This window comes from Phytopseudomonas daroniae (assembly GCF_004327275.1).
Classification (GTDB): domain Bacteria; phylum Pseudomonadota; class Gammaproteobacteria; order Pseudomonadales; family Pseudomonadaceae; genus Aquipseudomonas; species Aquipseudomonas daroniae.
Genome location: NZ_QJUJ01000012.1, coordinates 1 through 56,262, shown reverse-complemented (window position 1 = coordinate 56,262; position 56,262 = coordinate 1). Strand labels below are relative to the sequence as shown.

Genomic DNA, 56,262 nt, shown 5'->3' with positions numbered 1-56,262 from the left:
CGCTCCCTGATCACATGGCGGGCCATCAGGCCACGGGCCTTCTTGGCATAGAAGCTGATGATCTTGTACTGGCCGTTCTTCAGATCCTTGAATTCGGTGTCGATGATGCGCGCCTTGAGTACCTTGCGCTTGACCGCGCCGAAGTATTCGTTGGATGCCAGGTTGAGCAGCACATCGTCGCCTTGGGCTTCCAGTGCCTGGTTCAGCCACTCGCTGATGTGCTCGCCCCAGAATGCGTAGAGATCCTTGCCACGGGCGTTGGCCAGCTTGGTGCCCATCTCCAGGCGGTAGGGCATCATCAGATCCAGTGGGCGCAGCAGGCCATAGAGTCCGGAAAGCATGCGCAGGTGCTGTTGGGCGAAGTCGAAATCCGCCTCTTCGAAGCTTTGCGCATCCAGGCCGGTATACACATCGCCCTTGAACGCCAGTAGCGCCTGTTTGGCGTTCTGCGTGTCGAAGGCTGGCGTCCAGCAGCCGAAACGCGCGGCGTTGAGGCCGGCGAGCTTGTCCGACAGATGCATCAGCTCGGCAATCTGCGCCGGAGAGAACTCGCGCAGCTGGGTGATGAGCGCTTGGGAGTGGTCGAGGAACTCGGGTTGGGTGAAGCGGGACGTCACCGGCGCGGTGTCGTAATCCAGGGTCTTGGCGGGTGAAATCACCATCAGCATAGGTCGTCTCCTTCAGCGGAGCGCCGATTCTAGCCGATTGACCAGGCAGAGGAGGAGGCGGAACGATTGGCGCCCGACGGCTCAGCTGGACTTGTGACTTTAGCGGCGCGCTGCGCTAGCGCCAAGGGGCATTCGTCTATCTGTAAAATAAAATTAAAAAAGCTGAAAAGATCATTTTCCTGTCACATTTTTTGGAGTATCAACGAGGTGTGGTCTACGGCGAACCGGTCATGATGATCGGTCGACGCAGGCCACGCCTTGAAAGACCGCCGAACCCTGCAGACAGGTGGCGGCCCTCGGCCCTCATCCGTGTGCAGCTCTCCGTTCAGTCGGGGAGTCGGTGGCCCTGTGTGGCGGAGCGCCGTCCTGGCATTCCGTCGCTGGATCCGACAAGAGGTGACGAGTATGGATGACCACGGACGCATCAAGCCCACCGCCCCAACCTTGTACGCCCTCGACACCAATGTCCTGATTCACGACCCCAACGCGCTACTCAATTTCCAGGAGCACCACGTCGCCATTCCCATGACGGTGCTGGAGGAGCTGGACAAGCTGAAGACCGGCAAGCAGGGTGTCGCTGCCGAGTGCCGCCAGGCCATTCGCCTGATCGACAAGATTCTCGATGGCGCCAGCCCCGAGGAAGTCGAACACGGTGTGCCGATCCAGCGCGAGAAGAGCGGCCCCAGCGGTTTTCTGTCGATCCTCATGAGCAAGAGCGCGGCGCCCGTCACCTGGCTGCCGGAAGACCTCAACGACAACAAGATCATCAACCAGCTGGTCGAGCTGAAATCACGCCGGCCGGGCACCTCCGTGGTGCTGGTGACCAAGGACATCAACATGCGCCTGAAGGCGCGTGGCTGCGGTCTGGATTCCGAGGATTACCACACCGATCAACTGGTCGACGATATCTCGCTGCTCTCCAAGGGCTACCACAATGTCAGCGGCGCCTTCTGGGATCGCGTCGCCAAGGTCGATACCCGTCAGGGCCATGGTCGTACCTGGCACCGCGTGCAGCTGAGCGAGGAGCTGCCGGGAGTGAACGTCAACGAATTCATCATCGACGAGCAAGGTTTCGTCGGCTGGGTCAAGGAGGTTGAAGGCGGCGAGCTGCTGATTCTCGATCTGCACCAGGAGCCGCTGTTGCATCAGGAGGCCTGGGGCCTCAAACCGCGAGACATCTACCAGGCGCTGGCGCTCTATGCACTGCTCGATCCGGATATCCATCTGGTCAATCTGACCGGTGCCGCCGGTTCGGGTAAAACCATTCTGGCGTTGGCTGCGGCCATCGAACAGACCATGGTCAGCAAGCGCTACCGGCGCATCATCGCCACCCGCTCGGTGCAGGGGCTGGATCAGGAAATCGGCTTCCTGCCCGGTACCGAGGCCGAGAAGATGGAACCCTGGCTGGGCGCCATCACCGACAACCTCGAAGCCCTGCACATGGATGACGAGAATACCCACGGCAGCGTCGACTACATCCTGCAAAAGGTGCCGTTGCAGTTCAAATCGCTGAACTACATTCGCGGGCGCAGCTTCCAGCAGAGCCTGATCCTGATCGACGAGTGCCAGAACCTCACGCCGCACCAGATGAAAACCATCATCACCCGCGCTGGCAGTGGCTCCAAAGTGATCTGCCTGGGCAACCTGGCGCAGATCGACACGCCCTATCTGTCGGCTCCCAGTTCAGGCCTGACCTACCTCACCGAACGCTTCAAAGGCTTCGAGCACGGCGTGCACATCACCCTGCAGGGCGTTCCGCGCTCGATACTGGCCGAGTACGCGGAAAGCCACATGTAACCCTGTGCCCGGAGCCGTCGAGCGGCTCCGGGGGCTTTCTGTGGTGCCCACGGTTTGCATGGGCCGGCGCGGGGCCTACAATCGCCAGGTTTCTACTTGGAGATTGCCCGTGCTGACCCATCTCGACTCCCAGGGGCGCGCCAATATGGTCGACGTCAGCGACAAGGCGCAGACCGTGCGCGAGGCCGTGGCCGAGGCGCGCGTACGGATGCGTGCCGAGACCCTGCAGATGATCGTCGACGGCGAACATCCCAAGGGCGACGTATTCGCCGTGGCGCGCATCGCCGGCATCCAGGCTGCGAAGAAAACCTCGGATCTGATCCCGCTGTGCCACCCGCTGATGCTGACCAGCGTCAAGGTCGAGCTGCAGGCCGACGGTGGCGACGCGGTGCTGATTCGTGCGCGCTGCAAGCTCACCGGCCAGACCGGCGTGGAAATGGAAGCGCTGACCGCTGCCAGTGTCGCGGCGCTGACCATTTACGACATGTGCAAGGCCGTGGATCGTGGCATGGTTATCGAGCAGGTGCGCCTGCTGGAGAAGGTCGGTGGCAAGAGTGGCCATTTTCTGGTGGGAGAGGGCGAACGATGATCCGCGTGCAGTACTTCGCTCGTTACCGCGAAACCCTGGGGCTGGATGCCGAAGAGTTGCAGCCGGACTTTGCCAACCTCGACGAACTGCGCCAGCATTTGCTGGCGCGAGGCGGCGCCTGGGAGGTGCTGGCCGAGCGCGGGCTGATGTGCGCGCGTAACGAAGAACTCTGTACGCTGACCGAGCCGCTGGTCGATGGCGATGCGGTGGCGTTCTTCCCCACGGTCACCGGAGGCTGAGATGAGCATTCGCGTGCAGCAGGCCGCTTTCGATCCCGGGCTGGAAACCAATGCCGTGCATGCGGCCAATAGCGGTGTCGGGGCGGTGGCCTGTTTCGTCGGCTATGTGCGTGATTTCAACGACGGTCGGGACGTGGCGGGAATGTTTCTCGAGCATTTCCCCGGCATGACGGAAAAGGCCCTGGCAGGTATCGAAGTCCAGGCACGTGAGCGCTGGCCGCTGCTGGGCGTCGAGGTGATTCACCGCGTCGGCCGCCTGGAGCCGGGCGAGCCGATCGTCTTCGTCGGCGTGGCCAGCGCCCATCGGCAGGCGGCGTTCCAGGCCTGTGAGTTCATCATGGACTACCTGAAAACCCAGGCACCGTTCTGGAAGAAAGAAGACACCGCCGACGGCCCGCGCTGGGTCGAAGGGCGGGATAGCGATCAGGCGTCCTTGCAGCGCTGGCAAGCCGGCAGCTAGCTACCTGCCAAGGCTCAGCCGAACTCGATGAATACCTTGAAGAGCAGCGGCGCGAACATCGACAACACGCCCAGGCCGGTCAGCCAGATGCCCCATTCCTGATCGCGGTTGTTGAAGCCGATTCCCAGTAGCAGAAAGCCACTGACCAAAAGCACGATCATGATGTGGAAAGCGTCCATGGCGATGCCTCCTCGGGAAGTGTACGTGCCAGGAGCCGCGCTGCTGCCTCTGTCGATGATGCAGCGACGGCATCCACTTTGAGCTTAGACGAGGCCTGACCTGGTCACACTGATCCAGGACAATTCGCGGGATCAATAATAGAGTCGTGAGCTCCATCGATTGGAGGAAGCGCTGCGCCGCCGCCTAGGGTCTGTTGACGTTTCACGCACGGCCGCGCCGGAGCCCGTTTTGCCGCGAGGCAAGGCACGAGCCGCGAAGTTTAGCTGGCTAAATGAGCCGGCGAGAAACGCAGCATCGCGGTAAAACAGGCCCGGCCCTTCGGGTTGCGCGGGAAATCTCGCCATGCGTTGTTGGAGGACTTGGCAAGGGAACAACCATTCCCTGCGTCCTCCGCCTAGCCTGGCGAGATTTCTCGCAGCAACGCGGCTCGCGCTGAAACGTCAACAGACCCTAGAGCCTTGCGTTGGCCGGGCGATTGACGGCTCAGCGATTTTGTTCGCGGTCTACGCCTCCCATGATTAAAATCGTCGCCTGAATTCTCCTGCTACCCAAGGATCCTGTTATGCCCCGTATCGGAACCCCTCTGTCGCCCAGCGCGACCCGTGTGTTGCTGTGTGGCTCGGGCGAGCTCGGCAAGGAAGTGGTGATCGAGCTGCAGCGCCTCGGCGTCGAAGTGATCGCCGTCGATCGTTATGCCAACGCACCGGCCATGCAGGTGGCGCACCGCAGTCACGTGATCAGCATGCTCGATGGTGCGGCGTTGCGCGCGGTGATCGAGCTGGAGAAGCCGCATTACATCGTGCCGGAGATCGAAGCGATCGCCACCGCCACGCTGGTCGAACTGGAGAACGAAGGCTACACGGTGATCCCCAGCGCCCGTGCCGCGCAACTGACCATGAACCGTGAGGGCATCCGTCGCCTGGCCGCCGAAGAACTGGGCGTGCCGACGTCGCCATATCAGTTCGCCGACTCCCTCGAAGAGTTTCAGGCTGCCGTCAGCGCCATCGGTTTCCCCTGCGTGGTCAAACCGATCATGAGTTCGTCGGGCAAGGGCCAGTCGGTGCTCAAAGGCGCCGATGACGTGCAGAAGGCATGGGATTACGCCCAGGCCGGCGGTCGTGCCGGCAAGGGCCGGGTGATCGTCGAGGGCTTTATCGACTTCGATTACGAAATCACCCTGCTGACCGTGCGCCACGTTGGCGGTACCACCTTCTGTGCGCCGGTTGGTCACCGCCAGGAGAAGGGCGACTATCAGGAATCCTGGCAGCCCCAGGCGATGAGCCCGGCCGCGCGTGCCGAGGCCGAACGTATCGCCCTGGCCGTCACCGGCTCCCTGGGTGGTCGCGGTCTGTTCGGCGTCGAGCTGTTCGTCAAGGGCGACCAGGTGTGGTTCTGCGAAATCTCCCCGCGTCCTCATGACACCGGCCTGGTGACCCTGATCTCTCAGGATCTGTCCGAGTTCGCCCTGCATGCACGGGCCATCCTCGGTCTGCCGATTCCGGCGATCCGCCAGTTCGGCCCATCGGCATCGGCGGTGATCCTGGTGGAAGGCGAGTCGACACAGGTCAGCTTCGGCAACCTGGGGGCGGCACTCACCGAGCCGGATACCGCACTGCGCCTGTTCGGCAAACCGGAAGTCAGTGGCCAGCGTCGCATGGGCGTGGCCCTGGCACGTGACGAGTCGCTGGAAGCCGCACGCGCCAAGGCGCTGCGTTCGGCGCAGGCGGTCAAGGTCGAACTGTAAGAACCTCTCCCGGATCTGCAGGTACGATCGTAAAAGGGGAGAGCGGCCTGTCGTAGGGTGGATGACGCTCTTTTCATCCACCAATGCGATTGCAGAGTGGTGGACGGATCGGGCCGCGCAGGTGAAGCGTCGTCCACCCTACGCCCGCCCTCGCCTTGTTGCGTCTAATCGCTTAAGGGAAGGGTCTGACCACTGGGTTCACTGCGGCTGGCATTCCCAGGCCCGCACCTCGAGCACCCGGCTGTCGGTGGCTTTGAGGATTTCCAGACGGTAATGGCCGACTTGCAGGCATACGGCGCTGGCCGGGATGTTCTCCAGTACCTCGGTCACCAGGCCGTTGACGGTTTTCGGCCCGTCGACTGGCAGGTTCCAGCCCAATGCCCGGTTCACTTCGCGTAGATAAGCGCTGCCCTTGATCGCCCAGGTACCATCTCCCAGTGGGTGAAATTCACTCGGGTGAGCGGTTTCTACTGTGCTCAGGTCGCCGACGATCTCTTCCAGAATATCTTCCAGGGTGACGATACCCATGGCCTCGCCGTACTCGTCGACGACGATGCCGGTGCGGTACTTGTGCTGCTGGAAATTCACCAACTGGGTTGCCAGCGTCGTGACTTCCGGGACGAAGTAGGGCGCATCACAGGCCTGCAGCAGGGTCGTTTCGTCCAGTTCACTGTGGCCCGCCAGGCGGCGCATATGCAGGATGCCTTCGATCTGGTTGAGGCTGTTGCGATATACCGGCAGGCGCGTGTGCGAGGCGTTGCGGATCTGTTCGATCAGCGGCACGCTGCCTTGCAGGTCGATGCCGACGACTTCGTGGCGGGGAATCATGATGTCGTTCACGTTGACCCGATCCAGTTCGAGCACGCCCAGCAACATGGTGCGTCTTTCTCTGGGGAGCGGCAGGTCATCGGCCTGTAGTGCACTGCGCAGCTCTTCCAGGCTGAGATTGTCGTTTTGCTCACCCTCCACGGGTTTGCCGATTCGGTTGCGCAGTGCCTGGCTGATGATCAGCAGCAGGCTGGTCAGGGGAGACAGCGCGACACTGACGAGCAGCAGTGGCCGGCTCGCCGGGTAGGCAAACAGGTGTGTCGGCAGGATCGCCAGCACGCGCCCGAGCGGATGCGCCAGTATCAGCACGGCCAGGGTGAGCACGAACGGTGAAATGACCTGGATGGCATTACCGCTTTGGCTCAGCGCCAGCAGCGTGGCGGCTACCGAAGCGGCCATGGTGCTGCAGATCGTGCCGATGCGCAGGGTGGCGGAGAGGCGTTGCGGTTGATCCATCAACTTGATCAGGCGTGCGGCGGCGCGATGGCCCTGGCGGGCGCGGTGGCGCAGCCGATAGCGATTGAGGCTGAACAGCACGGTGCGCGCGCAGATGAAGAATGCCGCGCAGCCCAGCAGCAGAAGCAGCAGGGCCAACTGAGGAATGAGGGAGGGCGTGTCCACGGTCAGATGTGGAGGATGAATTCGCGAACCAGCTTGCTGCCGAAGAATGCCAGCATCAGCAGGCAGAACCCCGCCAGCGTCCAGCGAATCGCCTTGTGCCCACGCCAGCCGAGCTGGTGGCGGCCCCACAGCAGCACGGCGAATACCACCCAGGCGAAGCAGGACAGGATGGTCTTGTGCACCAGGTGCTGGGTAAACAGGTTGTCGATGAAGATCGCCCCGGACAGCAGCGATAGAGACAGCAGCGCCCAGCCGCACCACAGGAAGCCGAACAGCAGGCTCTCCATGGTTTGCAGAGGCGGGAAGTTGCGAATCAGCCCGGATGGGTGCTTGTGCTTGAGCTGATGATCCTGCACCAGTAGCAGCAGCGACTGGAACATGGCGATGGTCAGCATGCCGTAAGCCATGATCGACAGCAGGATGTGGGCGAGGATGCCGGGCCCTTCTTCCAGCGGTTGGGTGGTGCCGCTGGGCATGAACTGGGCGAACAGTACCGTCAGGCCGCCGAGGGGAAAGAGGAACAGTAGCAGGTTCTCTACCGGCATACGCTGGCTGGCCAGCAGAATGAGCACGATTACGGTGTAGGCGATCAGGCTGGCGGTGTTGAAGAAGTCCAGAGTCAGGCCGACGCTGTTGTGCATCTGCATGAACAGACTGCCGCCGTGGAAGAACAGGGCGATGACGCCAAGAAGCGCCAGCAGGCGTTTGCTGGGTGTGCTGCGGCGGGTCAGGTGCAGGCCTTGATAGCTGGCGGCGCCAAAGTAGAAAATGGCCGCGGCGAGGCTGGGCAACAGAGGGTGCATAGATCCTGAATGACAAGGCCTGAAAGGCGCTGAGTGTGGCACACAACGGTTGCCGCCAAAAGACCGTAAACGGTATCCGCTCTCATATGTCGCAGGGGCTCCGATAAAGAAGCCTCAACAGCAGGGCAGTCTTGGTTATAATCCGCCGTTTGCTGCCAGCCCATCCCGGCCCGACGGCCTGAAAGGAACGCGCATGTTCGAAAATCTAACAGATCGCCTCTCGCAGACTCTGCGCAGCGTCACTGGCAAGGCCAAGCTGACCGAGGACAATATCAAGGACACCCTGCGTGAAGTGCGCATGGCGCTGCTCGAGGCCGACGTGGCGCTGCCCGTGGTCAAGGACTTCGTCGCCCGGGTCAGGGATCGTGCGGTCGGCACCGAAGTATCGAAGAGCCTGACGCCCGGCCAGGCATTCGTGAAAATCGTGCGCCTGGAGCTGGAAAGCCTCATGGGCGCGGCCAACGAAGACCTCGACCTGAGTACCACGCCGCCAGCGGTCGTGCTGATGGCCGGTCTGCAGGGCGCGGGCAAGACCACCACCGTGGGCAAGTTGGCGCGCTTCCTCAAGGAGCGCAAGAAGAAGAGTGTGATGGTGGTGTCGGCGGACGTCTATCGTCCGGCGGCGATCAAACAGCTGGAAACCCTGGCCAGCGACATCGGCGTGACCTTCTTCCCGTCCGATATCACCCAGAAGCCGGTAGCCATCGCCGAAGCGGCGATCCGCGAAGCCAAGCTCAAATATATCGATGTGGTGCTGGTGGATACCGCCGGTCGTCTGGCTATCGATGCCGAGATGATGGCCGAGATCCAGGCGCTGCACGCGGCGGTCAAGCCAGTGGAAACCCTGTTCGTGGTCGATGCCATGACCGGTCAGGACGCCGCCAACACTGCCAAGGCCTTCAATGACGCCCTGCCGCTCACCGGTGTAGTGCTGACCAAGGTCGACGGTGATGCCCGTGGCGGTGCCGCACTGTCGGTTCGCGCGATCACCGGCAAGCCGATCAAGTTCATCGGTATGGGCGAGAAGAGCGAAGCGCTCGAGCCCTTCCATCCCGAGCGGATCGCCTCGCGCATCCTCGGCATGGGCGATGTGCTCAGCCTGATCGAGCAGGCCGAGCAGACCCTCGACCGGGACAAGGCCGAGAAGCTCACCAAGAAGCTGAAGAAGGGCAAGGGCTTCGATCTCGAAGACTTCCGTGACCAGCTCGTGCAGATGAAGAGCATGGGCGGCCTCGGCGGCCTGATGGACAAGCTGCCGCAGATGGGCGGCGTCAACCTGTCGCAGATGGGCGGTGCCCAGGGCGCAGCGGAGAAGCAGTTCAAGCAGATGGAGGCGATCATCAACTCCATGACGCCTGGCGAGCGCCGCGACCCCGAAATCATCAGCGGTTCGCGCAAGCGTCGCATCGCCATGGGTTCCGGCACCCAGGTGCAGGACATCGGCCGACTGATCAAGCAGCACAAACAGATGCAGAAGATGATGAAGAAATTCACCGCCAAGGGTGGCATGGCCAAGATGATGCGCGGCATGGGCAGCATGATGCCGGGCGGCGGCATGCCGAAGTTCTAGAAAAGCAGTTGCAAGCCTCAAGCTTCAAGCCGCAAGAGAGCTAGGTCTCCGGGATTTTGCTTTTACTTGCAGCTTGTGGCTTGAAGCTTGCCGCTTTTGCTCTTAGAATACGCGGCCTTTCGGGCCTAGGCCCATTTTTGATGTGTGCCTCAAGTTAGCACCGACTACAGGAACGATGTTCACATGGTAACTATTCGTCTCGCTCGTGGCGGCTCCAAAAAGCGCCCCTTCTACCACCTGACCGTGACCAACAGCCGCAATGCGCGCGATGGTCGCTTCGTAGAGCGTATCGGCTTCTTCAATCCGATCGCTTCGGGTGCTGAAGTCAAGCTGTCCGTGAATCAAGAGCGCGCTACCTACTGGCTCGGCCAGGGCGCACAGCCGTCTGAGCGCGTTGCTCAGCTGCTGAAAGAAGCTGCCAAGGCTGCTGCCTAAGCACTTTATGAGCACGACGCCGGCTCCCGCCGAGGATCTGATGGTTCTTGGCAAGATTGTCTCGGTGCATGGCGTCAAGGGTGAGGTGAAGGTGTTTTCCTTTACCGATCCACTGGATAACGTGCTCGATTACCCTCGCTGGACGCTGCGGCGCGATGGCGAGGTGAAACAGGTTGAACTGGCTGGTGGACGCTTGCAGGGCAAGGTTCTGATCGCCAGGCTGAAAGGGCTCGATGATCGTGAAGTGGCGCGTACCTACGCCGGCTTCGAAATCTGCGTTCCCCGTAGCCTGCTGCCCGAACTGGAAGACGGCGAGTTCTACTGGTATCAGCTGATAGGTCTCAAGGTCATCGATCAGGCGGGGCAATTGCTCGGCAAGATCGATCATCTGTTCGAGACCGGTGCCAACGATGTGATGGTGGTCAAGCCGTGCATCGACAGCCTCGATGATCGCGAGCGTCTGTTGCCTTATACGCAACAGTGCGTGTTGTCGATCAGCCTTGAGGCTGGCGAGATGCGGGTCGACTGGGATGTGGACTTCTGACGCCATGCCGAGCTTGCGCGTCGATGTCATTACGCTGTTCCCGGAAATGTTCGCCGCCATCGGCGATTACGGCATTACCAGCCGTGCGGTAAGGCAGGAGCTGTTGCAGCTGACCTGCTGGAACCCACGCAGTTACACCACGGATCGTCATCACACCGTTGACGACCGCCCCTTCGGTGGTGGTCCTGGCATGGTGATGAAGATCAAGCCGCTCGAAGATGCTCTGGCTGATGCCAGGCAGGCCAGCGGCGGTCAGGCGAAGGTGATTTACCTTTCGCCACAGGGCCGCCCGCTGACGCAGGCGGCGGTACGCGAGCTGGCGAAGGAGGAGCGTTTGATCCTCATCGCCGGCCGCTACGAAGGCGTCGACGAGCGTTTCATCGAAACGCATGTCGACGAGGAGTGGTCGATTGGCGACTACGTCCTGTCCGGCGGTGAGCTGCCGGCCATGGTGCTGATCGATGCGGTAACGCGCCTTTTGCCTGGTGCATTGGGTCATGCAGATTCGGCCGAGGAAGACTCCTTCACGGATGGCTTGCTCGACTGCCCGCACTACACCCGTCCGGAGGTGTATGCGGATAAACGTGTTCCTGAGGTGCTGCTTGGCGGCAACCACGAACACATCCGGCGCTGGCGTTTGCAGCAGTCCCTGGGACGCACCTGGGAACGCCGTGTCGATCTTCTGGATAGCCGCTCGCTTTCTGGAGAAGAGAAAAAGCTGCTGGAGGAATATATCCGCCAGCGGGACGATAACTAAATATCGATGGCCGGCCTGACGGCCCGTCTTAGGAGCGCAGCATGACCAACAAAATCATTCAGCAGATCGAAGCTGAGCAGATGAGCAAAGAGATCCCGACCTTTGCCCCGGGCGACACCGTAATCGTCCAGGTAAAAGTAAAGGAAGGTGACCGTCAGCGTCTGCAGGCGTTCGAAGGTGTGGTAATCGCCAAGCGTAACCGCGGTCTGAACAGCGCCTTCACCGTGCGCAAGATCTCCAGCGGCGTAGGCGTAGAGCGTACTTTCCAGACTTACAGCCCGCTGGTCGACAGCCTGTCCGTCAAGCGTCGTGGTGACGTTCGCAAGGCCAAGCTGTACTACCTGCGCGACCTGTCCGGCAAGGCAGCACGCATCAAGGAGAAGCTGGCTTAAGCCACGCTTCCCTCTCGAAAAAAAGCAGCCCAGGGCTGCTTTTTTCGTTTCTGGCGTTTGTTGAAACGGCAGCAAGGTGGCGCAAGCGGACGTAGGGTGGATCGGGGCGCGTAGCTGACGCTCTTTCCATCCACCATTGCGATCGCTAGGTTGGTGGACGGATCGGGCCGCGCAGGTGAAGCGTCGTCCACGTCATGAAACCCACCAAATCGAATGTCCGCTTCCGCCTTGTCGAGGCCATTCATACGGGTGCGGTTTTCGTATCCATTGCGCACACCAAAATCGTGAACAGGTTCTGAGTGATGACCCCCAGAGAACAGGAAATTCAGCGGCGTACCGAGCTTTCGGAGACCCGCGTGGCCAAGGCGGTGTTTCCGCCGACCACCAACCACCACAACACCCTGTTTGGCGGGACGGCCATGGCCTGGATGGACGAGGTATCGTTCATCACTGCCACGCGTTTCTGTCGCCTGCCGCTGGTGACCGTGTCGTCCGATCGTATCGATTTCAATCATCCGATTCCGGCTGGCTCTATCGTCGAGCTGGTCGGGCGCGTGAGTGCGGTCGGCAACACCAGCATGAAGGTGCAGGTCGACGTATTCGTCGAGGAGATGTACGGCACCCGCCGCGAACTTGCCATCCATGGGGCCTTCAGCTTCGTGGCGATGGGTGAGGACGGCAAGCCGGTGCCGGTGCTGCCTGGTTTCTGATCGTGCGCGTGCCTCTGGCGCCGCCAAGCCTTTGCTGTTTCGGGGGTAATCGATGTCCGCAGTCGACCATCCGCTGATCGAGCGTTTCATCGAGACGCTGTGGCTGGAGAAAGGCCTTTCCGTGCACACCCGGGCGGCGTATCGCAGTGACCTGGCGTTGCTCAATGGCTGGCTGCAGGGCCGTGATGTCGAGTTGCAGTCGGCTGGTCGCGAGGTGCTGCTCGATCACCTGGCCTGGCGCATGAACGAAGGCTACAAGGCGCGCTCCACGGCGCGGCTGATTTCCGGTATGCGCGGTTTCTACCGATTTCTGCTGCGCGAGGGGCTTATCGACACCGATCCCACTCTGCAGGTGGACATGCCGCAGCTTGGCCGACCCCTGCCCAAATCGCTGTCCGAAGCGGATGTCGAGGCGCTGCTGGCGGCCCCCGATCTGGATGATCCCATCGGGCTGCGTGATCGCGCCATGCTCGAGGTGCTGTATGCCTGCGGGCTGCGGGTCAGTGAGCTGATCGGTCTTACCCTCGAGCAGGTCAATCTGCGTCAGGGCGTGCTGCGGGTATTCGGCAAAGGCAGCAAGGAGCGTCTGGTGCCCATGGGCGAGGAGGCGATCGGCTGGGTCGAGCGCTATTGCCGCGAGGCTCGGCCGGTTCTGCTTGGGGGGCGGCCAGGCGATGTGCTGTTTCCCAGCCTGCGTGGCGAACAGATGACCCGGCAAACCTTCTGGCACCGCATCAAACATCAGGCCAGGGTGGCCGGCATCGCCAAATCGCTGTCGCCGCACACCCTGCGCCATGCGTTCGCGACCCATCTGCTCAACCATGGCGCGGATCTGCGCGTGGTGCAGATGCTCCTGGGGCATAGCGATCTGTCCACCACGCAGATCTATACCCACGTGGCGCGGGCTCGCTTGCAGGCGCTGCATGCGCAGCATCATCCCCGCGGATGAATCGCCTGTGGCAGTTCGCGCTTTGCGTCCTGGGCCTGAGGCCCGCGGCTGCGGTTATGATAGTCTTCGCTCTTCCCTTGTCACCCCGTCGCTCGATAGGAGTATTCATGCGTGTGACCCGCATTTTCGCGGCCATGGCCCTTGCTCTGGTCAGCACCCTTGGCCACGCTGCCGATCCGGATCAGACGATCCGCCAGAACCTGTTGTCGATCCAGCCTGATCTGCCGATCGAAGCCATCGCCGAAAGTCCGATGCCCGGCGTCTATCAGGTGCAGCTCAAGGGCGGTCGTCAGCTGTATGCCAGCGCTGACGGGCAATTCGTCATGCAGGGCTATCTGTTTCAGTTCAAGGACGGCCAGGCGGTGAACCTCACCGAGGTCGAGGAAAGCCGCGCCGTGGCCAAGCAGATCAACGCCATTCCTGCCAAGGACATGGTGGTGTTCGCGCCCAAGGAACCGAAAGCGCATATCACCGTGTTCACCGATACCGACTGCGGTTACTGCCAGAAACTGCACAGCGAAGTGGCCGAGCTCAACAAGCAGGGCGTCGAAGTGCGTTATCTGGCCTTCCCGCGCCAGGGTATGGGCAGCAAAGGCGCGAAGGATCTGGCCAGCGTCTGGTGCGCCAAGGATCGCCAGGCGGCGATGAACCAGGCCAAGTCACGGCAGTCGGTGGCTGCAGCCACCTGCGACAACCCGGTGGCCGAGCAATATCAGCTGGGGCAGATGATCGGGGTCAACGGCACACCGGCGATCATTCTGGAGAACGGCAAGATGATTCCGGGCTATCAGCCAGCGGCGCAGCTCGCTCGCCTGGCCCTGGACGCCAAGTGATCCGGCTTGATTGACTATCGAACAGCCGCTTCGTAATGTGCGGCTCTTTTTCCACGGCCGGAGCCTGCTCCGGCCGTTTTATGCAGTGCAGATGGGGAGTCTAGTGTGAAACCGGTCAAAGTAGGCATCTGTGGGCTGGGTACCGTCGGTGGCGGTACCGTCAATGTGCTCAAGCGCAACGCCGAGGAAATCGCGCGTCGTGCCGGGCGCGGCATCGAGGTGGCGCAGATCGCCACCCGTACACCGAAGCCTCAGTACCAGACGACCGGCGTGACCATTACCGACGATGTCTTCGCGGTAGCCAGCAACCCCGAGATCGACATCGTCGTAGAGCTGATCGGTGGCTACAGCATCGCCCGTGATCTGGTGCTCAAGGCCATCGACAACGGCAAGCACGTGGTGACCGCCAACAAGGCGCTGATCGCCGTGCACGGCAACGAGATTTTCGCCCGCGCCCGCGAGAAGGGCGTGATCGTCGCCTTCGAAGCGGCGGTGGCCGGTGGCATTCCGGTGATCAAGGCGATTCGCGAAGGTCTGGCGGCCAACCGTATCAACTGGCTGGCCGGGATCATCAACGGTACCGGTAACTTCATCCTCAGTGAAATGCGTGAGAAGGGCCGTACCTTCGAAGACGTGCTGGCCGAGGCGCAGGCACTGGGTTATGCCGAGGCCGATCCGACCTTCGATGTGGAAGGTATCGACGCTGCCCACAAGCTGACCATTCTGGCGTCCATCGCCTTCGGTATCCCGCTGCAGTTCGACAAGGCCTACACCGAAGGCATTACCAAGCTGACCACTGCTGACGTCAACTACGCCGAGGCGCTGGGCTACCGCATCAAGCACCTGGGCGTGGCGCGCCGTACCGAAGCCGGTATCGAGTTGCGCGTGCACCCGACGCTGATTCCGGCCGACCGCCTGATCGCCAACGTCAACGGCGTGATGAATGCGGTGATGGTCAATGGCGACGCCGCTGGCAGCACGCTGTTCTACGGCGCTGGCGCTGGCATGGAAGCGACCGCTTCGGCGGTGGTGGCGGATCTCGTCGACGTGGTGCGTGCCCTGACCACCGACCCGACCAACCGCGTACCGCACCTGGCCTTCCAGCCGGACTCGCTGTCCGACCATCCGATCCTGTCGATCGCTGACTGCGAAAGCGCCTATTACCTGCGCATTCAGGCCAAGGATCGCCCCGGCGTGCTGGCTCAGGTGGCGAGTATCCTGTCGGAGCGCGGCATCAACATCGAATCGATCATGCAGAAAGAAGTCGAAGAACAGGATGGCCTGGTGCCGATGATCCTGGTCACTCATCGCGTTGCCGAGCAGCGCATGAACGACGCCATTGCAGCACTGGAAGCGCTGACCGACGTGGTCGGTAACGTCGTGCGCATCCGCGTCGAACAACTGAACTGAGGGCAGCTACAGGCTGCAAGCTTCAAGCTGCAAGAGGGGCCTTTGGGTTCACTGCTCGCTTGATGAACTGAACTTGAACACCGCAGCAGGGGAGAAGCGATAAGCCGCGAGCGAAGGCACTTGTGCTTTCGCTTGAAGCTTGAAGCTTGAAGCTTGCCGCTCAAACCGAAGGTTTGCAGAAAATGCGCTATATCAGCACTCGCGGCCAGGCACCGGCCCTGAATTTCGAAGATGTTCTGCTGGCCGGCCTGGCCAGTGATGGCGGCCTCTACGTGCCGGAAAACCTGCCGCGCTTCACTCAGGAGGAAATCGCTTCCTGGGCTGGCTTGCCGTATCACGAGTTGGCGTTCCGAGTGATGCGCCCGTTCGTCGATGGCAGCATTCCGGATGCGGATTTCAAGAAGATTCTCGAAGACACCTACGGCGTGTTCGATCATTCCGCGGTGGCGCCGTTGCGCCAGCTGAACGGCAACGAATGGGTGCTCGAGCTGTTCCATGGTCCGACCCTGGCGTTCAAGGATTTCGCCCTGCAGCTGCTCGGCCGCCTGCTCGATTACGTGCTGGCCAAGCGCAACGAGCGTGTGGTGATCATGGGCGCCACTTCCGGTGATACCGGTTCGGCGGCCATCGAAGGTTGCAAGGCCTGCGACAACGTCGATATCTTCATCATGCACCCGCACAACCGCGTGTCCGAAGTGCAGCGTCGGCAGATGACCACCATCCTGGGCGATAACATCCACAACATCGCCATCGAGGGTAACTTCGACGACTGCCAGGAGATGGTCAAGGCCAGCTTCGCCGACCAGGGTTTCCTCAAGGGCACTCGCCTGGTGGCGGTCAACTCGATCAACTGGGCGCGGATCATGGCCCAGATCGTTTACTACTTCCATGCCGCGTTGCAGCTCGGTGGGCCGGCGCGTTCGGTGGCCTTCTCGGTGCCGACCGGCAACTTCGGCGACATCTTCGCCGGTTACCTGGCGCGCAACATGGGCCTGCCGATCAGCCAGCTGATCGTCGCCACCAACCGCAACGACATCCTGCACCGCTTCATGAGCGGCAACCAGTACGCCAAGGGCGATCTGTATCCGACCTTGTCGCCGTCGATGGACATCATGGTGTCGTCGAACTTCGAGCGCCTGCTGTTCGACCTGCACGGTCGCAATGGCCCGTCGATCGCTGCGCTGATGAGCGAGTTCCGTCAGACCGGCGGTTTCACCGTCGAGGACGATCGCTGGACGGAGGCTCGCAAACTGTTCGACTCCCTGGCTGTGAGCGACGAGCAGACCTGCGAGACCATCGCCGAGGTGTATGCCGCTACCGGTGAGCTGCTCGACCCGCATACCGCCATTGGCGTGCGTGCCGGTCGCGAGTGCCGCCGTAGTCTGTCGGTGCCGATGGTGGTGCTGGGTACTGCGCACCCGGTCAAGTTTCCCGAGGCGGTGGAGAAAGCGGCAGTCGACCAGTCGCCCACGCTGCCGCCACACCTGGCCGACTTGTTCGAGCGTGAAGAGCGCTGCACGGTGCTGGCTAACGAGCTGACGGTCGTGCAGGAATTCGTGGCTGCCCACGGTAATCGCGGCAAGCCGCTCTGATGCGCTGAGTGCTGTCAGTATCCGCAAGGCCGGTAACCGCAAGGTGCCGGCCTTTTTTTGTCTGGGAGGCTTCGACGTATTTGCGCCCTAGCTCCGACTCTTCACGGCAATAGGAGCCAGCGCGCAAAGGCCCTTGTCGAGTGGCCCGACGTAGGGGTTGGCCCAGCCCATCACGCAGCCCATCAGTTGGTTGCGCTGGCGCTCCCAGGGTTGTGCCGGGTAGGTCTTGTTCCAGGCGCTGAACAACTGGCGATTCTGCTTCGACAGTCTCAACTGGTAGCGGTCGCTCATGTACAGGTAGGTACGCGCGATCATGCCGCGCACTTCCTTGCGTGGCATCACCTTGCGCGCCTTGAAGTCCACCACTGTCGGGCAGGCGCCGTACTGGCTCGGTGGGTGTGGCAGCCAGCCGAAGTCGTAGTTGCTGCGGTCGCCGTTCACCTCGCCAATCGCGGGCACCAGGTTGTGCAAGTCGGCTTCGGCGCGGCGAAATACCTTGTCGTTCTTGCTGCAATTCTTGCGCCCGCCGTGCTGCCAGCATTGGCGCTGATGGCCGATCTGCCAGGCCGATACGATGTGTTCCCATTCGATGCGTGCCGCGCGGTTGGCATTCTTGCGCGGGGTGTAGCCGCAGCTTTTCAGGTCGACGCGGTTGCCGCTGAAACTGCAGCCGCAGTAGAACTCCACCGACTGGCGCTCATAGAGTTTCCAGCCGATCTTCTTGGCTTCGCTGAAGGTTTGCGGTGGTGCGGCGGAGAGGGAGGTGGAGAGGGTGATGCAGAGCAAAGCGAGGAGGCTGCGGGACGACATGCGGCTTTCCGGAAAAGTGGCGCATCATACCGGTTCGCTGCCGGATGCCAAGGCTAGCCAATTGATGGCGCGTCCGTCGCCTTCAGCCTTTTGCTCAACTGCGAAAGAGTCGGCGGATTTTTCTTCAGGGAGCCGATTTAATTGGCAAGATTTTTCCCCGCTGCGTCATTCCCTTCGTATGATTCCAGGCTTGTTTCGCGAGATCGAAATTAATTACATGTGATGAATTGAAATATCACATGTGATGTTCTAGTCTGCGTTTCATGGAAAACAAATCGTCAGCTCATTATCAGCGTCTTTTTCGCCAGCGTCTGCGCGAACAGGGGTTGGTGAAAAAGGAAGTCTGGATACTGCCCGAGCACGCCCAGCGGCTATCGGCAGTTGAACGAAAACTGCGCCAGCCCCAGTCGGAGCTGGCCTCAATGGAGGAGGGGGTGAGCATGCCTCAGGTTTGGACTGCACAAACGTTGTTCGATGCGCTGTCGGGGACAGAGCCGTTTGCCGATGGCCGCGCCGCCATCGAGCTGATCCAGGGTGCCGACGCCAGTCTGCACGTGACCATGAAGGAATACGGTGATCTGCCGCTGTTCATCGCGGTATTCGGTGATCAGATCATCGTCGAGGCGCTGCTCTGGCCGGCCAGTGATGTGCGTGATACGGCCGCGTTCAACGAGGAAGTGCTGCGCAGCCACAAGCTGTTCCCGCTTTCCTGCGTCGGCCTGGAAACCCTGCCCGACGGGCAGGCCTGCTACACCATGTTCGGTGCCCTGAGCGCTTCGTCGATCCTGCCCAATGTGGTGCTGGAGATCGAAATGCTGGCGGACAACGTGATCAAGGCTACCGAAGCCTATGAAGATTTCCTCAAGGCCAGTGTGTAAGGAGAAACGCTGATGAACGTCTGGAGCAAATTGCTGACGGCACTGCGTGGCGGTGCCAATGAAGTGGGTGAAGCGCTGGTCGATGGGCAGGCTCTGCGCATCCTCGATCAGGAAATCCGCGACGCCGATATCGAGCTGCGCAAATCCAAGGAGGCCCTGGCCGAAATCATGGCCAAGCAGAAGCTGGCCGCCGAGCGTGCAGGTAAATCCGCCACCAAGGTCGCCGAGTACGAGCAATACGCGCTCAAGGCCCTTGAGGCGGGTAATGAAGAGCTGGCCACCGAAGTGGCTGGCAAGATCGCCAACCTGGAAATCGAGCTGGCCAGCGAGCGTGAACAGGCCGATGGTTATGCCGCCAGCGTGGCGCAACTGCGTAAGGCAGTGAGCCAGGCCGAGACCAATATCAAGCGCCTGAAACAGCAGGTGGATACGGTCAAGGCTACCGAAAGCGTGCAGAAGGCGCAGATGGCCGTGGCCCAGCGTTACGGCGGTTCCCAGGCCAAGCTGCACACGGCGGTCGAGTCGCTGGAGCGCATCAAGCAGCAGCAGGCCGAGCGTGCGGCGAAGATGGAGGCCGCCGCCGAACTGGCCGAAGCGTCCAACCTGGATGATTCGCTGGATGCCAAGTTGCGTGCGGCGGGTATCGTCGCTGACAAGACCAGTGCCAACAGCGTGCTGGCGCGCCTCAAGGACAAGGCCAAGCCCTGAGTCTTTCGGGCTCCAGGCAAGTGGTTGCGATGCGTCATGAATGGTGGGGCCACCAGGCTCCGCCATGTTTTTCAGGGATAGGAAATCATGGAAATCTTCCTGCAGGTCTCGCTGGCTTTTCCCACGGTCATCTTCAGTTTCCTGCTGTGCCTGGCGGTGATCTATTGGGTCATCGTCGCCTTTGGCCTGATCGAGATCGATATGCTCGACATCGAGGCCGACTCCGCACTGGAAGGCCCGGCCGCGGCACTCCTGTCCAAACTCAAACTGCGTGATGTACCGCTCACCCTGGTACTGACCCTGCTGTTCTTCTTCGCCTGGTTCATCAGCTACTTCGTCGATCTCTGGCTGCTCAGCCTGTTGCCGCTGGAGTGGCTGCGCTATCCGCTGGGTGCGGTGGTGGCTGTGGCCGCGCTGTTTCTTGCCATACCCCCCTGCCGCTTGCTCTGCGCACCATTGCGTCCGCTGTTTCTCAAGCTGGAAGTGACCAGCAGCAAGAGCGTAATCGGCCAGACCGCGGTGGTGCGCAGCGGGCGGGTGACCGCCAGCCATGGCGAGGCGGTGCTGGAGGACGGTGGCGCGGGTCTGATCCTGCGGGTTCGGGCTGACGAGCAGCAAGATTTCAAGCGTGGCGACCGTGTCGTTTTACTGGAGTACCTGGAGGCGCAGCACGCTTACCGGGTCATAACTGAAGAGGAGTTCCGGGGGCTCTAAGGCTCTGTCCGGTTCCACCTGTCTCAAAGGAGATTGAGCGCAATGTATAACCTTCCACCGTCGCTGATACCCGTGCTGGTCGGGATCGGTCTGGCCGTCCTGCTGATCGTTGGGCTGCTGGCCTTGTTCAAGGCCTTCTACATCAAGGTTCCCCAGGGTACGGCACTGATAGTCAACGACATGTCGTCGACGCCCAAGGTGCATTTCACCGGCGCGCTGGTGTACCCGGTCATCCACCTCAAGGAGTTCATGAAGATCTCCCTGATCACCCTGGAAGTCGACCGCCGGGCCAAGGATGGACTGATCTGCCGCGACAACATGCGTGCCGACATCACCGTGGCCTTCTACCTGCGCGTCAACGAGACCCAGGAAGACGTGCTCAAGGTGGCCAAGGCCATTGGCGTGGAGCGTGCCTCCGACCGCGCCGCGGTCAACGAGCTGTTCAACGCCAAGTTCTCCGAGGCGCTGAAGACCGTCGGCAAGCAGTTCGACTTCGTCGAGCTGTTCGAGAACCGCCAGGACTTCCGCGACCGCATCGTCGAGGTGATCGGCAACGACCTCAACGGCTACGTGCTCGAAGACGTGGCCATCGACTACCTGGAGCAGACCTCCAAGACTTCCCTCGACCCGAGCAACATCCTCGACGCCGAAGGTATCCGCAAGATCACCCAGCTGACCGCCGCGCAGAACGTCATCACCAACGAGCTGGAGCGCAACGAAGAGCTGGCGATCAAGAAGAAGAACGTCGAAACCCGCGAGGCCACGCTCTCGCTCGAGCGTCAGCAGGCCGATGCCGAGGCGCGGCAGAAGCGCGAGATCGAGACCATCCGCGCCCGCGAGGAGGCGGAAACCCTGAAGGTGCGCGAGGAAGAACGGCTCAAGGCCGAGCAGGCGCGCATCCAGACCCAGCAGGAGCTGGATATCCGCGCCGAGAACCATCAACGCGAAGTGGAAGTGGCGCAGCAGAACCGCCAGCGGGCCGTGGTCATCGAGGTGGAGAAAGTCACCCGCGCCAAGGATCTGGAAGTGGTCGCCCGCGAGCGCGAGGTCGAGCTGCAGCGCATCGAGAAGGAAAAGGCGCTGGAGGAAGAGCGCAAGAACATCGCCGCCGTGGTGCGTGAGCGTGTCGCGGTGGAGAAGACCGTGGCCCAGGAAGAAGAGCGCATCAAGGAAGTGCGCGAGGTGTCCGAAGCCGAGCGCCTGAAGCAGGTCGTGGTGCTCAATGCCCAGGCCGAGGCCGAGCAGGAGCTGGTGCGCCAGGTCAAGCAGGCCGAGGCCGACGAGACCCGTTCCAAGCACAAGGCGGTGGAAATCAACAACCTCGCCCAGGCCGAGCTGGAAGCCGCGGCCAAGAGCGCCGAGGCGAAGAAGAAACTCGCCGAAGGCATCGAGGCCGAGCGCGCGGCGCCTGGCCTGGCCGATGCGCGGGTGCGTGAAGTCACCGCCGCGGCCAAGGAGAAGGAAGGCCTGGCCGAGGCGCGCGTGCACGCCGAGCTGCTGATCGCCGAAGCCAAGGGCGAGCAGGAGAAGGGCCTGGCCCAGGCGCGTGTCACCGAGGCGCAGGCGGCGGCCAAGGAGAAGGACGGTCTGGCCGATGCCCGTGTACTGGAAGAGAAGCTCGGCGCCCAGGCGCGGGGCGAGGAGCAGCTCGGTACGGCCAAGGCCAAGGCGACCCAGGATCTGGGCCTGGCCGAGGCGCAGGTGCTGCTCGAGCGCCTGAATGCCGAGGCCGAAGGCCTGGGCAAGAAGTTCGGCGCGCTCGACGCACTCAGCGACAACGCCCGCCAGCACGAAGAGTTCCGCATGCAGCTGGAGAAGAGCTTCGAGGAGGCCATGGCCGCCATCGCCGCGAACAAGGACATCGCCAAGGATCAGGCCGAGGTGCTGGCCACGGCGCTGGCCAAGGCGAAGATCGAAATCGTCGGCGGCGAAGGCGACTTCTTCAACTCGTTCGCCAAGTCGCTGTCGGTGGGCAAGGCCATCGAGGGCGTGGTCGGCAAGAGCCCGGTGGTACAGGACGTGCTGGCGCGGCTGCTGCAGGGCCGCGTGGCGGAAACCAAACCCACGCAGCCGGACGCCGAGCAGGCATGACGCAAGATCCATGCGGCGTCGCTGACGCCGCATGAAAATATCAGCTTCACAGGTAGGAGCCGGCTTGCCGGCGATGGGGTTTTAACCGCGCCGCCGTTGGGGATATCGCTATCGCCGGCAAGCCGGCTCCTGCAACGCGTTGCAGATATAGCGCCGCAGTCAATCAACCTACAAGGAATGTTTCATGTCGGAATCAAGAGATTACCTGGAGATGTCTTTCCGTTCGATCCAGTGCTTCGCCGATGACGGCCGCCTGGACGTCCAGGAGCTGGGCTCGCTACTGGATATCGCCGAGCGCGATGGCGTGATCGACGACAACGAGATCCGTGTGCTGACGCGGATCATCGCCCGCATCAAGCCGGAAGAGCTCGACCAGCCGATGTGCGACAAGCTCGCCGAGATCGCCAGGAAGATCGGTGCCTGAGCACCGCTAGAAATCGCTTTTCGCGCCTCATCCTCGCGATAGGCGCGCTTTTGCTTGCAGACAGCGCAGATTCAGGAAGACCACGATGTCGGACGCCCAAGCCGAAAACACCCAGCAGGACATTCTCGACAAAGCCGTTGCCGAAGGCGGTGCCTATGAGGTACTGCACAAGCGCCTGCAGGAGCAGGGCCTGCGCCTGCGGCAGAATACCGAGGCGCTGAACGAGCAACGTCTGCAGGAGTTCGGCAGCAGCCAGATGGAAGTGACCGGTCGGGTTCGCATCCGTACCGAGAACAACTGCATCGCCCGCGATATCGTCCAGGTCGGCGACTGGCTGCTGTTCGGCTACAACGTGTTTCTCGGGCTGAAGAAGGAAACCTCGGTCGCCGACGTGTTTTCTCTCTATCGCCTGGTGGAGGGGCCTGAAGGTTACGAGGCCGAGTCGATCCCGCTCGATGGCACCTTCCTGGCGCAAAGTGGCTTCGTCAACGACTTCAACGAGCTCTACACCTACTACAAGAATACCCGCCTGCTGCAGCTGGCGATCCGCGACGGCAAGTTGCTGGCCAGCTTTCAGATTGGCGAGCGCATCACCGATATCCGTGTGTTCCGCTGGTCGTTGTCGCTCGACGGCAAGGACGTGCGCTACATCGACAACCGCGGCGAGCGCGATATCGCGCTGCCGGCGCCGTTCGACTTCGAGTGGCAGAAAACCACCCGCGACATGACCGTCAACGGGCGCTTCCCGCACCTGAACATCCTCGACACGGTATTCGTCGAGACGGTCGGCGGTGACCTGACGATCAAGATCGAGAACAACACCGAAAGCGGCCAGGGCATCTATCGCGAAGAGGTGATGGACAAGACCCAATCGCTGGATGACGCCCAGGTCGAGTTCGCCGCGCTGGGCAGCCTGATCCTGCTGAAGATCCTGCCGTACCGCGAGGAGCAGTGGCGCTACCTGGTGTTCAATCGCCTGACCCGCAAGGTCGAGCGCATCGACGCCATCGGTCTAGCCTGCGTGCAGTTGCCCGAAGACCACGGCATCATCTTTCCCGGCGGTTACTACCTGCAGAACGGCGAGCACAAGACCTTCGAGCAGTCCATGGCCGGCATGCGCTTCAAGCGCTCGGTGCGTTCGCCCAACGGCGAGGACGTGCAGTACATCTTTTACCACCCCGGCGAAGGCCGGGCGGTATTGCTGACCTACAACCTGGTCACCCGCCAGTTGCAGAATCCGATCTTCGGTCATGGTTACGCGCGCCTGGAAGACGGGCGCATGGTGATCTTCTCTGCCGAAGGCATTGATCCGACCCGCATCCACCCCATGCAAGTCTGGCAGACGCCGTTCTGCAGCGAGGAATACGCTGCCCGCCAGCCGGCGCGCAGCGGTTTCTTCGGGCGGATCGGCAACGCCGAGCTGGTGCGCGGCGTTTCCGATCTGTTCAACCTCAGCCGCGAGATCGACAGCCGCGAAGTGTCGGTGCCGCGTTATACCCTGCTGTGTCAGAACACCCGTCGGCTGTTCGATATCTATCACTGGCTCGGCGATCCGCAGTGCGCGGGCATGGCGCCGCTGCTGCGCGAGATCGCCGCGACCGGCGAGCTGGTGCTCGACGAGTTCGAGAAGGTCGAGAGCATCCGCCAGCAGTCGGCCACCGCCATGGCCAGTGCCGAGAGCCGGCAGAAGGCGTTGCTCGAGAGCCTGCGTTCGGACAGCTGGGACAAGGTCGAAGAGTATGTCGAGGCGCTCAACGCCATCACCGCCCAGCGCGGCCAGTTGCTGACCATTCGCGACTACCGCTATATCGACGTGTCGCGCATCGACGCCATGGAGGCGGCGCTGCTCGAGGCCCACGAGCAGACCGCGGCGGCGACCTCGCGCTACCTCGCCGGCGATGCCGCGCTGCAGCCCTATCACGACAACCTGCAGGCGCTCGATGCCCAGGCGCAGAAAGCCGAGACCGTGGCGCAGCTGGCCGAACCCCTGGAGGGGTTGGGCGAAATGGCCGCCAACCTGGACATGCTTTCCGGGCTGATGGCCTCGCTGCAGATCGACGACGCCACCGAGCGCACCCGTATCGTCGATGCCATCTCCGAGGTATACGCCAAGCTCAACCAGGCCAAGGCGCGGGCCGAGCAGCGGCGCAAGGGGTTGGGCTCGACGGAAACCGTGGCGCAGTTCGGCGCCCAGTTCAAACTGTTCAGCCAGAGCATCACCAATGCCCTGGCACTGGCTCAGGATCCCGAGCGCTGCGATGAGCAGCTGTCGCGCCTGCTGGTGCAACTCGAAGAGCTGGAAAGCCAGTTCGGCGATCACGAGCAGTTTCTCGGCGACATCCTGGCCAAGCGCGAGGAACTGCTGGAAACCTTCGAGGCGCACAAGCAGACCCTGCTCGACGAGCGCCAGCGCAAGGCCCAGGCCTTGCTCGATGCCGCCCGGCGCATCCTCGACAGCCTGGGCCGACGTACCGCGCGTTTCGACCAGGCCGAGGAACTCAATGCCTTCTTCGCCGCCGACCCGCTGATTCTCAAGCTGCGTGAGCTGGCCGAGCGCCTGCGCGAGCTCAAGGACAGCGTCAAGGCCGACGATGTCGAGGCACACCTGAAAGGCGCCCGCGATCAGGCCGTGCGCGCCCTGCGCGACAAGAGCGAGCTGTTCGAAGAGGGCGGCGATGTCATCAAGCTGGGGCCGCGCCACCGCTTCGCCGTCAACACCCAGGAACTGGATCTGACCCTGTTGCCGCGGGGCGACCAGCTGTACCTGCATCTGACCGGCACCGATTTCCTCGAACCCCTGCACGACGGCGAGCTGGAATCGCTGCGCGACTACTGGCAGGTGGCGCTGGAGTCCGAGTCGGCGGCGCTGTATCGCGGCGAATTCCTGGCCGGTCTGGTACTCGACGCCGCCGTACGCAACACCGAAGGGCTCAGCCTGGATATGCTCAAGGTGCACATGAGCCAGCCCGAAGAGCTGATCAAGCGCATCCGCGAGTTCGCCGCGCCGCGCTACAAGGAGGGCTACCAGAAAGGCATCCACGATCAGGACGCCATGGCCATCCTGCTCAAGCTGCTGGCCCTGCGCGAAGGTGCCGGCCTGCTGACCTACACGCCCCTGGCCCGTGGTTTCGCGCTGTTCTTCTGGAACCGCTGGCGCGAGGACATGGACGCCGCCCACTGGGCCGAGCGAGCCCACACCTGCGCCAACATCCGCAAGCTGTTCGGCCGCGACGACGGCCTCGTGCAGTTGCGCGCTGAAGTGCTGGCGGCGATGCAAAGCTTCCTGGCACGCCATCCGATGCAGCTCGAGGCGGCGCTGCTGCGTGAGGCTGCCGAGTATCTGGTCGAGGAGCTGGCTGCCGAGCGCGTCGAATTCGTGGTCAGCAAATACGCCCGTGATCTGCTAGACGGCCTGCGTCAGCACCTGCAGACCGCGCACATGTGGGACGGCTACCTGCAGGCTCAGGAGCGCCTGCGTGGACGGCCCGACCAGCGCTGGGCGCTAGCCGAGAACTGGCTGCGTGCCTATTGCGCCGAACATGGCGCCGCCTCTCTGGCCTATGTGCCCGAGGCCGTGGCCCTGAGCCTGATCGATGCCGAGCTGCCGGTACGTGTCACCGAGGCGGATCTACAGGTGCGGGCCGACGGCCTGCTCGGTGAGCATCCGCGTATCGAGCAGGGCACCCTGGCCTTCGCCCTGGACGATTTCTTCCAGCGCCTGCGCTATCACCGCGAGACCTTCCTGCCGGCCCTGCAGCGTTATCAGGCGTTGCGCCAGGAGGTGGTCAACCGCGAGCGCGAGGCGCTGCGCCTGAACGAGTTCAAGCCACGGCCGCTGTCCTCCTTCGTGCGTAACAAGCTGATCAACGATGTATACCTGGGTGTCATCGGCGACAACCTGGCCAAGCAGATGGGCACCGCCGGCGAAAGCAAGCGCACCGATCTGATGGGCCTGCTGATGCTCATCTCGCCGCCTGGCTACGGCAAGACCACCCTGATGGAGTACGTGGCTCATCGTCTCGGCCTGATCTTCATGAAGATCAACGGCCCGGCCCTCGGCCACGAGGTGCGCTCCATCGATCCGGCCCAGGCGCCGGACGCCACCTCCCGCCAGGAGCTGGAGAAGCTCAACCTGGCGCTGGAAATGGGCAACAACGTGATGCTCTACGTCGACGACATCCAGCACACCCACCCGGAATTCCTGCAGAAATTCATCTCGCTGTGTGACGGCACCCGGCGCATCGAGGGCGTGTGGAAGGGCCGTACCAAGACCTATGACATGCGCGGCAAGAAGTTCTGCGTGGTGATGTCGGGCAACCCCTATACCGAGTCCGGCGACGTGTTCAAGATCCCTGACATGCTGGCCAACCGGGCCGATATCTACAACCTGGGCGATACCCTCGGCGGCATGGAAGAGGCCTTCGCGCTCAGCTACATCGAGAACGGCCTGACCTCCAATCCGGTGCTGGCGCCGCTGGCCACCCGGGATATGGCCGATGTCTATCGCTTCGTCGCCAAGGCCGAAGGCAAGCCGTTCTCCAGCAACGAGCTGAGCCACGGCTACAGCGGTGCCGAGGTCAACGAGATCGTCTCCACCCTGCAGCGCCTGATGCAGGTGCGCGACGTGGTGCTCAAGGTCAACCAGCAGTACATCGCCAGTGCCGCCCAGGCCAACGAGTACCGCACCGAACCTTCGTTCAAGCTGCAGGGCAGCTATCGCAACATGAACAAGATGGCCGAGAAGATCTCCTCGGTGATGAACGATGCCGAGCTGCTGCAACTGATCGCCGACCACTATCAGGGCGAATCGCAACTGCTGACCACCGGCGCCGAGGAAAACCTGCTCAAGCTCGCCGAGCTGCGTGGCAACCAGACGCCCGAGCAGCTCGAGCGCTGGACGCAGATCAAGCGCGACTTCATGCGCAACAAGGCCATGGGCGGCAGCGATTCGGACATCGGCGGGCGAGTGGTGGCGCAGCTCAACGACCTGGTCGAGGGCGTGCGTGGCCTGAGCCGGATGGGCGAGGGCAAACCGGCGGCGGCCGAGTTGCCCTGGCAGGAATTGCTGGCTGGCCTGGAACGCCTGCGTGAAGTGCAGCCGAAGGTCGAGGTGGCCTTGCAGGCACCGGTTCAGCCCGGCCTGCAGCCGTTGCTCGAACGCCTCGCCGAAAGCCTGCAGAACGGTGTGCTGCCGCTGATCAATGCCATGGACAAGAAGATCGACATCGACCTGGGTACCCACAAGCGTATGGGCGAGATGACCACTCAGCTACGCGATATCGGGCGTCTGCTGGGGCGCAGCGACGACACGCCGTGACCCTCTGGTTGCTGCCGCGTCTCAAGCTGCTGCTCGGCATCGCCGCGCTGATGATCGTGCTGCAACTGGTCAACAGCCTGGATGGCTACGGCCTGAACCGCTGGGGGCTGATCCCGCGGGTGCCTGAAGCCCTGCCGGGCGTGCTGCTGGCGCCCTGGCTGCATGGCAGTTGGCTGCACCTGTTCGGCAACCTCAGCGGCTTCATGGTACTGGGGGCGCTGGCGCTGCTGGAGTCGCGCAGCGAGTTCATCCGCGCCAGCCTGTTCATCATCGTCGCCAGTGGCCTGCTGGTCTGGCTGTTTGGCCGTCAGGGCATCCATGTCGGCTCCAGTGGCTGGCTATTCGGGCTCTGGGGATTGTTGCTGGGGCGCGCCTGGTTTCGCCGCAGTTTCGCGGATCTGCTGCTGGCGGCTCTGGCGCTGCTGCTCTACAGCGGTTTTTTCTTCGGTCTGCCGCCGCAGCAGGGCGTGTCGTTCGAATATCACCTGGCCGGCGCCTTGTGCGGCGGCCTCTATGCCTCATGGCAGCGCGGTGGGCACAAACGCCGCGCACGTCGTACTCGATAAAGGGCATCTCTAAAAACGTAGGCGAGGCAGTCAGCACAAGGCAAAAACAGGCGAAAAAGCGCAGTTTACGAGCTGTAAATGAGCATTTTTAGCCTGTTTTTAACGCAGTGATGACAACGCAGGTAGTTTTTAGAGGTGCCCTAAAGGGGAGCAGAATGGACTTCAATTACCTCGATCAACACCTGCGCGAAAGCCTCGCCGACCTCCGGCTGAGCAACGAGGAACGCGACGAACTGCGTGAGCTTGGCAACGACCTGACGACCGATCAGGTGCGTTACCTGCGTAACCGCGCTTTCGCGCTGGTGCGTGAATTGATCCACAACCCCGAGGATGCCCTGCCGGCGTTGAAGTGGCTGGAGCAGGTGATCAAGACCCTGGAGGTGCGCTGTTCACCGATCCGTGGCCAGGGCAGTGCACATTTCAGTCCTGGCGAAAGTTGCCGCCAGCGCATCCGCGATCTGTGCCGCCAGGCCCGCGAGTCGGTGGACGTGTGCGTCTATACCATCTCCGACGACCAGCTCAGCGATGAACTGATCGCCGTGCACCGCCGTGGTGTGGCGGTACGCATCATCAGCGATAGCGAAAAACGCTTCGACGTGGGCAGTGATATCCAGCACCTGATCGACCAGGGCGTGCCCCTGCGCATCGACAACAGCCCCTTCCACATGCACCACAAGTTCGCTCTGTTCGACGGTCGCCTGCTGCTCAATGGCAGTTTCAACTGGACGCGCAGCGCCAGCACCAGCAACGAGGAAAACCTGCTGGTGACCGACGATCCGCATCTGGTGACCGAGTACGCGCGAGAATTCGACAAGCTGTGGGCACGCTATCGACCCTAGTGCCACATCACAGATCAAATGTCGTATCCGAGCGAACAGGCTGAGTGATTACTCAAAGGCGGAAGCAGACGTAGGGTGGATGACGCTCTTTTCATCCACCATTGCGATCGCAGAGTGGTGGACGGGTCGGGCCGCGTAGGTGAAGCGTCGTCCACCCTACGTCATGAAGCCCACCAAATCGAATGTCCGCTCCCGCCTTATGGCTGCCATCCCCCATTACGATTGCCCCGTTCGCCGCCTCGGGCACATCTACCACCCTGGCCGACACATGACCGTAGCAGTCATTACCAGCGATAGGTCAGCGTCGCCAGTGCGGTGCGGCCCTGGCCGTAGTAGCACTGCAGCTCGCCCTGGCAATAGCTGACGTAGCGCTTGTCCAGCAGGTTGCTCGCGGTCACCCGCAGGTCGAGTCCGTCGAGGCTGGCGCTGGCTCGGCCCAGGTCGTAGTGCACGGCGGCATCGACCAGGGTGCGGCCCGGCATCTCCAGGGTGTTCTCGGCATCGCCATAGGATTTGCTTTGGTAGCGCACCCCCACGCCTGCCCCGGCGCCGGCCAGCGGGCCGTCGGCCAGGGTGTAGTCGAGCCAGGCGGAAGCCTGGTGCGCCGGCACCTGGATGCGCTCGTTGCCTTCGAGCGTGGCGCCGCTGGCCGAGGGATTGGCCCTGGTGACCTCGGAATCCATGTAGGCATAGGAGGCGATCAGATCCAGCTGCCGGCCAAGGCTGGTCTTGCCTTCCAGTTCGATGCCGCGTACGCGGATCTCGCCGGTCTGTTCGTTGAAACCGTTGTTGATCGGGTCGGGGGTGAGCACGTTCTCCTGGGTCAGCTGGAAGGCCGAGACGGTGATCAGGCTGTCGCTGCCCGGCGGCTGGTATTTGACGCCCAGTTCGTATTGCTCGCCGGTGGTCGGCTTGAATGCCTGGCCGGAAAAATCGGTGCCGGCGGTGGGGTCGAAGGAGGTGGCGTAGCTCAGGTAGGGCGTCATTCCATTGTCGAAAACGTAGGCCAGGCCGATGCGACCGGTGACCTTGCTGTCGTCTTGGCGCGCCTTGCTGATACCCGGCAACTGGTTGCGGGTGCGGCTGGAGGCATCGTCGTAGCGCAGGCCCAGGGTCAGTATCCAGTTGTCGTACTTGAGCTGATCCTGCGCGTAGACACCCACCTGTTCGGTGCGCTGGCGATAGTCGATGCGCGGAATCAGATCGGGCACCGGCTGGCCGTACACCGGATCGTAGATGTCGATGGGCGTGTCGTAGAGGTTGGAGGCGAACTCGTAGCGATCATCCAGGTGCAGGTAGTCTACGCCGACCAGGGCGGTATGGCGCAGCGCGCCGGTGGCGAATTCGGCCTGGGCATTGCTGTCCACGGTGAGGCTGGTGGCTTCGCCTTCGCCGTGGGTGGCGACGCGGGAGAGCTGGCGGCCGCTGGCGTCGAGCATGAAGCTGGGGCTGGCCTTGGTATCCACCTTGACATGATTGGATTGCAGGTTCTGGCGCAGCGTCCAGGTGTCGTTCAGGCGATGGCTGAAGTTGTAGCCCAGCGCGTACTGCTCACGTTCATAGCCGTCGAAACCCGGTTCGCCGGTATAGCGCGTAACGGGCAGGCGGCCGTTGGGGTTGCTCCTCAGGGTGCCCCTGGCGGGCAAGGGGTGGTAGTCGGACAGCGTATCGTCCTTCTGGTAGTGGCTGAACAGGGTCAGCTGGGTGTCTTCGCTGGGCTGCCAGGTCAGGGCCGGGGCGATGAAGCGGCGTTCGTCGTAGCCCATGGTCGATCCTGCCGTCGGCGTTGCGCGCCAGGCCGGTCAGGCGATAGGCCAGAGTCTCGGCTTCATCCAGCGGGCCGGATACATCGAAAGCGCCCTGGGCGCGGTCGTGGCTGCCGGTCTGCAGCTGGACTTCGTGTAGCGGCTCGAAGCTGGGGCGCTTGCTGAGCATGTTGACTAGGCCGCCAGGCAGGCCCTGGCCGTACATGACCGAGGCCGGCCCCTTGAGTATTTCCACGCGCTCCAGGCCATAGGTTTCGATGCGCGCCAGGGCGGCGCTGTAGGCACCGAATGGCAGCTGTGAGCCGTTGAGGTTGTAACGGGTGTAGAAACCACGGCTCTGCAGCACGTCGTTGCGGCTGTCGCTGTCGCCGAAGCTGGCGATCACCCCGGGCGTGTAGCGCACCGCTTCGGTCAGGTTCTGCGCGCCCTGGGCCTGGATCTGTTCGCGGGTCACCACATTGACGGTTTGCGGGATCTCGCTCAGCGGCGTATCGGTCTTGCTCGCGCTGGCGCTGCGCTTGGCCACGTAGCCGTCTACCGGATCCCAGGCGCTTTCCTGGTAGGCACCGGCGTCGATCCTGGTTTCCGGCAACAGGCTGGGGCCGGCCGGAGCGACCTCCAGCACATAGCCATCGGCGCTGCGCCGGGCGCTCAGGCCGCTGCCCTGGAGGAGGCGAGCGAAGCCGTCGTCCAGGCTGTAGCTGCCCTGCAAGCCCTGACTGTCGCGGCCACGCACCTGCGCGGCATCGTAGGACAGGGCCACGCCGGCCTGGCGGGCATAGCGACCGAGGGCCTGATCCAGCGGCCCGGCCGGAATCTCGAAGCGAAGCACTTCGCTCTGCGCCTGCAACGCGGCAATGGGCAGGCACAGTACGCCGCTCAGGCCGAGCCGAAGGGCCAGGGCTAGCGGCGGGAAGCGGCGCTGGATGTTGGGTTGGCGGCGTTGGTCGGCGTGCATGATGATCCCGTTTTCATTGGCTTATGCCTGTCAGGACGGGCGAGGAATGAAAACTGGAACCACAGGGAACATTTACCCGGTAGTTTCTCAACGGCCAGTTAGTTGCCTTGAGTCAGCCTGACCTGTACCAGCCAGGGGCTGAAGTGGCGGATCTGCAAGGGGAAGCTGCGGGCCAGCAGGCGCAATGCCTGATCGGGATTGTCCAGGGGCAGTACGGCGGATACCCGCAGATGCGCCAGGGCATCGCCGTCGAAGAGCAGGTAACCGGGACGCTGTCGTGCCAGGGCGGCGAGCACCTCCGGCAGCGGACGGTCTTCGACCAGCAGTTGATGCTGGTGCCAGGCCTGCTCCTGCTCATGGGCGTCGAAGCCGCTCAGTGGGCCTATCCCCCTCTCGTCGAGGCGCAGGCGCTGGCCGGCGCCGACCTGCACGGTGTCGCCTCCGGAGCGGACTTCGACTCTGGATTCCAGCATGTCCAGCTGGGTTGCGTGGTCGTGGCTGGCGACCACGAAGCGGGTGCCCAGCGCACGGATACTGCCATGGGCGGTTTCCACGACGAATGGCCGTGCGGCATCGCTGGCGACTTCGACCAGGATTTCGCCTTGCAGCAGATGCAGGGTACGACGTTCGCGGTCGAATGCCAGGTTCACGGCCGAGTGGCCGTTGAGGGTCAATTGCGTGCCGTCCTCCAGTACCTGTCCATGCCACTGTCCGCTGCCGGTACGGATATCGGCCAGCAAGTAGCCGGGCGGGTTGGCCTGCAGGAACAGCGCGGCCGGCAGCAGTAGCGCCGCGCACAGCAACAGGGCGCTGGCGGAGCGTTTCAAGCCCCGCCGTCTATCCACCTGCCGCGTCGCCCGCAGGGCGGCCTGGACGGGTGCGGCGGGCAGGGCACCGATCTGCTCGATCATGCGTTCGAGGTTGCGGGCCGCGGCCTCGTGCTGAGGGGCCGCGGCGCGCCAGGCGGCGAAATCGGCTTGGCTAGCCGGTTCGGCATCCACCTGTACCAGCCACTCGGCGGCCTGTGCCAGGATCGTGTCGGGGATCGCGCTCATGGCGCACCGTCCAGGCGACGATGGCAGTGCAGCAGGGCCTGCACCAGGTATTTCTGCACCATCTTGGTGGAAACGCCCAGGCGTGCGGCGATCTCGGCATGGCCGAGGCCGTCCAGATGGCGCAGCAGGAACGCCTGCTGCGCCTTGTCGCTGAGCCCCCGCAGGGCCAGGGCTATCTGCTCCAGTGCCTGCACGGCCTGCATGATCTGTTCGGGGGAGGGAAAGCCCTCGAGATCCTCGGCAGCCTGATACAGGGCCTCGAGATAGGCCTGCTCGATCTTGCTGCGGCGCGCACGGTCGATCAGCAGGCGGCGCGCGGTGGTGGCGAGAAAGGCGCGCGGTTCGCGCAGGTTCAATTGGGCACGAGAGGCGAGGATGCGGGCGAAGGTGTCATGCGCGACATCCGCGGCGTTCTGCGGGCAGCCCAGGCGTTTACGCAGCCAGCCGAACAGCCAGCCGTGATGGTCGCTGTACAGCGCACCGATGGCTTGGCGGTCGGGAACGTCGGGAGTGGCCTCGGGCATGGGCGTGGCATTGCGACTCTATGAGAATGAGTCGCAATTTAATCGAGTCTTTTCCGAAGAGCAACGGCGTGTCGTCGACTGGCGTGGTGCCTTGCGCCATGCTCGGCTCATCGTCATATGGACATCAGCCTGGGCTCAGCGGCGCAACGCTGGCAGGAACGTCTGCCAACTGGCCGGCAGATGTCGGCGCAGGGCACCGGTCATCGCTTCACGGCGTTTCTGGTAAAGCAGGCCAAGGCCGATGACGCCCAGGCCGATCAGGCTGACCACCACCGGGAACAGCAGCGAGTCCTCGAATACGTCATGGGCCAGGTAGCCGAGATAGCCGGCCACGCCCAGAGCGCCAAACACCATGAACAGCGGGCGCCGCAGTAACACGGCGAGGCCGATCAGGCCCAGGTTGATCAGGCAGTAGAGGGCCTTGCCCAGATCGCTGCCGCTGTCCATCAGGCTCAGGCCACCCCAGAAGGCGGTGAGGCCGGCCAGATAACCCCAGAAGGCGAAGTCCCGCTTGCTGCGTCCGTCCACCAGTAGGCTGACGAGCAGAATCACCAGGCCGAACCAGAGGGAGACCCAGCGCCGTTGTTCCCAGCTGAAATACTCGCCGTAGAGCAACTCGCTGAGATCCATCGACATGAACCAGAGCGCCACGGCAATCGGCATGACGATGAAAGGGAAGGGCATCAGGCGCAGCACCAGCAGGCCGACCAGGATCGTGGCCACCTCCATGACCAGCCAGCCACCCTGCACATAGCGGTAGTAATCGACGTAATCGGTTTGCGTGTCGCCCAGCGGCCAGAGGCCGAATACCCGCTGCGCGGCGAATACCACCAGGGGCGTGAGGCTGACCGCCACCGCCGCCAGCAGGCCGCCGGGAATCGGTTGGCCGCGTTGCCACAGGCTGCGGCCGCCAAGCAAGAACAGCAACAGATAGGCACTGCTGATCAGCAGCAGGGCCGTGTCGCCGATGCTCATCCAGGCTTCGGTGAGCAGCCAGCCCATGGCGCCGATGATCAGCAGTGCACCGAAGTAATAGGCCACATGGGACAGTTGAAAGCTGGGGCGGCTTTGCGGGTCGTGCCGGAGAAAGTCCAGCAGGGCCTGATCCTGGCCGGGCTGAAGGACGCCGGCCTGGACGGCGCGGGTCAGGTCGCTGCTGTCGATCTTGAGTGTCATGAACGAGTCCCTGTACTGGCGTGACGTCCTGTCGACCAGTGCAGGCGCAGGGCGCTACGCAATGACGCTGTAGGTGTGCCCTGGCCGCTGGCTGCCGCACAGCGAAGCCAGGCGACTGCTGTCAGTGTTTACGCGGTACCGGTTTGAGCAGTTCTTCCGGCGGCATTTCGCACTGGATCTTGCGACCGATCAGTTGCTCGATCGGGGGCAGGGCGAAAGCGTCGTCCTCACTGGCGAAACTGATCGAGGTGCCGCTGGTGCCGGCGCGGCCGGTACGACCGATGCGGTGCACGTAGTCGTCCGGGTCTTCCGGCAGGGTGAAGTTGATCACGTGGCTGATGGCGTCGACGTGGATGCCGCGGCCGGCCACATCGGTGGCGACCAGCACGCGAATGCTGCCTTCGCGGAAACCTTCCAGCACCTTGATGCGCTTGTGCTGCGGCACATCGCCGGACATCTGCGCGGCACTGATACCGTCGCGGGTCAGGCGCTCCTCGATGCGGCGTACTTCGTCCTTGCGGTTGGCGAAGACCATCACGCGGATCCAGTCGTTCTGGGCGATCAGGTTGTAGAGCAGTTTGTACTTGTCTGCCGAGGCGACGGCGTAGACGTGTTGTTCGACGGTATCGCTGGCGACGTTTTCCGGCTCGATCTCGACGATGGCCGGATCGGTAGTCCACTGCTTGGCCAGGTTCATCACGTCTTCGGTGAAGGTGGCCGAGAACAGCAGGGTCTGGCGCTCACCCTTCATCGGGGTCTGGCGGATGATCTGGCGCACCTGGGGAATGAAGCCCATGTCGAGCATGCGGTCGGCTTCGTCGAGCACCATCACCTCGACCATGTCCAGGTGCACTTCACCGCGCTGGTTGAAGTCCAGCAAGCGGCCCGGGGTGGCCACCAGAATGTCGCAGAAGCGTGATTCGAGCAGCTTGAGCTGTTTGTCGAAGTCCATGCCGCCGACGAAGCTCATGACGTTCAGGTTGCTGTACTTGGTCAGCTCGGCAGCGTCCTTGGCGATCTGCACCACCAGCTCGCGGGTCGGCGCGATGATCAGTGCCCGTGGCTCGCCCATGTAGCGGTCTTTCGGCGGCGGGGTCTGCTGCAACTGGGTGATGATCGAGATCAGGAAGGCGGCTGTCTTGCCGGTGCCGGTCTGGGCGCGGCCAATGGCGTCCCGGCCCTTGAGGGTGTAGCCCAATACGCCTGCCTGGATCGGCGTGCAGTAGGGGAAGCCGAGGTCATGGATGGCGTGCATCAGATCCGGCGACAGTTTGAAGTCGTGGAAGCGGGTCTTGCCGGGGGCCGGATCGACCTTGAAATCTTCGAGTTTCCAGGTATCGACGGGCTTGGGGGCGCGTTCTCGGCGAGGTTTCGCTGGCTTGCTCTGGGGCTTCTGCGCAACGGGGGCCGACTCTTTCGGTGGCCGCGGCTGGCGTTCCTCGCGAGCGGGGCTGGCGGGTGGGGAAGAGGGCTCGAGGGTCGGGGAGACTGAGCTGTGTGGCTCATTTTCGGCTTTGCCGAATATTTTTTTGAGTGCGTTGAGCACGGTCATCTCGTCGGTTGATTAAGGAATGAACGACAGTCAGTGTAAAGCAAGACGCGCGCATGGCGAAGTACCCTGCGGATGCCGTCATTACGGGGTTTCAGATCAGCCTGGTGGCAGGCTGGCGAGCAGCAGGCGCTGGACGTTGCCACCCATGATCGCGGCGATCTCCTCGCGGCTGAAACCGGCACCGAGCAGTCCTTCGGTCAGTTGGGCGAGGCCAGTGACATCGAAAGGCGCATGGATGGTGCCGTTGAAGTCGGAGCCGAGGGCCACATGGCGCACGCCCACCAGGTCGGCGGTGTAGCGAATCGCCTCGACGATGGCCGCTACCGAGGTCGCGCAAACGGCGGTGTCCCAATAGCCGATGCCAATCACGCCACCTGTGGCGGCAATCGCGCGCAGGTGCCTGTCACTCAGGTTGCGGGTACCGGGACAGGTTCCTTCGACGCCGCCGTGGGAGACCAGCAGCGGGCGCGTGGCGATGGCCAGCACGTCGTCCATCAAGGGACGCGAGGCATGAGCCAGGTCGATCAGCATGGATTTTTCTTCGAGACGAGCGATGACCTGTCGGCCCAGGGGCGTCAGACCGCCCTTTGCCAGGCCATGGGCCGAGCCACCGATCTCGTTGTCGAAGAAGTGGGTCAGGCCTGCCATGCGAAATCCTGCGTCGTAGAGACGGTCGAGGTTATCCAGTTGCCCTTCGAGGGGATGCAGGCCCTCGGTGGCCAGCACGGTGGCGACGCGGTGCGGATCCTGATTCCAGGCCTGAAGAAAGGCTGCCAGGTCAGCCCGCGTCCTGATTGGCACCATGCGGCCGTCGCTGCCCACCGCTGCCTCATGCAGCTTTTCGGCTTGATACAGGGCGCGCTGCAGCAGGCTGTTCCAGGTCGCTCGTGGCCAGCGCTGGGCCATGGCGAGCAGGGTGATGGTGTCGCTGTCGGCGCCGTTGCTTTCGTAGTTCAACCCGCGGGGAGACTTGGTGACGGTGGAGAACACCTGCAGGCCGACGCGCCCCTCCAGCATGCGCGGCAGATCCGAGTGACCGTAGCCGTAGCGCTTGAGCAGGTCGCGCTCCCAGAGCAGAGCGTCGTCGTGCAGGTCGGCGATGAACAGGGTGTCGTGCAGGCGGGTGGCTGCCTGGCCGGCCAGGTAGGGCGCGGGGGATTCGACGCTGTTCATGCGCCGGTCGAGCACACTGGGCAAGGTGAAGAACACGCCTGCGGCAACGATCAGGGCAACCGGAGCGATCAGCAGGCGTTTACGCATTGGGAGTATCCACGGAAGGGCATGGGGTCTCGCAGCATGCCACGCGGTGACGGCATTTCAGTGACAGAGGCGGTTGCGGCCTTCGTTTTTCGCCCGGTACAGGGCTTGATCCGCGCGGGCGATCAGGCTGGTCAGGCTGTCCTTCGGCACCATCTGGGTCAGCCCGAGAGAAATGGTCACGCCGGGCTGGGCGCCCAGCGGCGAGTAGAAGGCCCCGATCTGCTCCAGGCTCTCGCGCAAACGCTCGGCGATGTCGGCGGCCTGTTGCAGGGGCAGTTCCGGCAACAGAATGACGAACTCCTCACCACCGAAGCGAACCAGGCTGTCGCGGGTACGCAACTGCCTGCGCAGGGTATGGGCAACCAGGCACAGGGCATAGTCGCCGGCCAGGTGTCCGTGCCGATCGTTGTAATCCTTGAAGTGATCGACATCGAGCATCAGCAGGCTCAGGGGCTGGCAACTGAACAGGCAACGGGTACGTTCGCGCTCGAATACATGCTCCAGCCAGCGCCGGTTGAAGGCGCCGGTGAGCTTGTCGACATTGGCGTTCTGCTCGCTGTCGATCAACTGGCGGTTACCCTGGCGCACGCGGCTGCAGAGTACTTCCAGCAGGTTTTGCATCATTTGCGGTGACTGCTGGAACAGTGTGTTCAAGTCATCGCGGTGCAGGCGCAGCACGCTGCTCGGCTCGGTGGCCACTACATAAGCGCTGGGATGTTCGTTGTCGATAAAGCTGATTTCCCCGGCGCAGTCGCCTGGCCGCAGGGTGGTGACCGGCTGGTTATCCAGGGAGCCCAGGTAAACCTTGAGGCTGCCGTTGACCACTATATAAAGATACTGGTTGCGATCGAACGGCGAGAGCACGACTTCGCCGGTATCCAGGTCGCAGGGGCGAAAGGAGTCGAGCAGCCGTGTCAGGCTGCCGAGTGCAACGTTGTTGAACAGTCGCAGATGGCGGATCTGCTGGAGGTCGGTCTGCCAGTGGGCTGCCTTCATGGCATCAGCATCCTTGCTCGAAACGATTAACGATCGGCACCGCTAACGCTCCCTTGGTCGATGACCCCCATTCATGGCGAATGCGAGGGCCTCATTCCCGCGACAGTATCCGTCGGCCCGGAGGCTGGCAATGCTCTCGCGTCATGATGACGACAGGCGGCATGCCGTTATAGACGGGCTGCCAGCCAGGCACCGATGTCGCGTATTTCTTCCGCCAATACTTCGTGGCCCATGGGGTATTCCTGCCATGTCACGCTGACGTCACGTGCGCGTAGCCAGTCATGGGCGGCGCGGCCCATGCCAGGAAGCACCACACCATCCTGATTGCCGTGCAGGCAGTACACCGGTACAGCGCGTTGCAGATCGCTCAATTGCGCCTGCTCGGAAAAGGTCGGTGCGTAGGTGGACAATGCCAATACACCACCCAGCGGGCCCTGCCAGCGCAGAAACCCGGTATGCAGTACCACCGCGCCGCCCTGGGAAAAACCGGCGAGGAAGATGCGCGCCGGATCAATGCCGCCGTCGCGCTGTGCTTCGATGAGGTCGATGACCTGTTGCGCGGACTGTTCGAGCTGCTCGCGATTGATCGCCCTGGCGGGGCTCATGGCGATGATGTCGTACCAGCTCGGCATCTCATAGCCGCCATTGACGGTCACAGGGCGTGTAGGCGCCTGAGGCAGAACGAAGCGCGTACTGCGCAGCGATTTCTGCAGAGCCTCGGCTACGGGTTGGAAATCGAAGCGGTCTGCACCCAGACCGTGCAGCCAGATGACACAGGCGTCGGCAGTAAGTGGGGGCTGCAGTACCAAAGTGGTATCCATATGTTGCTCCATTGTGGGGCTGTTGCTCTGTTTTGGTGCGTTGTGTTTTTGGGCGCTACGCTAATCCGTGAACAAGATGTCGCAAGATTACAAGTTTCGCCCTTGACCTGCCCAGGCCACGGGAAAAATCAAGGGATGGTATGGGCTTTGCTATAAAGCTGAAGACTGATGTCGTTGGCCTTGGGCGGTAACACCGCCTAAGGTTACGGAGCAGACGGGGAAGCCGATTTGATGGGGTTTCCAAAAGGTTCGTAGGGCGCTGCATGCCCTGCGATTTGCAAATTCGCTATCCGTCTCAGGCCCGTTCACCAACGGGTTGGTGCGAGAGTTGATGACTCACACTCGAACAGGTCGCTACACTCGCGCCGAGGTCTGGTCACCGGTCGACACCGTTGCTGCCAACAGTGCCGACATGCCCCAAAAGGGTACGGCGATCCGGCTGAGACTCCAACACAACAAAAGCAACCGGAGAATATTCAATGAAGATGGTTAAAACCACCCTGGCGATGTTGACCGCCGCCGCCGTTCTGGGCGCTGCAGGCATGGCCCACGCCGGTGCCACCCTGGATGCGGTGACGAAGAAAGGTTTCGTACAGTGCGGCGTCAGCGATGGCCTGCCGGGCTTCTCGGTACCGGATGAGAAGGGCAACTATCAGGGTATCGACGTCGACATCTGCCGCGGTGTAGCCGCAGCGGTATTCGGTGACGCGACCAAGGTCAAGTACAGCCCGCTGACCGCCAAAGAGCGTTTCACCGCGATCCAGTCCGGTGAAGTCGACATGCTCTCGCGCAACACCACTTGGACCAGCTCCCGCGACGGCGGCATGGGCCTGGTTTTCACCGGCGTGACTTACTACGACGGTATCGGCTTCCTGGTTAACAAGAAGCTGGGCGTTGCCAGTGCCAAGGAGCTGGATGGCGCGACCATCTGTATCCAGGCAGGCACCACCACCGAGCTGAACGTCTCCGACTACTTCCGCTCGAACGGCCTGAAATACACCCCCATCACTTTCGACACTTCCGACGAGAGCGCCAAGTCCCTGGAAGCTGGTCGTTGCGACGTGCTGACCTCCGACCAGTCGCAACTGTACGCACAGCGTATCAAGCTGGGCGCGCCGGATGACTGGGTGGTACTGCCGGAAGTGATCTCCAAGGAGCCGCTCGGCCCGCTGGTTCGTCGTGGCGACGAAGACTGGATGGCTATCGTCAAGTGGACGCTGTTCGCCATGCTCAACGCCGAAGAGCTGGAGGTCGACTCGAGCAACGTCGAAGCCCTGGCCAAGGAAACCAAGAACCCTGACGTAGCCCGTATGCTGGGTGCCGATGGTGAATACGGTAAAGATCTGAAGCTGCCGAAGGACTGGGTCGTCCAGATCGTCAAGCAGGTCGGTAACTACGGCGAAGTCTTCGACCGTAACATCGGCAAAGGCAGCGAGCTGAAAATCGAGCGTGGTCTCAACGCTCTGTGGAACAAAGGCGGTCTGCACTACGCTCCTCCAGTGCGCTGATTGACCTGTCGCCCGGTAGCTTGTTGCTGCCGGGCGATTTTCGTTCCGTTATACCTGGGGCATTCCCATGCAGAAAAACATCGGCGCACCGCAAGGGTTTTCCCTGAGCGATCCACGTGTGCGTGCCTGGCTATTCCAGATCATCACCATCGTAGGGGTGATCGCGCTAGGCTGGTTCCTGTTTCACAACACGCAAACCAACCTGCAACACCGGGGTATCACCTCCGGCTTCGACTTCCTCGAGCGCAGTGCCGGCTTCGGCATCGCCCAACACCTGATCAGTTACACCGAAGCGGACAGCTATGCCCGCGTCTTCGTCATCGGCCTGCTCAACACCCTGCTGGTTTCCATCATCGGCATCGTGCTGGCCACCTTCCTGGGTTTCATCATCGGTATCGCGCGGCTTTCGCCGAACTGGATGATCAGCCGGTTGGCGACCGTCTACATCGAGGTCTTCCGCAACATTCCGCCGTTGCTGCAGATTCTCTTCTGGTACTTCGCCGTGCTGCTGCCGCTGCCGGGGCCGCGCGCCAGCATCAACGTGGGCGACAGCTTCTTCCTCAGCAACCGTGGCCTGAACATGCCGGCGGCCGAGCCGACCGGCGCGTTCTGGCCGTTCGCGGTCGGTGTGCTGGTCACCATCGTCGCCATCGTGCTGATGACCCGTTGGGCCAACAAGCGTTTCGAAGCCACCGGCGTGCCGTTCCACAAGTTCTGGGCCGGCCTGGGTCTGGCGATCGTCATCCCGACGCTGTTCGCGCTGATCTTCGGTAGTCCGCTGCACTGGTCGGTACCCGAGCTCAAGGGTTTCAACTTCGTTGGCGGCTGGGTGATGATCCCGGAACTGCTGGCGCTGACCATCGCACTGACCGTCTACACCGCAGCCTTCATCGCCGAAAACGTGCGCTCCGGGATCAACGCGGTCAGTCACGGACAGACCGAGGCGGCTCGCTCCCTGGGCCTGCGCACTGGCCCGACCCTGCGCAAGGTGATCATTCCCCAGGCCATGCGGGTGATCATTCCGCCGTTGACCAGCCAATACCTGAACCTGGCGAAGAACTCTTCTCTGGCGGCCGGTATCGGCTATCCAGACATGGTGTCGCTGTTCGCCGGCACGGTACTCAACCAGACCGGCCAGGCCATCGAGGTGATCGCCATCACCATGAGTGTGTACCTGGCGATCAGTATCAGCATTTCCCTGCTGATGAACTGGTACAACAAGCGCATCGCGCTGATCGAGCGGTGAGGACCTAGCGCAATGAGCACAACCCATATTTTCAAACCCGATCAGCCGCCACCCAGCTCCAGTGTTGGTGTGGTCGCCTGGATGCGTAGCAACCTGTTCTCCAGCTGGTTGAATACGCTGCTGACCTTCTTCGCCATCTACCTCGTCTGGCTGATGGTGCCGCCTTTGCTCAAATGGGCGTTCATCGACGCCAACTGGGTGGGCAGCACCCGTGCCGACTGTACCAAGGAAGGCGCTTGCTGGGTGTTCATCCAGGCGCGCTTCAGCCAGTTCATGTACGGCTTCTACCCCAGTGAATTGCGCTGGCGCGTGGATCTGACCGCCGTGCTGGCGATCGTTGGTGCAGCACCGCTGTTCATTTCCCGCTTCCCGCGCAAGGCCATCTACGGCATCGCGTTCCTGGTGATCTACCCGGTCGTTGCCTGGAGCTTGCTGCATGGCGGTGTGTTCGGCCTGGAAACCGTGCCGACCAGCCGTTGGGGCGGTCTGATGCTGACCCTGGTGATCGCGGCCGTAGGTATCGCCGGTGCGTTGCCACTGGGCATTCTGCTGGCGCTGGGACGACGTTCCAACCTGCCTGCGGTGAAGGTGGTCTGCGTGACCTTCATCGAGTTCTGGCGTGGCGTTCCGCTGATCACCGTGCTGTTCATGTCCTCGGTGATGCTGCCGCTGTTCCTGCCCGAGGGCATGAGCTTCGACAAGCTGATGCGTGCGCTGATCGGGGTGATCCTGTTCCAGTCGGCCTACATCGCCGAAGTGGTACGTGGTGGCCTGCAGGCTATTCCCAAAGGGCAATACGAAGCGGCCGGTGCCATGGGCCTGGGCTACTGGCGGATGATGGGTCTGGTGATCCTGCCGCAAGCACTCAAGCTGGTGATTCCGGGCATCGTCAACACCTTCATCGCCCTGTTCAAGGATACCAGTCTGGTGATCATCATCGGCCTGTTCGATCTGCTCAACAGCGTCAAGCAGGCGGCTGCCGACCCGGCGTGGCTGGGCATGGCGACCGAGGGCTACGTATTCGCCGCCCTGATTTTCTGGATTTTCTGTTTCGGCATGTCCCGCTATTCCCTCCATCTGGAGAGGAAGCTGGATACCGGTCACAAACGTTAGGAGCTGTTCAGTATTCGCTGCGCGTCGGCCAGGCGGCGTTGAAAACACTCTCGAAATGCTCATGTACAACAGTACATTCCGCTTTCTCGACTGTTTTCGCCTTGCCTGGCTCTAGCTCGCCAAATCCTGAATCAGCCCCAAGGAGTCACTTAGATGAGCGAAGCAAACAAGCAACCCAGCGCCGAGCCGATCATTCAGTTGCAGGGCGTGAACAAGTGGTACGGGCAGTTCCACGTACTCAAGGACATCAATCTGGATGTACGTCAGGGTGAGCGTATCGTGCTCTGCGGACCCTCGGGTTCGGGCAAGTCCACCACCATCCGTTGCATCAACCGTCTGGAAGAACACCAGGCCGGTCGCATCATGGTCGATGGCACTGAACTGACCCGCGATCTCAAGGACATCGAGACCGTGCGTCGCGAAGTGGGCATGGTGTTCCAGCACTTCAACCTGTTCCCGCACCTGACCGTGCTGCAGAACTGCACCCTGGCGCCGATGTGGGTTCGCAAGATGCCCAAGCGCAAGGCCGAGGAAATCGCCATGCATTTCCTCGAGCGCGTGCGTATTCCGGAGCAGGCCCACAAGTTCCCGGGGCAACTGTCCGGCGGCCAGCAACAGCGTGTGGCCATCGCCCGCGCCCTGTGCATGAAGCCGAAGATCATGCTGTTCGATGAGCCGACCTCGGCACTCGATCCGGAAATGGTCAAGGAAGTACTCGACACCATGATCGGCCTGGCCCAGGACGGCATGACCATGCTCTGCGTGACCCACGAAATGGGCTTTGCCCGTACCGTGGCGGATCGAGTGATCTTCATGGACAAGGGTGAGATCGTCGAGCAGGCCGAGCCCAATGCCTTCTTCGACAATCCGCAGAACGAGCGTACCAAGCTGTTCCTCGGCCAGATCCTGCATTGAAAGGCGACACCGCAATTGAGCCAGGCCACTGGCTCACGGGCTGAGCAGGCATTTCGCCGAAGAAGTTCGAGGTACAACAAGTAGCCGTATAAAACGCGGCTGGAAACCGAGGCGAAAGAGCGCGTGCGGGCTGTCTATTGTTCAGCCTTCGGCGCGCTCTTCGACTCCGTGAAGTCTGCTACCGCCCTCCTGTTGATCGGCCACGCCGAGGGCGGACTGTTTCCTGGTCTGGCTATCAAGGCCTTTCAGGATCGTCGCGCTCCTGTTTTCGCAGATAGCGTCTGATGATCGCCGAGAAATCCAGTCCGCCATGTCCCTCGCAACTGAAACTCTGGTAGAGCTGCTGGGCCAGAGCGCCGAGTATCACCGGTTGCCTGATCTGCCGTGCAGCCTCGGTCGCCAGGCCGAGATCCTTGAGCATCAGGTCGGTGCCGAACCCGCCGCTGTAACCGCGCGATGCCGGCACGTTGTCGAGCACGCCGGGGTAGGGGTTGTTGGTGTCTGAGCTCCAGCAGCGTCCGCTCGACGTGTTGATGATGTTGGCCAGGATCTTGGCATCGATACCCAGTGATACACCGAGAGCCATGGCTTCGGCGACACCGATCATGGAGATGCCGAGCAGCATGTTGTTGGACACCTTGGCGACCTGGCCATTGCCGCTGCCGCCACAGTGAACGATGTTCCTGCCCATCGCCGCGAGAATCGGCTGTGCCTTGGCGAAATCCTCTTCGGCGCCACCGACCATGAACGTCAGGGTGCCATTCGCCGCACCGCCCGTGCCACCCGAGACCGGGGCGTCGAGCATCGGGTTGCCATGCTCGGCTGCGGCCCTGGCGACCTCGCGGGCGCTGATCGGGTCAATGGTGGATGAGTCGATCAATAGCACGCCGGGCGCGACCTTTGCCAGCAGGCCATCCTCGCCCAGATAGACCGCCTTCACATGCGCCGAAGCCGGCAGCATGGTGATGACGACCTGGGCATCCGCCAGCACGTCACAGGCCGTATCGGCGCCTTTCGCCCCGGCCTCCACCAGCGCCGCGACCGCGCTGGTGGAAAGGTCGAAGACGCTCAGCCGGTGGCCGGCCTTGAGCAGGTTGAGGGCCATCGGCCCACCCATGTTGCCTAGCCCGATGAATCCGATGTTCATGGTCGTTGCCTCACTTCAGGGTGATGGTGGTATTCACCGCGCCGCCGACATCGTTTTCGTCGAACCAGCGTTGGGTGACGGTCTTGGTCTGGGTGTAGAACTGCACCACCTGTTTGCCATAGGGGCCGAGGTCGCCGAGCTTGGAGCCGCGCGAGCCGGTGAAGGAGAACATCGGCACCGGCACGGGAATCGGCACGTTGATACCGACCTGGCCGACGTCGATCTCTTCCTGAAAATGCCGTGCGGCGGCACCGGAGCGGGTGAAGATCGCCGTGCCGTTGCCATTGGGGTTGGCGTTGATCAGCGCGATGGCGTCGTCGAGGGTGGCGGCGTGCACCACGCAGAGCACCGGTCCGAAGATTTCCTCGCGGTAGATGCTCATGCCCGGCGTGACCTTGTCGAAGATGGTCGGGCCGACGAAGTTGCCTTTGTCGTAGCCGGCAACCGCCGGGTTGCGCCCATCCAGGGCCAGGCTGGCGCCTTCATTGACGCCCCGTTCGATCAGGCCGCTGACGCGATCCAGGGCCGCGCAGGAAATCAGCGGGCCGACATCGGTGCCGGCCTCCACACCGGCGCTGACCTTGAGCGTCTTCGCCCTGGTTACCAGATCCGGCAGCCAGTTCTGGGCCTCGCCCACCAGAATCACCACCGACAGCGCCATGCAGCGCTGGCCGGCAGCGCCGAACGCGGCGCCGGCGAGGTTGTTGAGTGTCTGTTCCTTGTGCGCATCGGGTAGGACGATGGCGTGGTTCTTCGCGCCCATCATGCACTGCACGCGTTTGCCAGCCTGGCTGGCGCGGTTGTAGACGTGGGTGCCGATACGAGTCGAGCCGACGAAGGACACGGCCTTGATGTCCGGGTGATCGCAGATCGCATTGACCGCTGCTTCGCCGCCGTGCACCACGTTGAGCACCCCAGGCGGCACGCCGGCCTCCAGCGCAAGTTCGCACAGGCGCATGGTGACCATCGGATCCTGCTCGGAGGGTTTCAGAACGAAGGTGTTGCCGGTGGCGATGGCCATGGGGAACATCCATAGCGGGATCATCGCAGGGAAGTTGAACGGCGTGATGCCGGCACAGACGCCCAGCGGTTGGAGCAGTGTGTAGGTGTCGACGCCGCCCGCGACGTTGTTGGCCAGCTCGCCCAGTTGCAGGTTGCCGATGCCGGCCGCGTGCTCGACCACTTCCAGGCCGCGGAATACATCGCCTTCGGCGTCGGCGAGGGTCTTGCCCTGTTCAGCGGTGAGGATGGCGGCGAGTTCCTTCATGTGCTCGCGGATCAGTTGCTGGTACTTGAGGAATATCCGTGCACGGGCGCCGATGGGCGTCTTGCGCCAGCTCTTGAAAGCATGGCTGGCGCTGGCCACGGCTGCTTCGATTTCCTCGCTGGTGGCGAAGGGCACGCGTGCCAGTACATCCTGGGTCGCCGGGTTGACGATATCGCGCCACTGCTGGGTACGTGACTCGACGAATTCGCCGTTGATGAGCAGTTTGACTGTAGCGGTCATGGTTCGATCCTTGTCTGGGAAGGCGAAAGGGGATCAGCGGGCGCGCAGCGGTGAGCGGCTCGGCTCGTCGAGCTCTTCGGTCACGCGGGGCAGGCGGGCCGGGTCGCCGCGCATCAAGGCGGTGCAGAACAGCGCGACCACGCCCATGCCGATCAGGTAGGCAATGACGTAGCGCGGGCTGCCATCAGCGGCACTGAGCAGGCTGGTGGCGATCATCGGGGCGAAACCACCTCCGAGCACACCGGCCAGTTGCACCGAGAGTGAGATGCCGCTGTAACGAATTTCCGCCGGGAACTGGCGGGCAAACAGCAGGGACTCCGGGGCGTAGAGGATCGGGAAGACCACACCTACCGCCAGTACCATCGCCCACCAGACCAGCAGCGGCTCGCGAGTGCCGAGCATGGCGAAGAAGGGATAGACGAAGGCGCAGAGCAGAAGCAGGCCGGCGAAGTACAGACGCTTCTGGCCGACGCGATCGGACAGCCAGCCGCAGAACGGCATGGTCGCCAGCGACAGCGCGGCTCCGGCGGTGATGGCATGCAGGACGTCGCCACGGGGAATCTGCAACTGATTGGCGGCGTAGGCGAGGGCGAAGGTTACCGCCATGTAGAACCAGGCATTTTCGGCCGTGCGCGCACCGATGATGGTCAGCGTTGCGCGCGGATGTTTTCGCACCACCTCCATCAGCGGCAGGCGTACGCGGCGGTTCTGTTGCTTGAGTTTCTCGAAGTCGGGTGACTCGGCGACCTTGACCCGGATCAGCCAGCCCACGGCCAGCAGTACCACGCTGGCCAGGAATGGCAGACGCCAGCCCCAACTGAGCATCTGCTCTTCGGGCAGGGTGGCGACCGCGCCCATGGCCAGCGTGGACAACACCAGGCCAGCACCGACGCCGGTCTGCGGCAGGCTGCCGTAGAAGCCTTTCTTGCCCTCGGGGGCGTGTTCGACGGCCATCAGTACCGCGCCACCCCATTCGCCGCCCACCGCCATGCCCTGCAGGAAACGCATGATTACCAGTAGCACCGCGGCCCAGTAGCCGATCTGCTCATATGTGGGGATCAGGCCGATGGCGATGGTCGGGATGCCCATCATCATCAGGGTGAGCATCAGCATCGATTTGCGTCCGATGCGATCGCCGAAGTGGCCGAAGACGATACCGCCCAGCGGCCGGCCGATAAAACCAACCGCGTACGTAGCGAAGGCAGCCAGTACACCGGTTATGGGATCGAGGGTGGGGAAGAACAGCTTGTTGAAGACCAGCGCGGCCGCAGTGCCATAGAGGAAGAAGTCGTACCACTCGATGGTGGTACCCGCCATGCTAGCCAGGCCAGCGATGCGATAGTGCTTGCGACCGGAAGCCGCCCCTTGAGGACTTGATTCGTTCATGAGCTGCCTGCTTTTGTTTTTGTTGTAGAAACGTGGAGCTGTCGGCAGCTGGCAAGCGCTGCTTGTCTGGAGTATAGGTATGCAAATTTTTTCCTTGTAACCTTAAAAAAACAGGTTTGTTATGCAAAAAAGCATAATGTCCGCTAGTCAGATGAACTGGGATGACCTCAAGTTCTTCCTCGAAGTGGCGCGAACCCGCACCGCCAGTAGTGCCGCCAAACGGCTGGGGGTCGACTACACCACGGTGTCGCGGCGCATTGGTGCATTGGAAAGGGCTCTCGGCACGTTGCTGTTCGAGCGCTCTCGTGCCAGTGGTTTTTTATTGACGGCGGAGGGACAGCATCTGTTGGGTTACGCGGAAGCGCTGGAAAGCACTCTGCAAACGGCTTGCGAGCAGGTTTCGGGGGCCAGCCTGGCGCTGTCAGGCCATGTTCGCATCGGCTCGACCGAGGGCTTCGGCAGCTATTTCGTCGCGCCGCAACTGGGAGGCTTTCAGGATATTTACCCGAATATAGCCATCGATTTACTGCCGGTGCCGCACTTCATAAGTCTGTCACGGCGAGAAGCGGACATTGCCATCACCCTGGAGCGCCCCGAGCGCGGCCCCTACGTGTGCTCGAAGCTGTGCGATTACGCCCTCAAACTCTATGCGACCCCTGCCTACCTGGATGCCCATCCGCTGATCCACAGCGTGGATGACCTGAACCGGCACCCGTTCATCACCTACGTCGATGACCTGGCCTTCAGCCCGGAACTGCTCTATCTCGAGAGCATCGTGCCGAATGCCAGTAGCACGCTACGCAGCACCAGTGTAGTCGCCCAGTATCTGGCGGCCCTGCAAGGTCGGGCGTTGGCCATTCTGCCATGCTTCCTGGCCGCTCCAGATGATCGCCTGGTCGAGGTGTTACCGGGTCAGGTCACGGTAACCCGGCAGTTCTGGCTCTACTACCGGGAGGATCTGCGCAAGCTCAAGCGCATCACCCTGGTCGCTGATTACCTACGTGGGTGCGCAGAGCGCAATCGCGCATTTCTGCTTGGGGATAGTTCGCATATGGTGATCGCGTGACCCTAATGAGTCGCAGAAAATGGTAGTTCTACCCTTCGCCAGCGATACTGCAGGACGTTTTCCGGAGCCCATGCCATGTCCGTTGCCAATGCCCAACTGATCACCCGTTTCTATCAGGCTTTCCAGCGGCTCGATGCCGAGCAGATGGTGAGCTGCTATGCGCCGGATGTGTGTTTCAGCGATCCGGCCTTCGGCACCTTGCGGGGTCACGATGCTGGCGATATGTGGCGCATGCTGACCAGCCGTGCGCAGGACTTCTCGCTGACGTTCAGCGATATCGAGGCCACCGAGCACGGCGGCAGCGCCACCTGGGTCGCCACCTACCTGTTCAGCCAGACGGGGCGCACTGTGATCAATCACATTCGTGCCCGCTTCGTGATTCGTGATGGGCTGATCGTCGAGCACCATGATCACTTCGATCTGTGGCGCTGGGCCGCTCAAGCACTGGGCTTTCAGGGGTTGCTGATTGGCTGGACGCCAATGCTGAAGAAGACCGTGCGCAAACAGGCGAGCAATGGTTTGCGCCGGTTCCAGGCCGACCGAGCGACGGGCGGGCAGCAAGGTGTGGAAGCGCGCAGGTGAACGGAATGGTAGGCTTTCCGGTCTGAACCTTCATCCACGGTGGGCAGATTGTGCGCAATTGGTCTATTCGTTGAATGTAAGCCCGTCCGCCAGAGAATTTCGATCATGAGTGTTATGTCGCTATCACCCAGTAAAGCCAAGGCATGGAGCGTGCACGCGGTAACCGCCAGCGGGGTGATCCTTGGCATGCTGGCCTTGCTTGCCCTGATCGAGGGGCGTGCGGAAAACTGCCTGCTGTGGCTGGGGTTGGCACTGCTGGTCGATGGTCTGGACGGTACCCTGGCGCGCAAGTACGACGTCAAGGTGGTGTTGCCGCATTTCGACGGCTCGACCCTCGACCTAGTGATCGATTACCTCACCTACGTATTCATCCCGGCGATCTTCGTCTATCGCTTCATCCCGCTGCCTGAATACACGCTGCTGTTGTCCGTCGGCATCATCCTGCTGTCGTCGTTGTTCTGCTTCTGCAACGTCAACATGAAGAGCAAGGACAACTACTTCGTCGGCTTCCCCGCGGCATGGAACGTGGTGGTGGTGTACCTCTACCTGCTCGACTTCGAGCCATGGGTGACCTTCCTCGTCATCATGGTGCTGGCCGCGCTGACGCTGACCCGCATGAAGTTCCTGCACCCGTTCCGGGTCAAGCAGTTCATGCCGCTGAACATCGCCGTGACCATGGTCTGGATGTTCGCCTGTGCCTTGCTGATCCTGCAGTTTCCGGCACAACCGCTATGGCTGCTGGTGCTGTGGGGCCTGTCTTCGGCCTATTTCGTCGGCATGTGCGTGTGGCGCTCTGCCCGCGAATGGCTCGCCTGACGCCGTTCGGTACGCGCAATGAGCATCAGCCAGGATAAAGCCTGGTTCGTCTACCTGGTGCGCGCCGCCAATGGCGCGCTCTACTGCGGCATCAGCGACGATCCGCAGCGCCGCTTCGCCCAGCACCAGAGTGGCAAAGGCGCACGCTTCTTCTTTTCCAGCCCGGCGGTGGCCCTGGTCTACAGCGAAATCTGTGCCGGCAAGGGCGATGCCCTGCGCCGCGAGCGAGCGATCAAGCGGCTGGGCAAAGGGGCCAAGGAGGCGCTGGTTGCCACCGGTAGTCTGATGCACCTCCCTGATGAGCAGCCATCACCAATAGCCTGAGTAGCTGGGCCTCGATTTGTCTTCAGCGTAAGCTGCAGGCCTGATTCCGTTACTGGAGGCCTGCCATGCCTGAGCTGATCCTGCACCATTACCCCACATCGCCCTTCGCCGAGAAGGCGCGTCTGTTGCTGGGCTTCAAAGACCTGGCCTGGCGTTCGGTGCAGATTCCGCCGGTGATGCCCAAGCCGGATCTCACCGCCCTGACTGGCGGCTACCGCAAGACGCCAGTGCTGCAGATCGGTGCCGACATCTACTGCGACACCGCATTGATCGCCCGCCGCCTGGAAGCGCACCAGGCACAGCTGGCGCTACTGCCGGATACCCAGGCGTTCGCCATCGCCGCCTTCGCCCAATGGGCCGATTCCGTGGTGTTCCAGCATGCGGTCAGCCTGGTGTTCCAGCCGGAGTCCATTGCCGTGCGCTTCGCCAAGGCTCCCCCGGAGTTCATCCAGGCCTTCATCGCCGACCGCGCCAAGCTGTTCACCGGTGGCCAGGCCAGCCGTTTGCCGGCCGAGCAGGCCAAGCACCAGTGGCCGGCATTCATGGCACGCCTGCAGGCCCAGTTGGACGCTGGCGGCGGTGACTTCCTGTTTGGCGAGGCGAGCCTGGCCGATATCGCCCTGGCTCACCCGCTGTGGTTCCTGCGCGCAACGCCGGTGACCTCGCCGCTGGTCGATGGCTACCCGGCCGTCGCGGCCTGGCTGGATCGGGTGCTGGCCCGTGGGCACGGCAAGCCTGAGCCGTTGAGCAGCGAGGACGCCATCACGGTGGCACGCGAGGCCGCTCCGGCGCCCTTGCCGGAGGAGGTGTTCAGTGACCCCAACGGCTTCGTCAGCGGTCAGGCCGTGGCGATTTCCGCCATCGACTACGGTGTGGATGCCGTGGAAGGCGAACTGCTGTTCGCCGGCGCGGAAGAGCTGATTCTGCGCCGCGAGGATCCCCGCGCCGGGATCGTGCACGTGCACTTTCCGCGGCTGGGGTTTCGTATCGAGGCGCGCTGAGGATCGACTCAGCTGTTGTCCGGTAGCAGGAAGTTGCCCGGCCCGGCGTTTTCCAGGGTCGGCACTTCGGCTTCGTCCTTCAGGTCGACGCCCGATAGCTGACGCCGACAGGCTTCACGCATCAGGTACATCAGGCGGAAGGTCGCCATGCCGTAGCTCAGGCCTTCCAGACGCACGTTGGAGATGCAGTTGCGGTAGGCATCGTTGAGGCCGACCCGCGGCGCGAAAGTGAAGTAAAGGCCCAGGCTGTCGGGGGAACTGAGGCCAGGGCGTTCGCCGATCAGGATCACCGTCATCTTCGCCCCCAGGCGTTCGCCCACTTCGTCCGCCACCGCGACCCGGCCCTGTTCGACCAGGGTGATGGGCGCCAGTGTCCAGCCTTCCTCGCCGATCTGATCGAGCAACCGTTCCAGAAACGGCAGGCTGTGGCGGCGCACGGCCAGTGACGACAGGCCATCGGCGATGACGATGGCCAGGTCGTAACCACGGCCCTTTTGCGTGGCGTATTCATCCAGCGTGCCTGCGGATGCCTCGTTGAGGCGCCGGCCCAGATCCGGGCGCTGCAGGTAGATATGTCGATCCGCCGCAGCGCTCTGCACCAGCAGAGTGTCGAGCCCACGGCCCTGCAGCTCCTCGCGTAGGCCCTCATGGTCGAACGGCAGGTGCACGGCGTCGCGGGCCTGGGCGTGGGCGAACTGGAAGTCCAGCTGCGCGGCGGTCGGCAAACTGGTGCCCGCCCGACCCAGGGCGATACGGGCCGGGGTCAGTTGTCGCAATTGCTGCCAGGGGTTTTCGGTAGCGGGGGATTTGTCTGCCATGACGACCTCTCAAGCCAGTTGCGCCAGGGCCTGGCGGAATGCTGGCGGCAACTCGTCGCCCATGCGTAATTGACCACCCTGCTGCTGGAAGATGCCCATGCGCGCCAGCCACTGCTCGAACTCCGGCGCGGCGTGCAGGCCAAGTACCTTGCGCGCGTAGAGGGCATCGTGGAACGAGGTGGTCTGGTAGTTGAGCATCACGTCGTCGGAGCCGGGAATGCCCATGATGAAGTTGATGCCGGCGGTGCCGAGCAGGGTCAGCAGCATGTCCATGTCGTCCTGATCGGCTTCGGCATGGTTGGTGTAGCAGATGTCGCAGCCCATGGGCACGCCGAGCAGCTTGCCGCAGAAGTGATCCTCCAGGCCGGCGCGGATGATCTGCTTGCCGTTGTACAGGTACTCGGGGCCGATGAAACCGACCACTGTGTTGACCAGGAACGGGTTGAAGTGCCGGGCCACGGCGTAGGCGCGGGTTTCGCAGGTCTGCTGATCGACGTCGTGGTGGGCGTTGGCCGACAGGGCGCTGCCCTGGCCGGTTTCGAAGTACATCAGGTTGTTGCCCAGGGTGCCGCGTTTCAGGCTCAGGCCGGCGTCGTAACCTTCCTGCAGTACCTTGAGGCTGACCCCGAAACTGGCATTGGCCGCCTCGGTGCCGGCGATCGACTGGAACACCAGATCCAGCGACGCGCCGCGCTCGATGGCGGCGATGGAACTGGTGACGTGGGTCAGCACGCAGGACTGGGTGGGAATTTCATAGCGCTGGATGATCGCGTCGAGCATATCCAGCAGGGCGCGGATCGAACTTGCGCTGTCGGTGGCCGGGTTGATGCCGATCATCGCATCGCCATTACCGTAGAGCAGGCCATCGAGGATGCTGGCGGCGATGCCGGCCGGATCATCGGTGGGATGGTTGGGCTGCAGCCGTGTGGACATGCGCCCGCGTAGGCCCATGGTGTTGCGGAAACGAGTGACCACCCGGGTCTTCTGGGCCACCAGCACCAGATCCTGCACGCGCATGATCTTCGAGACGGCGGCAACCATCTCCGGGGTCAGCCCCGGCGCCAGGGCGCTCAGGCTGGCTTCGTCGGCATCGTCGCCGAGCAGCCAGTCGCGCAGGCCGCCGACCGTGAGGTGGCTGACCGGAGCGAAGGCGGCGGCATCAAAGGTGTCGATGATCAGCCGGGTGACTTCGTCCTTTTCGTAAGGAATCAACGCTTCCTGCAGGAAATGCTTGAGCGGCACGTTGGCCAGGGCCATCTGCGCTGCGGCGCGTTCGGCATCGCTTTGCGCGGCGACCTCCGCCAGGTAGTCGCCGGAGCGCGCCGGGCTGGCCTTGGCCATCAGCTCGCGCAGGCTATCGAAACTCCAGGTCATGTTGCCGATGGTATGGGTGAAGCGAGCCATATCAGTTCTCCCGGGCACCTCTAAAAACTACCTGCGTTGTCATCGCTGCGTTGAAAACAGGCTCGTGCGCGAGTCCGATCAGAATGCTCATGTACAAAAGTACACTCCGCTTCCTCGCCTGTTTTCGCCTTACGCTGACTGCCTCGCCTACGTTTTTAAAGGTGCCCTCATTGTCGAGTGGCTGCCGAGGCGGCCACTCGGGGTCAATCAACGCAGGGAGCGTTCGGCGGCCTGAATGGCGGCGAACTCTTCCTCCGGCGTGCCGGACACCAGATGGTGACGGCTGTACAAGGCGAAGTAGGCGATGAACAGAGCGTAGATGACTGCCGCGCCGATCACGACCCTCGGGTCGACCAGGAAGCCGGCGATCAGCGCTACCGCTGCCAGCACCAGAGCCACCGACGACGTCAGTGCGCCGCCTGGCGTGCGGTACGGGCGTGGCATGTCCGGGCGGCGTACGCGCAGGGTGACGTGTGCGGCCATCATCAGTACATAGGAAAGCGTCGCACCGAATACCGCCACCAGAATCAGCAGGTCGCCCTGGCCGCTCAGTGACAGGCCGAAGCCGATGATGCCAGGCACGATCAATGCCATGACCGGCGCCTTGTTGCGGTTGGTCAGCGACAGGCCGCGTGGCAGGTAGCCGGCGCGCGACAGAGCGAAAATCTGCCGCGAATAGGCGTAGATGATCGAGAAGAAGCTGGCGATCAGGCCAGCCAGGCCGACCAGGTTGACGAACTGGCTCATCCAGGTGGAGCCGCCGTAGACCTTGACCAGTGATTCCACCAGCGGGTTACCGGAGGCGATCAGCGATTGAGCGCCGGCCGCACCCGGGCCGACCAGCAGGATCAGTCCGGCGAAGGTCAGCAGTACCAGCATCGCGCCAATCAGGCCGCGGGGCAGGTCGCGTTTCGGATCCTTGGTTTCTTCGGCAGCCAGTGGCACGCCTTCGACCGCCAGGAAGAACCAGATCGCGTAAGGCAGTGCGGCCCAGATGCCCAGGTAGCCGAACGGCAGGAAGGCGCTGGCGCCAGTCGCCTCGGTAGTGGGGATGTCGAACAGGTTGGCGACCTGGAAGTGCGGCACCATGGCGACGATGTATACGCCCAAGGCAATGGCCGCGACCGCGGTGATCACGAACATCAGTTTCAGTGCCTCACCGGCTCCAAGGATGTGAATGCCGATGAACACCACGTAGAACACCAGGTAGATGATCCAGCCGCCGATGCCGAACAGTGACTCGCAGTAGGCGCCGATAAAACAGGCGATGGCCGCGGGAGCAATGGCGTATTCGATGAGGATCGCCGTGCCGGTGAGGAAGCCGCCCCAGGGGCCGAAGGCGGTGCGAGTGAAACCATAGCCGCCACCTGCAGTAGGAATCATCGAGGACAGTTCGGCCAGCGAGAAGCACATGCACAGGTACATGGTCGCCATCAGCAGTGTGGCGATGAACATGCCGCCCCAGCCGCCCTGGGCCAGGCCGAAGTTCCAGCCGGCGTAATCGCCGGAGATCACGTAGGCAACGCCGAGGCCGATCAACAGGATCCAGCCAGCAGCGCCTTGCTTCAATTGCCGGTTGGCAAAGTACTCGGCTCTGACGGCTTCGGTTTCCACACCACCCTGAGAGGGTGTGGTCAGTGTCTCTTTGGACATTTCAAGACTCCTTCACGCCCCGTGGCAGTGCTGCATCGGGGGCATTGTTTTTATGGGGTGGCTGTCTATGGAAGATCAGAAGAAGCCCAAAGGGTTGATGTCGTAGCTGATCAGCAGGTTCTTGGTCTGCTGATAGTGGTCGAGCATCATCTTGTGGGTTTCGCGCCCGACCCCGGACTTCTTGTAGCCGCCAAAGGCCG

53 protein-coding genes and 1 pseudogene (1 of these 54 only partly in view) are annotated in these 56,262 nt (G+C 62.5%); 33 read left to right on the top strand and 21 right to left on the bottom strand.

Annotation, left to right across the window (positions count from 1 at the left end; translation table 11 throughout):
- Positions 1-668: the 5' portion of a peroxide stress protein YaaA gene (gene yaaA / locus DNK10_RS22625; protein WP_131193114.1), read on the bottom strand. It extends 112 nt beyond the left edge of the window; 668 of the gene's 780 nt are visible here — the first part of the coding sequence; it begins with the start codon at positions 666-668; the stop codon falls past the left edge of the window.
- 405 nt (positions 669-1,073) lie between these two features.
- On the opposite strand from yaaA, the gene DNK10_RS22620 reads away from it, so the two are divergent.
- The 4 genes from DNK10_RS22620 to moaE all read left to right on the top strand — a co-directional run bounded on the left by DNK10_RS22620 (position 1,074) and on the right by moaE (position 3,753).
- The gene (locus DNK10_RS22620; protein WP_131179802.1) at positions 1,074-2,465 is read left to right on the top strand and encodes a PhoH family protein; all 1,392 of its coding nucleotides are present in this window, start codon (positions 1,074-1,076) and stop codon (positions 2,463-2,465) included.
- Positions 2,466-2,574: 109 nt separating this feature from the next.
- Positions 2,575-3,054 (top strand): cyclic pyranopterin monophosphate synthase MoaC, encoded by a 480-nt coding sequence (gene moaC, locus DNK10_RS22615; protein WP_131193113.1) that lies wholly within the window; start codon positions 2,575-2,577, stop codon positions 3,052-3,054.
- Positions 3,051-3,293: a MoaD/ThiS family protein gene (locus tag DNK10_RS22610; protein ID WP_131193112.1), complete on the top strand. Its 243-nt coding sequence runs from the start codon at positions 3,051-3,053 to the stop codon at positions 3,291-3,293. Before moaC ends, DNK10_RS22610 begins: the two co-directional genes overlap by 4 nt.
- Position 3,294: 1 nt before the next feature.
- Positions 3,295-3,753, top strand: coding sequence for a molybdopterin synthase catalytic subunit MoaE (moaE, locus tag DNK10_RS22605; protein WP_131193111.1), 459 nt, complete (start codon positions 3,295-3,297; stop codon positions 3,751-3,753).
- Positions 3,754-3,767: 14 nt separating this feature from the next.
- Here moaE and DNK10_RS25915 read toward each other — a convergent pair whose 3' ends face one another.
- On the bottom strand, positions 3,768-3,932 hold the full coding sequence (locus tag DNK10_RS25915; RefSeq protein ID WP_165493640.1) for a hypothetical protein: 165 nt from the start codon (positions 3,930-3,932) through the stop codon (positions 3,768-3,770).
- A 563-nt stretch (positions 3,933-4,495) separates the two neighbouring features.
- On the opposite strand from DNK10_RS25915, the gene purT reads away from it, so the two are divergent.
- The gene (gene purT / locus DNK10_RS22595; protein WP_131179807.1) at positions 4,496-5,677 is read left to right on the top strand and encodes a formate-dependent phosphoribosylglycinamide formyltransferase; all 1,182 of its coding nucleotides are present in this window, start codon (positions 4,496-4,498) and stop codon (positions 5,675-5,677) included.
- Between the two features lie 198 nt (positions 5,678-5,875).
- Here purT and DNK10_RS22590 read toward each other — a convergent pair whose 3' ends face one another.
- Together DNK10_RS22590 and DNK10_RS22585 are read right to left on the bottom strand one after the other, a co-directional pair.
- Complete coding sequence (locus tag DNK10_RS22590; RefSeq protein WP_131193109.1) at positions 5,876-7,126, bottom strand: HlyC/CorC family transporter; 1,251 nt, start codon at positions 7,124-7,126, stop codon at positions 5,876-5,878.
- 2 nt (positions 7,127-7,128) lie between these two features.
- Positions 7,129-7,929, bottom strand: coding sequence for a cytochrome C assembly family protein (locus tag DNK10_RS22585; RefSeq protein WP_131179809.1), 801 nt, complete (start codon positions 7,927-7,929; stop codon positions 7,129-7,131).
- Positions 7,930-8,122: 193 nt separating this feature from the next.
- Here DNK10_RS22585 and ffh point away from each other — a divergent pair, with 193 nt between their 5' ends.
- The 10 genes from ffh (at position 8,123) to thrC (ending at position 17,121) form a co-directional block, all read left to right on the top strand.
- Positions 8,123-9,499, top strand: a complete 1,377-nt coding sequence (ffh, locus tag DNK10_RS22580; protein WP_131179810.1) for a signal recognition particle protein — start codon at positions 8,123-8,125, stop codon at positions 9,497-9,499.
- 183 nt (positions 9,500-9,682) lie between these two features.
- Positions 9,683-9,934 (top strand): 30S ribosomal protein S16, encoded by a 252-nt coding sequence (gene rpsP, locus DNK10_RS22575; RefSeq protein ID WP_084306325.1) that lies wholly within the window; start codon positions 9,683-9,685, stop codon positions 9,932-9,934.
- A 7-nt stretch (positions 9,935-9,941) separates the two neighbouring features.
- Entirely contained in the window at positions 9,942-10,478 is a 537-nt protein-coding gene (gene rimM, locus DNK10_RS22570; protein ID WP_131193108.1) for a ribosome maturation factor RimM, read from the top strand.
- A 4-nt stretch (positions 10,479-10,482) separates the two neighbouring features.
- A complete protein-coding gene (gene trmD, locus DNK10_RS22565; RefSeq protein ID WP_042555421.1) occupies positions 10,483-11,235 on the top strand; it encodes a tRNA (guanosine(37)-N1)-methyltransferase TrmD in 753 nt (250 codons plus the stop codon).
- Positions 11,236-11,276: 41 nt separating this feature from the next.
- The gene (gene rplS / locus DNK10_RS22560) at positions 11,277-11,627 is read left to right on the top strand and encodes a 50S ribosomal protein L19 (protein WP_131179812.1); all 351 of its coding nucleotides are present in this window, start codon (positions 11,277-11,279) and stop codon (positions 11,625-11,627) included.
- A 302-nt stretch (positions 11,628-11,929) separates the two neighbouring features.
- Positions 11,930-12,337 carry an acyl-CoA thioesterase gene (locus DNK10_RS22555; protein WP_131193107.1) on the top strand — a complete coding sequence of 136 codons (408 nt, stop codon included), beginning with the start codon at positions 11,930-11,932 and terminating at the stop codon, positions 12,335-12,337.
- Between the two features lie 52 nt (positions 12,338-12,389).
- Positions 12,390-13,286 (top strand): site-specific tyrosine recombinase XerD, encoded by an 897-nt coding sequence (xerD, locus tag DNK10_RS22550; RefSeq protein WP_131193106.1) that lies wholly within the window; start codon positions 12,390-12,392, stop codon positions 13,284-13,286.
- 107 nt (positions 13,287-13,393) lie between these two features.
- The gene (locus DNK10_RS22545) at positions 13,394-14,119 is read left to right on the top strand and encodes a DsbC family protein (protein WP_131193105.1); all 726 of its coding nucleotides are present in this window, start codon (positions 13,394-13,396) and stop codon (positions 14,117-14,119) included.
- Positions 14,120-14,224: 105 nt separating this feature from the next.
- Entirely contained in the window at positions 14,225-15,529 is a 1,305-nt protein-coding gene (locus DNK10_RS22540; RefSeq protein ID WP_131193104.1) for a homoserine dehydrogenase, read from the top strand.
- Between the two features lie 182 nt (positions 15,530-15,711).
- Complete coding sequence (gene thrC, locus DNK10_RS22535; protein WP_131193103.1) at positions 15,712-17,121, top strand: threonine synthase; 1,410 nt, start codon at positions 15,712-15,714, stop codon at positions 17,119-17,121.
- Between the two features lie 87 nt (positions 17,122-17,208).
- Here thrC and DNK10_RS22530 read toward each other — a convergent pair whose 3' ends face one another.
- Positions 17,209-17,931, bottom strand: a complete 723-nt coding sequence (locus DNK10_RS22530) for an endonuclease (protein ID WP_131193102.1) — start codon at positions 17,929-17,931, stop codon at positions 17,209-17,211.
- Between DNK10_RS22530 and DNK10_RS22525 the strand changes: the two genes are divergently transcribed.
- The 9 genes from DNK10_RS22525 to DNK10_RS22485 all read left to right on the top strand — a co-directional run bounded on the left by DNK10_RS22525 (position 17,930) and on the right by DNK10_RS22485 (position 29,468).
- The gene (locus tag DNK10_RS22525; protein ID WP_131193101.1) at positions 17,930-18,154 is read left to right on the top strand and encodes a hypothetical protein; all 225 of its coding nucleotides are present in this window, start codon (positions 17,930-17,932) and stop codon (positions 18,152-18,154) included. The two genes, DNK10_RS22530 and DNK10_RS22525, sit on opposite strands and share 2 nt — an antisense overlap.
- A gap of 40 nt (positions 18,155-18,194) precedes the next feature.
- Positions 18,195-18,809 carry a biofilm formation regulator BacA gene (bacA, locus tag DNK10_RS22520; protein ID WP_131179820.1) on the top strand — a complete coding sequence of 205 codons (615 nt, stop codon included), beginning with the start codon at positions 18,195-18,197 and terminating at the stop codon, positions 18,807-18,809.
- 12 nt (positions 18,810-18,821) lie between these two features.
- A complete protein-coding gene (locus DNK10_RS22515; protein ID WP_131179821.1) occupies positions 18,822-19,517 on the top strand; it encodes a PspA/IM30 family protein in 696 nt (231 codons plus the stop codon).
- 87 nt (positions 19,518-19,604) lie between these two features.
- Complete coding sequence (locus tag DNK10_RS22510; RefSeq protein ID WP_131179822.1) at positions 19,605-20,231, top strand: OB-fold-containig protein; 627 nt, start codon at positions 19,605-19,607, stop codon at positions 20,229-20,231.
- 42 nt (positions 20,232-20,273) lie between these two features.
- Positions 20,274-22,322 carry a flotillin family protein gene (locus tag DNK10_RS22505; protein WP_131193100.1) on the top strand — a complete coding sequence of 683 codons (2,049 nt, stop codon included), beginning with the start codon at positions 20,274-20,276 and terminating at the stop codon, positions 22,320-22,322.
- Positions 22,323-22,506: 184 nt separating this feature from the next.
- Positions 22,507-22,746: a hypothetical protein gene (locus DNK10_RS22500; RefSeq protein WP_131193099.1), complete on the top strand. Its 240-nt coding sequence runs from the start codon at positions 22,507-22,509 to the stop codon at positions 22,744-22,746.
- An 85-nt stretch (positions 22,747-22,831) separates the two neighbouring features.
- Positions 22,832-28,063, top strand: coding sequence for a DNA repair ATPase (locus DNK10_RS22495; protein ID WP_131193098.1), 5,232 nt, complete (start codon positions 22,832-22,834; stop codon positions 28,061-28,063).
- Positions 28,060-28,629: a rhomboid family intramembrane serine protease gene (locus tag DNK10_RS22490; protein WP_242674677.1), complete on the top strand. Its 570-nt coding sequence runs from the start codon at positions 28,060-28,062 to the stop codon at positions 28,627-28,629. The genes DNK10_RS22495 and DNK10_RS22490 overlap by 4 nt, the downstream gene beginning before the upstream one ends.
- A gap of 155 nt (positions 28,630-28,784) precedes the next feature.
- Positions 28,785-29,468, top strand: a complete 684-nt coding sequence (locus tag DNK10_RS22485; RefSeq protein WP_131179826.1) for a phospholipase D-like domain-containing protein — start codon at positions 28,785-28,787, stop codon at positions 29,466-29,468.
- Positions 29,469-29,752: 284 nt separating this feature from the next.
- On the opposite strand, the gene DNK10_RS26215 is transcribed toward DNK10_RS22485, so the two are convergent.
- The 9 genes and pseudogenes from DNK10_RS26215 to DNK10_RS22440 form a co-directional block, all read right to left on the bottom strand.
- A complete protein-coding gene (locus DNK10_RS26215; protein ID WP_131193097.1) occupies positions 29,753-31,234 on the bottom strand; it encodes a TonB-dependent siderophore receptor in 1,482 nt (493 codons plus the stop codon).
- Between the two features lie 190 nt (positions 31,235-31,424).
- Positions 31,425-32,192 (bottom strand): annotated as a pseudogene (locus tag DNK10_RS26210) (STN domain-containing protein); the annotation flags it as partial.
- Positions 32,193-32,290: 98 nt separating this feature from the next.
- Entirely contained in the window at positions 32,291-33,247 is a 957-nt protein-coding gene (locus tag DNK10_RS22470) for a FecR family protein (RefSeq protein WP_131193095.1), read from the bottom strand.
- Complete coding sequence (locus DNK10_RS22465; RefSeq protein ID WP_131179829.1) at positions 33,244-33,771, bottom strand: sigma-70 family RNA polymerase sigma factor; 528 nt, start codon at positions 33,769-33,771, stop codon at positions 33,244-33,246. Before DNK10_RS22465 ends, DNK10_RS22470 begins: the two co-directional genes overlap by 4 nt.
- Before the next feature lie 135 nt (positions 33,772-33,906).
- Positions 33,907-34,947 (bottom strand): DUF2157 domain-containing protein, encoded by a 1,041-nt coding sequence (locus DNK10_RS22460; protein ID WP_131193094.1) that lies wholly within the window; start codon positions 34,945-34,947, stop codon positions 33,907-33,909.
- 121 nt (positions 34,948-35,068) lie between these two features.
- Positions 35,069-36,493 carry an ATP-dependent RNA helicase RhlB gene (rhlB, locus tag DNK10_RS22455; protein ID WP_131179831.1) on the bottom strand — a complete coding sequence of 475 codons (1,425 nt, stop codon included), beginning with the start codon at positions 36,491-36,493 and terminating at the stop codon, positions 35,069-35,071.
- 102 nt (positions 36,494-36,595) lie between these two features.
- Positions 36,596-37,759, bottom strand: a complete 1,164-nt coding sequence (locus tag DNK10_RS22450; protein ID WP_131193093.1) for a dipeptidase — start codon at positions 37,757-37,759, stop codon at positions 36,596-36,598.
- Between the two features lie 57 nt (positions 37,760-37,816).
- Entirely contained in the window at positions 37,817-38,755 is a 939-nt protein-coding gene (locus DNK10_RS22445) for a GGDEF domain-containing protein (RefSeq protein ID WP_131179833.1), read from the bottom strand.
- A 167-nt stretch (positions 38,756-38,922) separates the two neighbouring features.
- Positions 38,923-39,576, bottom strand: a complete 654-nt coding sequence (locus DNK10_RS22440) for an alpha/beta hydrolase (protein WP_131179834.1) — start codon at positions 39,574-39,576, stop codon at positions 38,923-38,925.
- A 479-nt stretch (positions 39,577-40,055) separates the two neighbouring features.
- Here DNK10_RS22440 and DNK10_RS22435 point away from each other — a divergent pair, with 479 nt between their 5' ends.
- The 4 genes from DNK10_RS22435 (at position 40,056) to DNK10_RS22420 (ending at position 44,358) form a co-directional block, all read left to right on the top strand.
- Positions 40,056-41,084, top strand: a complete 1,029-nt coding sequence (locus tag DNK10_RS22435) for an amino acid ABC transporter substrate-binding protein (protein ID WP_131179835.1) — start codon at positions 40,056-40,058, stop codon at positions 41,082-41,084.
- Between the two features lie 67 nt (positions 41,085-41,151).
- Positions 41,152-42,330, top strand: coding sequence for an amino acid ABC transporter permease (locus DNK10_RS22430; RefSeq protein ID WP_131193092.1), 1,179 nt, complete (start codon positions 41,152-41,154; stop codon positions 42,328-42,330).
- A 12-nt stretch (positions 42,331-42,342) separates the two neighbouring features.
- Positions 42,343-43,443 carry an amino acid ABC transporter permease gene (locus DNK10_RS22425; protein WP_131193091.1) on the top strand — a complete coding sequence of 367 codons (1,101 nt, stop codon included), beginning with the start codon at positions 42,343-42,345 and terminating at the stop codon, positions 43,441-43,443.
- A gap of 153 nt (positions 43,444-43,596) precedes the next feature.
- Positions 43,597-44,358: an amino acid ABC transporter ATP-binding protein gene (locus DNK10_RS22420; protein ID WP_131179838.1), complete on the top strand. Its 762-nt coding sequence runs from the start codon at positions 43,597-43,599 to the stop codon at positions 44,356-44,358.
- Between the two features lie 235 nt (positions 44,359-44,593).
- Here the strand turns inward: DNK10_RS22420 and mmsB are convergent, their stop codons facing one another.
- The 3 genes from mmsB to DNK10_RS22405 are packed head-to-tail and all read right to left on the bottom strand — an operon-like array spanning position 44,594 to position 48,398.
- Complete coding sequence (gene mmsB / locus DNK10_RS22415; RefSeq protein ID WP_131179839.1) at positions 44,594-45,505, bottom strand: 3-hydroxyisobutyrate dehydrogenase; 912 nt, start codon at positions 45,503-45,505, stop codon at positions 44,594-44,596.
- A 10-nt stretch (positions 45,506-45,515) separates the two neighbouring features.
- Positions 45,516-47,012, bottom strand: coding sequence for a CoA-acylating methylmalonate-semialdehyde dehydrogenase (locus tag DNK10_RS22410; protein ID WP_131193090.1), 1,497 nt, complete (start codon positions 47,010-47,012; stop codon positions 45,516-45,518).
- A 33-nt stretch (positions 47,013-47,045) separates the two neighbouring features.
- On the bottom strand, positions 47,046-48,398 hold the full coding sequence (locus DNK10_RS22405) for an MFS transporter (RefSeq protein WP_131179841.1): 1,353 nt from the start codon (positions 48,396-48,398) through the stop codon (positions 47,046-47,048).
- A gap of 121 nt (positions 48,399-48,519) precedes the next feature.
- Here DNK10_RS22405 and DNK10_RS22400 point away from each other — a divergent pair, with 121 nt between their 5' ends.
- The 5 genes from DNK10_RS22400 (at position 48,520) to DNK10_RS22380 (ending at position 52,187) form a co-directional block, all read left to right on the top strand.
- Positions 48,520-49,464 (top strand): LysR family transcriptional regulator, encoded by a 945-nt coding sequence (locus tag DNK10_RS22400; protein ID WP_131193089.1) that lies wholly within the window; start codon positions 48,520-48,522, stop codon positions 49,462-49,464.
- A 75-nt stretch (positions 49,465-49,539) separates the two neighbouring features.
- Complete coding sequence (locus DNK10_RS22395; RefSeq protein ID WP_131193088.1) at positions 49,540-50,046, top strand: nuclear transport factor 2 family protein; 507 nt, start codon at positions 49,540-49,542, stop codon at positions 50,044-50,046.
- 105 nt (positions 50,047-50,151) lie between these two features.
- Entirely contained in the window at positions 50,152-50,862 is a 711-nt protein-coding gene (gene pcsA, locus DNK10_RS22390; RefSeq protein ID WP_131179844.1) for a phosphatidylcholine synthase, read from the top strand.
- Positions 50,863-50,880: 18 nt separating this feature from the next.
- Complete coding sequence (locus DNK10_RS22385; RefSeq protein WP_131193087.1) at positions 50,881-51,186, top strand: GIY-YIG nuclease family protein; 306 nt, start codon at positions 50,881-50,883, stop codon at positions 51,184-51,186.
- A 65-nt stretch (positions 51,187-51,251) separates the two neighbouring features.
- Positions 51,252-52,187: a glutathione S-transferase family protein gene (locus tag DNK10_RS22380; RefSeq protein ID WP_131193086.1), complete on the top strand. Its 936-nt coding sequence runs from the start codon at positions 51,252-51,254 to the stop codon at positions 52,185-52,187.
- A gap of 8 nt (positions 52,188-52,195) precedes the next feature.
- Here the strand turns inward: DNK10_RS22380 and eutC are convergent, their stop codons facing one another.
- From eutC to DNK10_RS22360, 4 genes are all read right to left on the bottom strand, one after another.
- Positions 52,196-53,005, bottom strand: coding sequence for an ethanolamine ammonia-lyase subunit EutC (gene eutC / locus DNK10_RS22375; RefSeq protein WP_131193085.1), 810 nt, complete (start codon positions 53,003-53,005; stop codon positions 52,196-52,198).
- 9 nt (positions 53,006-53,014) lie between these two features.
- The gene (locus tag DNK10_RS22370) at positions 53,015-54,409 is read right to left on the bottom strand and encodes an ethanolamine ammonia-lyase subunit EutB (protein WP_131193084.1); all 1,395 of its coding nucleotides are present in this window, start codon (positions 54,407-54,409) and stop codon (positions 53,015-53,017) included.
- Between the two features lie 207 nt (positions 54,410-54,616).
- Complete coding sequence (gene eat / locus DNK10_RS22365; RefSeq protein WP_131193083.1) at positions 54,617-56,062, bottom strand: ethanolamine permease; 1,446 nt, start codon at positions 56,060-56,062, stop codon at positions 54,617-54,619.
- A 75-nt stretch (positions 56,063-56,137) separates the two neighbouring features.
- Positions 56,138-56,262, bottom strand: a 125-nt coding sequence (locus tag DNK10_RS22360) for an aldehyde dehydrogenase family protein (protein ID WP_131192306.1), incomplete at its 5' end; no start/stop codon positions are given.

Bases quoted from the DNA above. Each gene is read 5' to 3' on its own strand.
- DNK10_RS22620 (WP_131179802.1), top strand. From the start codon at position 1,074: ATGGATGACCACGGACGCATCAAGCCCACCGCCCCAACCTTGTACGCC.
- DNK10_RS22610 (WP_131193112.1), top strand. From the start codon at position 3,051: ATGATCCGCGTGCAGTACTTCGCTCGTTACCGCGAAACCCTGGGGCTG.
- moaE (WP_131193111.1), top strand. From the start codon at position 3,295: ATGAGCATTCGCGTGCAGCAGGCCGCTTTCGATCCCGGGCTGGAAACC.
- DNK10_RS25915 (WP_165493640.1), bottom strand. From the start codon at position 3,932: ATGGACGCTTTCCACATCATGATCGTGCTTTTGGTCAGTGGCTTTCTG.
- purT (WP_131179807.1), top strand. From the start codon at position 4,496: ATGCCCCGTATCGGAACCCCTCTGTCGCCCAGCGCGACCCGTGTGTTG.
- DNK10_RS22585 (WP_131179809.1), bottom strand. From the start codon at position 7,929: ATGCACCCTCTGTTGCCCAGCCTCGCCGCGGCCATTTTCTACTTTGGC.
- ffh (WP_131179810.1), top strand. From the start codon at position 8,123: ATGTTCGAAAATCTAACAGATCGCCTCTCGCAGACTCTGCGCAGCGTC.
- rpsP (WP_084306325.1), top strand. From the start codon at position 9,683: ATGGTAACTATTCGTCTCGCTCGTGGCGGCTCCAAAAAGCGCCCCTTC.
- rimM (WP_131193108.1), top strand. From the start codon at position 9,942: ATGAGCACGACGCCGGCTCCCGCCGAGGATCTGATGGTTCTTGGCAAG.
- trmD (WP_042555421.1), top strand. From the start codon at position 10,483: ATGCCGAGCTTGCGCGTCGATGTCATTACGCTGTTCCCGGAAATGTTC.
- rplS (WP_131179812.1), top strand. From the start codon at position 11,277: ATGACCAACAAAATCATTCAGCAGATCGAAGCTGAGCAGATGAGCAAA.
- DNK10_RS22555 (WP_131193107.1), top strand. From the start codon at position 11,930: ATGACCCCCAGAGAACAGGAAATTCAGCGGCGTACCGAGCTTTCGGAG.
- xerD (WP_131193106.1), top strand. From the start codon at position 12,390: ATGTCCGCAGTCGACCATCCGCTGATCGAGCGTTTCATCGAGACGCTG.
- DNK10_RS22545 (WP_131193105.1), top strand. From the start codon at position 13,394: ATGCGTGTGACCCGCATTTTCGCGGCCATGGCCCTTGCTCTGGTCAGC.
- thrC (WP_131193103.1), top strand. From the start codon at position 15,712: ATGCGCTATATCAGCACTCGCGGCCAGGCACCGGCCCTGAATTTCGAA.
- DNK10_RS22525 (WP_131193101.1), top strand. From the start codon at position 17,930: ATGCGGCTTTCCGGAAAAGTGGCGCATCATACCGGTTCGCTGCCGGAT.
- DNK10_RS22530 (WP_131193102.1), bottom strand. From the start codon at position 17,931: ATGTCGTCCCGCAGCCTCCTCGCTTTGCTCTGCATCACCCTCTCCACC.
- bacA (WP_131179820.1), top strand. From the start codon at position 18,195: ATGGAAAACAAATCGTCAGCTCATTATCAGCGTCTTTTTCGCCAGCGT.
- DNK10_RS22515 (WP_131179821.1), top strand. From the start codon at position 18,822: ATGAACGTCTGGAGCAAATTGCTGACGGCACTGCGTGGCGGTGCCAAT.
- DNK10_RS22510 (WP_131179822.1), top strand. From the start codon at position 19,605: ATGGAAATCTTCCTGCAGGTCTCGCTGGCTTTTCCCACGGTCATCTTC.
- DNK10_RS22505 (WP_131193100.1), top strand. From the start codon at position 20,274: ATGTATAACCTTCCACCGTCGCTGATACCCGTGCTGGTCGGGATCGGT.
- DNK10_RS22500 (WP_131193099.1), top strand. From the start codon at position 22,507: ATGTCGGAATCAAGAGATTACCTGGAGATGTCTTTCCGTTCGATCCAG.
- DNK10_RS22495 (WP_131193098.1), top strand. From the start codon at position 22,832: ATGTCGGACGCCCAAGCCGAAAACACCCAGCAGGACATTCTCGACAAA.
- DNK10_RS22485 (WP_131179826.1), top strand. From the start codon at position 28,785: ATGGACTTCAATTACCTCGATCAACACCTGCGCGAAAGCCTCGCCGAC.
- DNK10_RS26215 (WP_131193097.1), bottom strand. From the start codon at position 31,234: ATGGGCTACGACGAACGCCGCTTCATCGCCCCGGCCCTGACCTGGCAG.
- DNK10_RS22470 (WP_131193095.1), bottom strand. From the start codon at position 33,247: ATGAGCGCGATCCCCGACACGATCCTGGCACAGGCCGCCGAGTGGCTG.
- DNK10_RS22465 (WP_131179829.1), bottom strand. From the start codon at position 33,771: ATGCCCGAGGCCACTCCCGACGTTCCCGACCGCCAAGCCATCGGTGCG.
- DNK10_RS22460 (WP_131193094.1), bottom strand. From the start codon at position 34,947: ATGACACTCAAGATCGACAGCAGCGACCTGACCCGCGCCGTCCAGGCC.
- DNK10_RS22450 (WP_131193093.1), bottom strand. From the start codon at position 37,759: ATGCGTAAACGCCTGCTGATCGCTCCGGTTGCCCTGATCGTTGCCGCA.
- DNK10_RS22445 (WP_131179833.1), bottom strand. From the start codon at position 38,755: ATGAAGGCAGCCCACTGGCAGACCGACCTCCAGCAGATCCGCCATCTG.
- DNK10_RS22440 (WP_131179834.1), bottom strand. From the start codon at position 39,576: ATGGATACCACTTTGGTACTGCAGCCCCCACTTACTGCCGACGCCTGT.
- DNK10_RS22435 (WP_131179835.1), top strand. From the start codon at position 40,056: ATGAAGATGGTTAAAACCACCCTGGCGATGTTGACCGCCGCCGCCGTT.
- DNK10_RS22430 (WP_131193092.1), top strand. From the start codon at position 41,152: ATGCAGAAAAACATCGGCGCACCGCAAGGGTTTTCCCTGAGCGATCCA.
- DNK10_RS22425 (WP_131193091.1), top strand. From the start codon at position 42,343: ATGAGCACAACCCATATTTTCAAACCCGATCAGCCGCCACCCAGCTCC.
- DNK10_RS22420 (WP_131179838.1), top strand. From the start codon at position 43,597: ATGAGCGAAGCAAACAAGCAACCCAGCGCCGAGCCGATCATTCAGTTG.
- mmsB (WP_131179839.1), bottom strand. From the start codon at position 45,505: ATGAACATCGGATTCATCGGGCTAGGCAACATGGGTGGGCCGATGGCC.
- DNK10_RS22410 (WP_131193090.1), bottom strand. From the start codon at position 47,012: ATGACCGCTACAGTCAAACTGCTCATCAACGGCGAATTCGTCGAGTCA.
- DNK10_RS22405 (WP_131179841.1), bottom strand. From the start codon at position 48,398: ATGAACGAATCAAGTCCTCAAGGGGCGGCTTCCGGTCGCAAGCACTAT.
- DNK10_RS22400 (WP_131193089.1), top strand. From the start codon at position 48,520: ATGCAAAAAAGCATAATGTCCGCTAGTCAGATGAACTGGGATGACCTC.
- DNK10_RS22395 (WP_131193088.1), top strand. From the start codon at position 49,540: ATGTCCGTTGCCAATGCCCAACTGATCACCCGTTTCTATCAGGCTTTC.
- pcsA (WP_131179844.1), top strand. From the start codon at position 50,152: ATGAGTGTTATGTCGCTATCACCCAGTAAAGCCAAGGCATGGAGCGTG.
- DNK10_RS22385 (WP_131193087.1), top strand. From the start codon at position 50,881: ATGAGCATCAGCCAGGATAAAGCCTGGTTCGTCTACCTGGTGCGCGCC.
- DNK10_RS22380 (WP_131193086.1), top strand. From the start codon at position 51,252: ATGCCTGAGCTGATCCTGCACCATTACCCCACATCGCCCTTCGCCGAG.
- eutC (WP_131193085.1), bottom strand. From the start codon at position 53,005: ATGGCAGACAAATCCCCCGCTACCGAAAACCCCTGGCAGCAATTGCGA.
- DNK10_RS22370 (WP_131193084.1), bottom strand. From the start codon at position 54,409: ATGGCTCGCTTCACCCATACCATCGGCAACATGACCTGGAGTTTCGAT.
- eat (WP_131193083.1), bottom strand. From the start codon at position 56,062: ATGTCCAAAGAGACACTGACCACACCCTCTCAGGGTGGTGTGGAAACC.